Source organism: Methylophaga sp. UBA2689 (assembly GCA_002354555.1).
Classification (GTDB): Bacteria; Pseudomonadota; Gammaproteobacteria; order Nitrosococcales; family Methylophagaceae; genus Methylophaga.
The window spans coordinates 1-56,367 of sequence record DELT01000045.1 but is presented as its reverse complement, the minus strand read 5'-3'; the positions used below and the strand labels follow the sequence as shown (position 1 = coordinate 56,367).

General features: G+C 44.4%; 50 protein-coding genes, 1 pseudogene and 1 riboswitch. Of the genes and pseudogenes, 41 read left to right on the top strand and 10 right to left on the bottom strand.

The window, feature by feature from the left end; translation table 11 throughout:
* The first annotated feature begins 39 nt into the window (after positions 1-39).
* The 6 genes from ccoG (at position 40) to B3M51_RS05095 (ending at position 9,196) form a co-directional block, all read left to right on the top strand.
* On the top strand, positions 40-1,461 hold the full coding sequence (gene ccoG, locus B3M51_RS05120) for a cytochrome c oxidase accessory protein CcoG (RefSeq protein ID WP_292757299.1): 1,422 nt from the start codon (positions 40-42) through the stop codon (positions 1,459-1,461).
* Positions 1,458-1,964: a FixH family protein gene (locus B3M51_RS05115; RefSeq protein ID WP_292757297.1), complete on the top strand. Its 507-nt coding sequence runs from the start codon at positions 1,458-1,460 to the stop codon at positions 1,962-1,964. The genes ccoG and B3M51_RS05115 overlap by 4 nt, the downstream gene beginning before the upstream one ends.
* 25 nt (positions 1,965-1,989) lie before the next feature.
* Positions 1,990-4,446 carry a heavy metal translocating P-type ATPase gene (locus B3M51_RS05110; protein WP_292757295.1) on the top strand — a complete coding sequence of 819 codons (2,457 nt, stop codon included), beginning with the start codon at positions 1,990-1,992 and terminating at the stop codon, positions 4,444-4,446.
* A 3-nt stretch (positions 4,447-4,449) separates the two neighbouring features.
* Positions 4,450-4,662, top strand: a complete 213-nt coding sequence (gene ccoS / locus B3M51_RS05105; RefSeq protein ID WP_292757293.1) for a cbb3-type cytochrome oxidase assembly protein CcoS — start codon at positions 4,450-4,452, stop codon at positions 4,660-4,662.
* Between the two features lie 70 nt (positions 4,663-4,732).
* Positions 4,733-5,818, top strand: a complete 1,086-nt coding sequence (locus B3M51_RS05100) for an ABC transporter substrate-binding protein (protein ID WP_292757291.1) — start codon at positions 4,733-4,735, stop codon at positions 5,816-5,818.
* Between the two features lie 39 nt (positions 5,819-5,857).
* The gene (locus B3M51_RS05095) at positions 5,858-9,196 is read left to right on the top strand and encodes an EAL domain-containing protein (protein WP_292757289.1); all 3,339 of its coding nucleotides are present in this window, start codon (positions 5,858-5,860) and stop codon (positions 9,194-9,196) included.
* On the opposite strand, the gene B3M51_RS05090 is transcribed toward B3M51_RS05095, so the two are convergent.
* From B3M51_RS05090 to pip, 3 genes are read right to left on the bottom strand one after another with little or no spacing between them, the layout of a single operon-like run.
* Positions 9,175-9,801, bottom strand: coding sequence for a lytic murein transglycosylase (locus B3M51_RS05090; RefSeq protein WP_292757287.1), 627 nt, complete (start codon positions 9,799-9,801; stop codon positions 9,175-9,177). The two genes, B3M51_RS05095 and B3M51_RS05090, sit on opposite strands and share 22 nt — an antisense overlap.
* A gap of 11 nt (positions 9,802-9,812) precedes the next feature.
* Complete coding sequence (gene dtd / locus B3M51_RS05085) at positions 9,813-10,256, bottom strand: D-aminoacyl-tRNA deacylase (RefSeq protein WP_292757285.1); 444 nt, start codon at positions 10,254-10,256, stop codon at positions 9,813-9,815.
* A complete protein-coding gene (pip, locus tag B3M51_RS05080) occupies positions 10,253-11,245 on the bottom strand; it encodes a prolyl aminopeptidase (protein WP_292757283.1) in 993 nt (330 codons plus the stop codon). Before pip ends, dtd begins: the two co-directional genes overlap by 4 nt.
* A 113-nt stretch (positions 11,246-11,358) precedes the next feature.
* Here pip and sucC point away from each other — a divergent pair, with 113 nt between their 5' ends.
* The 4 genes from sucC to B3M51_RS05060 are packed head-to-tail and all read left to right on the top strand — an operon-like array spanning position 11,359 to position 15,392.
* Positions 11,359-12,522, top strand: coding sequence for an ADP-forming succinate--CoA ligase subunit beta (gene sucC, locus B3M51_RS05075; RefSeq protein WP_292757281.1), 1,164 nt, complete (start codon positions 11,359-11,361; stop codon positions 12,520-12,522).
* Positions 12,523-12,529: 7 nt separating this feature from the next.
* Complete coding sequence (gene sucD / locus B3M51_RS05070) at positions 12,530-13,402, top strand: succinate--CoA ligase subunit alpha (RefSeq protein ID WP_292757279.1); 873 nt, start codon at positions 12,530-12,532, stop codon at positions 13,400-13,402.
* On the top strand, positions 13,402-15,045 hold the full coding sequence (locus tag B3M51_RS05065; RefSeq protein WP_292757277.1) for an NAD+ synthase: 1,644 nt from the start codon (positions 13,402-13,404) through the stop codon (positions 15,043-15,045). Before sucD ends, B3M51_RS05065 begins: the two co-directional genes overlap by 1 nt.
* Before the next feature lie 8 nt (positions 15,046-15,053).
* Positions 15,054-15,392 (top strand): P-II family nitrogen regulator, encoded by a 339-nt coding sequence (locus B3M51_RS05060; protein ID WP_292355467.1) that lies wholly within the window; start codon positions 15,054-15,056, stop codon positions 15,390-15,392.
* A 25-nt stretch (positions 15,393-15,417) separates the two neighbouring features.
* On the opposite strand, the gene B3M51_RS05055 is transcribed toward B3M51_RS05060, so the two are convergent.
* On the bottom strand, positions 15,418-16,200 hold the full coding sequence (locus B3M51_RS05055) for an outer membrane protein assembly factor BamD (RefSeq protein WP_292480979.1): 783 nt from the start codon (positions 16,198-16,200) through the stop codon (positions 15,418-15,420).
* Positions 16,201-16,513: 313 nt separating this feature from the next.
* Between B3M51_RS05055 and B3M51_RS05050 the strand changes: the two genes are divergently transcribed.
* Positions 16,514-17,677 carry a L,D-transpeptidase family protein gene (locus B3M51_RS05050; RefSeq protein WP_292757275.1) on the top strand — a complete coding sequence of 388 codons (1,164 nt, stop codon included), beginning with the start codon at positions 16,514-16,516 and terminating at the stop codon, positions 17,675-17,677.
* 85 nt (positions 17,678-17,762) lie between these two features.
* On the opposite strand, the gene B3M51_RS05045 is transcribed toward B3M51_RS05050, so the two are convergent.
* Positions 17,763-18,062 (bottom strand): Lpp/OprI family alanine-zipper lipoprotein, encoded by a 300-nt coding sequence (locus B3M51_RS05045; protein WP_292480975.1) that lies wholly within the window; start codon positions 18,060-18,062, stop codon positions 17,763-17,765.
* 223 nt (positions 18,063-18,285) lie between these two features.
* On the opposite strand from B3M51_RS05045, the gene suhB reads away from it, so the two are divergent.
* The 6 genes and pseudogenes from suhB to B3M51_RS14455 form a co-directional block, all read left to right on the top strand.
* On the top strand, positions 18,286-19,080 hold the full coding sequence (suhB, locus tag B3M51_RS05040) for an inositol-1-monophosphatase (protein WP_292480973.1): 795 nt from the start codon (positions 18,286-18,288) through the stop codon (positions 19,078-19,080).
* Positions 19,081-19,144: 64 nt separating this feature from the next.
* On the top strand, positions 19,145-20,977 hold the full coding sequence (typA, locus tag B3M51_RS05035; protein WP_292480971.1) for a translational GTPase TypA: 1,833 nt from the start codon (positions 19,145-19,147) through the stop codon (positions 20,975-20,977).
* A gap of 64 nt (positions 20,978-21,041) precedes the next feature.
* Positions 21,042-21,260: a PP0621 family protein gene (locus B3M51_RS05030; RefSeq protein WP_292480969.1), complete on the top strand. Its 219-nt coding sequence runs from the start codon at positions 21,042-21,044 to the stop codon at positions 21,258-21,260.
* The gene (locus B3M51_RS05025) at positions 21,260-22,855 is read left to right on the top strand and encodes a sensor histidine kinase (RefSeq protein WP_292480967.1); all 1,596 of its coding nucleotides are present in this window, start codon (positions 21,260-21,262) and stop codon (positions 22,853-22,855) included. Before B3M51_RS05030 ends, B3M51_RS05025 begins: the two co-directional genes overlap by 1 nt.
* Positions 22,852-24,207 (top strand): sigma-54-dependent transcriptional regulator, encoded by a 1,356-nt coding sequence (locus B3M51_RS05020; protein WP_292480965.1) that lies wholly within the window; start codon positions 22,852-22,854, stop codon positions 24,205-24,207. The genes B3M51_RS05025 and B3M51_RS05020 overlap by 4 nt, the downstream gene beginning before the upstream one ends.
* A 17-nt stretch (positions 24,208-24,224) precedes the next feature.
* Positions 24,225-24,305: pseudogene (locus B3M51_RS14455) on the top strand (helix-turn-helix domain-containing protein); the annotation flags it as partial.
* Positions 24,306-24,319: 14 nt separating this feature from the next.
* On the opposite strand, the gene B3M51_RS05015 reads toward B3M51_RS14455, so the two are convergent.
* A complete protein-coding gene (locus B3M51_RS05015; protein WP_292757272.1) occupies positions 24,320-25,228 on the bottom strand; it encodes a YgfZ/GcvT domain-containing protein in 909 nt (302 codons plus the stop codon).
* Positions 25,229-25,298: 70 nt separating this feature from the next.
* Here B3M51_RS05015 and B3M51_RS05010 point away from each other — a divergent pair, with 70 nt between their 5' ends.
* Positions 25,299-25,742 carry a protein YgfX gene (locus tag B3M51_RS05010; protein WP_292757270.1) on the top strand — a complete coding sequence of 148 codons (444 nt, stop codon included), beginning with the start codon at positions 25,299-25,301 and terminating at the stop codon, positions 25,740-25,742.
* On the opposite strand, the gene nadB is transcribed toward B3M51_RS05010, so the two are convergent.
* The gene (nadB, locus tag B3M51_RS05005; RefSeq protein WP_292757268.1) at positions 25,717-27,318 is read right to left on the bottom strand and encodes an L-aspartate oxidase; all 1,602 of its coding nucleotides are present in this window, start codon (positions 27,316-27,318) and stop codon (positions 25,717-25,719) included. The two genes, B3M51_RS05010 and nadB, sit on opposite strands and share 26 nt — an antisense overlap.
* A gap of 128 nt (positions 27,319-27,446) precedes the next feature.
* On the opposite strand from nadB, the gene rpoE reads away from it, so the two are divergent.
* The 8 genes from rpoE (at position 27,447) to B3M51_RS04965 (ending at position 35,706) form a co-directional block, all read left to right on the top strand.
* Positions 27,447-28,022 carry an RNA polymerase sigma factor RpoE gene (rpoE, locus tag B3M51_RS05000; protein WP_292355489.1) on the top strand — a complete coding sequence of 192 codons (576 nt, stop codon included), beginning with the start codon at positions 27,447-27,449 and terminating at the stop codon, positions 28,020-28,022.
* A 2-nt stretch (positions 28,023-28,024) separates the two neighbouring features.
* On the top strand, positions 28,025-28,591 hold the full coding sequence (locus tag B3M51_RS04995; protein WP_292757266.1) for a sigma-E factor negative regulatory protein: 567 nt from the start codon (positions 28,025-28,027) through the stop codon (positions 28,589-28,591).
* 2 nt (positions 28,592-28,593) lie between these two features.
* Positions 28,594-29,574 carry a MucB/RseB C-terminal domain-containing protein gene (locus B3M51_RS04990; RefSeq protein ID WP_292757264.1) on the top strand — a complete coding sequence of 327 codons (981 nt, stop codon included), beginning with the start codon at positions 28,594-28,596 and terminating at the stop codon, positions 29,572-29,574.
* The gene (locus B3M51_RS04985) at positions 29,571-29,993 is read left to right on the top strand and encodes a SoxR reducing system RseC family protein (protein WP_292757262.1); all 423 of its coding nucleotides are present in this window, start codon (positions 29,571-29,573) and stop codon (positions 29,991-29,993) included. The genes B3M51_RS04990 and B3M51_RS04985 overlap by 4 nt, the downstream gene beginning before the upstream one ends.
* The gene (locus B3M51_RS04980; RefSeq protein WP_292480950.1) at positions 29,993-31,423 is read left to right on the top strand and encodes a DegQ family serine endoprotease; all 1,431 of its coding nucleotides are present in this window, start codon (positions 29,993-29,995) and stop codon (positions 31,421-31,423) included. The genes B3M51_RS04985 and B3M51_RS04980 overlap by 1 nt, the downstream gene beginning before the upstream one ends.
* A gap of 167 nt (positions 31,424-31,590) precedes the next feature.
* The gene (locus B3M51_RS04975; protein WP_292480948.1) at positions 31,591-32,295 is read left to right on the top strand and encodes a response regulator transcription factor; all 705 of its coding nucleotides are present in this window, start codon (positions 31,591-31,593) and stop codon (positions 32,293-32,295) included.
* On the top strand, positions 32,292-33,641 hold the full coding sequence (locus B3M51_RS04970) for a HAMP domain-containing sensor histidine kinase (protein WP_292757259.1): 1,350 nt from the start codon (positions 32,292-32,294) through the stop codon (positions 33,639-33,641). Before B3M51_RS04975 ends, B3M51_RS04970 begins: the two co-directional genes overlap by 4 nt.
* Before the next feature lie 115 nt (positions 33,642-33,756).
* Positions 33,757-35,706, top strand: coding sequence for a TonB-dependent receptor domain-containing protein (locus tag B3M51_RS04965; protein WP_292757257.1), 1,950 nt, complete (start codon positions 33,757-33,759; stop codon positions 35,704-35,706).
* Between the two features lie 84 nt (positions 35,707-35,790).
* Here the strand turns inward: B3M51_RS04965 and B3M51_RS04960 are convergent, their stop codons facing one another.
* Positions 35,791-37,146: an MATE family efflux transporter gene (locus B3M51_RS04960; RefSeq protein ID WP_292757255.1), complete on the bottom strand. Its 1,356-nt coding sequence runs from the start codon at positions 37,144-37,146 to the stop codon at positions 35,791-35,793.
* Positions 37,147-37,411: 265 nt separating this feature from the next.
* On the opposite strand from B3M51_RS04960, the gene lepA reads away from it, so the two are divergent.
* From lepA to B3M51_RS04890, 14 genes are all read left to right on the top strand, one after another.
* On the top strand, positions 37,412-39,208 hold the full coding sequence (lepA, locus tag B3M51_RS04955) for a translation elongation factor 4 (protein ID WP_292757253.1): 1,797 nt from the start codon (positions 37,412-37,414) through the stop codon (positions 39,206-39,208).
* 13 nt (positions 39,209-39,221) lie between these two features.
* Positions 39,222-39,983, top strand: a complete 762-nt coding sequence (gene lepB / locus B3M51_RS04950) for a signal peptidase I (RefSeq protein ID WP_292757251.1) — start codon at positions 39,222-39,224, stop codon at positions 39,981-39,983.
* Between the two features lie 121 nt (positions 39,984-40,104).
* Entirely contained in the window at positions 40,105-40,491 is a 387-nt protein-coding gene (locus B3M51_RS04945) for a DUF4845 domain-containing protein (RefSeq protein WP_292480936.1), read from the top strand.
* Positions 40,488-41,171, top strand: a complete 684-nt coding sequence (gene rnc, locus B3M51_RS04940) for a ribonuclease III (protein WP_292757249.1) — start codon at positions 40,488-40,490, stop codon at positions 41,169-41,171. The genes B3M51_RS04945 and rnc overlap by 4 nt, the downstream gene beginning before the upstream one ends.
* Positions 41,168-42,073, top strand: a complete 906-nt coding sequence (gene era, locus B3M51_RS04935; RefSeq protein WP_292757247.1) for a GTPase Era — start codon at positions 41,168-41,170, stop codon at positions 42,071-42,073. Before rnc ends, era begins: the two co-directional genes overlap by 4 nt.
* 12 nt (positions 42,074-42,085) lie before the next feature.
* Positions 42,086-42,805 carry a DNA repair protein RecO gene (gene recO, locus B3M51_RS04930; protein ID WP_292757244.1) on the top strand — a complete coding sequence of 240 codons (720 nt, stop codon included), beginning with the start codon at positions 42,086-42,088 and terminating at the stop codon, positions 42,803-42,805.
* 12 nt (positions 42,806-42,817) lie between these two features.
* On the top strand, positions 42,818-43,549 hold the full coding sequence (gene pdxJ, locus B3M51_RS04925; protein WP_292480930.1) for a pyridoxine 5'-phosphate synthase: 732 nt from the start codon (positions 42,818-42,820) through the stop codon (positions 43,547-43,549).
* Positions 43,546-43,926 (top strand): holo-ACP synthase, encoded by a 381-nt coding sequence (gene acpS, locus B3M51_RS04920; RefSeq protein WP_292757242.1) that lies wholly within the window; start codon positions 43,546-43,548, stop codon positions 43,924-43,926. Before pdxJ ends, acpS begins: the two co-directional genes overlap by 4 nt.
* 1 nt (position 43,927) lies before the next feature.
* On the top strand, positions 43,928-44,815 hold the full coding sequence (gene cysM, locus B3M51_RS04915) for a cysteine synthase CysM (protein ID WP_292757240.1): 888 nt from the start codon (positions 43,928-43,930) through the stop codon (positions 44,813-44,815).
* A complete protein-coding gene (locus tag B3M51_RS04910) occupies positions 44,815-46,875 on the top strand; it encodes a hypothetical protein (RefSeq protein ID WP_292757238.1) in 2,061 nt (686 codons plus the stop codon). Before cysM ends, B3M51_RS04910 begins: the two co-directional genes overlap by 1 nt.
* Before the next feature lie 11 nt (positions 46,876-46,886).
* Entirely contained in the window at positions 46,887-47,486 is a 600-nt protein-coding gene (locus tag B3M51_RS04905; protein ID WP_292757236.1) for a YdbL family protein, read from the top strand.
* 81 nt (positions 47,487-47,567) lie between these two features.
* Positions 47,568-48,896 (top strand): 23S rRNA (uracil(1939)-C(5))-methyltransferase RlmD, encoded by a 1,329-nt coding sequence (gene rlmD / locus B3M51_RS04900; protein ID WP_292757234.1) that lies wholly within the window; start codon positions 47,568-47,570, stop codon positions 48,894-48,896.
* A gap of 153 nt (positions 48,897-49,049) precedes the next feature.
* A riboswitch (cyclic di-GMP riboswitch) is annotated at positions 49,050-49,128 on the top strand.
* A gap of 18 nt (positions 49,129-49,146) precedes the next feature.
* The gene (locus B3M51_RS04895; protein WP_292757232.1) at positions 49,147-49,893 is read left to right on the top strand and encodes a choice-of-anchor K domain-containing protein; all 747 of its coding nucleotides are present in this window, start codon (positions 49,147-49,149) and stop codon (positions 49,891-49,893) included.
* 54 nt (positions 49,894-49,947) lie between these two features.
* Complete coding sequence (locus tag B3M51_RS04890; RefSeq protein ID WP_292757230.1) at positions 49,948-51,117, top strand: DNA alkylation repair protein; 1,170 nt, start codon at positions 49,948-49,950, stop codon at positions 51,115-51,117.
* A 74-nt stretch (positions 51,118-51,191) separates the two neighbouring features.
* Here the strand turns inward: B3M51_RS04890 and ppsA are convergent, their stop codons facing one another.
* On the bottom strand, positions 51,192-53,549 hold the full coding sequence (ppsA, locus tag B3M51_RS04885) for a phosphoenolpyruvate synthase (RefSeq protein ID WP_292757228.1): 2,358 nt from the start codon (positions 53,547-53,549) through the stop codon (positions 51,192-51,194).
* A gap of 7 nt (positions 53,550-53,556) precedes the next feature.
* Positions 53,557-54,447 carry a pyruvate, water dikinase regulatory protein gene (locus B3M51_RS04880; RefSeq protein ID WP_292757226.1) on the bottom strand — a complete coding sequence of 297 codons (891 nt, stop codon included), beginning with the start codon at positions 54,445-54,447 and terminating at the stop codon, positions 53,557-53,559.
* A 1,171-nt stretch (positions 54,448-55,618) separates the two neighbouring features.
* Here B3M51_RS04880 and lexA point away from each other — a divergent pair.
* Positions 55,619-56,221, top strand: coding sequence for a transcriptional repressor LexA (gene lexA / locus B3M51_RS04875; RefSeq protein WP_292480911.1), 603 nt, complete (start codon positions 55,619-55,621; stop codon positions 56,219-56,221).
* The last annotated feature ends 146 nt before the right edge of the window (positions 56,222-56,367 follow it).

The following is a 56,367-nucleotide window of genomic DNA, read 5'->3' as shown; positions in this document are numbered from 1 at the left end:
TATAATTCCATCGGATAAGTTGCCTGTGAGGTACAAACTGTGTCGGAACAACTGAAGTCAGCAGAGCTCAATATTAATGACATCTATGATGAGGTCTCTGACTGGCATGTTAATGCCGGCGGCACTAAGGTCGTAGCAAAGCGGATGTCCGGCCGGTTCAGACGACTTAAATGGTTTGGCATGTCCGTCTGGTTAATTTTCTTTATTGGGCCTTATCTACGCTGGAACGGGGAACAGGCAATTCTTTTCGATATCCCCAATCGTCAATTCAACTTTTTAGATATCACCATTTTCCCACAAGATATCTGGATGCTTTCCCTTACATTATTGTTCTTTGCAATATTGCTGGCTGCTGTAACCAGTATTGCGGGTCGGGTATTCTGTGGTTATTTCTGTTTTCAAACTGTCTGGACAGATGTTTTTACCTTTATCGAAACCCGTATTGAGGGTGACACACCTCAAAAGGCGATGAAGTTTAAAAACTCACCAACAACCGTCAGCAAAATTTCCCGTATTGTGCTGAAACACGCTTTATGGCTGTCAATTGCCTTATTGACTGGCGTGACCTTTGCTGCCTGGTTTACCGACGCGTTTCAACTATGGTACGACTATTTTCATCTGCAGGCGTCATTAGCCGCTTGGATCGTCCTGGCTATGTTTACTATTGGCACGTATATCTTTGCTGGATTTATGCGTGAGCAGGTCTGTTTCTGGCTATGCCCATACGCCCGTCTGCAGGGTGTTATGTATGATCAGGATACCGTTCTACCGGCATATGACGCCGAACGTGGTGAACCCCGTGGCAAGCTAAAAAAAGGTGCTGTGGATTCCAGCAAAGGCAGCTGTATTGATTGTAAAGTGTGTGTGGCCGTATGTCCTACTGGAATTGATATTCGTAAGGGGCAGCAAGAGGGCTGTATCACCTGTGGTATGTGTATTGATGCTTGCGACAGTATTATGGACAAGACCAATCAGCCCCGTGGTCTGATTCGTTATGCCTCATACAAGGATTTACATCATAATGCTCAACCAGCCGCATTATATAAACGTCCGAGAGTCATTATTTATTCATTTATATTAATGATGGCAATGTCCGGCGTTGGTTATGGGTTTGCCACACTCTCGTCAACAGAGTTTCAGGTTATTCACAATCGACAACCAGTCTTTGTTCAGCTAAGTGATGGATCTATTCAGAACCGTTACACACTTAAAATGCTTAACAAAACCAACGAAACCATGGAAGTTCAGTATGGCATCAGTGGTTTGGAAGGCGCCACTTTGCATGGTATTGACCACAGCGTTATTATTGAACCAGGCAAAGTTATTCCATTACAGGCGCTGGTAAGAGTGCCTAATGGTGAACTCAACACAGAACTGGAACACCTTACATTTATTGCAAATGTCGTTTCCAACCCGGGTGTTTCTGTCCAGTATGAAAGTGTCTTTATGGGGCCGAAATGATGGCAATCTCACAAGAAAATAATCAAGCACTGAAAAACCCATGGGTCTTAGGTTTTCTGGCATTTTTGTGCACTTTTGTCACGATGAATATCATATTTATCTATCTGGCATTTAAGTCGCCACCAAATCTGGTCGTCGATAATTACTATGAACGTGGCAAAGCCTACGCTGAAAAAGAAATGCAGCTGGAGCAGGAAAATAAGCTCGGCTGGAGCGGGGTCATTATGGTTCCGGCCAATAATCGGGTTAACCAGCGTCAGGCCTATGAAGTGCTGATCCAAGGAAAAAATTCCAAAACTGTGAATTTGGATTCTGTCAGCCTATTCGCTTATCGCCCATCGGATCAGCGTCAAGATTTTTCAGTTGAAATGAATCCCATTGGACTGGGGCGGTATGGAGCGGATATTGAGTTTGGTTTGCCAGGTAACTGGGACATTATTGTCGAAGCCAAACGTGGAGAGGATGAGTTTCTGATTACCCGCAGAATTTATATTGATCCTTAATTATTTAAAAGCAAGTTGATAGTTTTTGTCTGAATCTGCCGCGCAAGCTAAAAAAAGCGAATGTTTTCATTGTGGGTTAATTGTAAAAAATCCCGGTGAATTTACTGCACAAATAAATTCTCTTCCACATGAGTTTTGTTGTCATGGCTGTCAAATGGCATGCCAGACAATATACGCAGCGGGGCTACAGGGTTTTTATAATAAAACGCCAGAAGGCGAATCGCTCGCTCCTCCACCTGAAACCGCTAATGATTTTCATGCCTATGATATTGATGAAATTCAGGCAGATTATGTCGATGATCTTGGTGATAAACGCACCATCTTCCTGTTAATTGATGGGATACATTGTGCAGCCTGCGTATGGTTAATTGAACATGCACTGCATAAATTACCCGGCGTGTTGGCGGCAGATGTTAATTTGACTGCAAAACGCTGTCGAATACGCTGGGATAATCGCGAAACATCCTTATCTGTTTTAATGCACCATTTGGCTAAACTGGGTTATGCAGCAGTCCCTTTTGACCCCGAAACGGCAGAGGGTGCATTGGCCAAGCGTCATCGTGGATTAGTCTATCGCATGGCATTTGCCGGTTTTGCCATGATGAACCTGATGTGGGTTTCCATTGCGTTGTATTCCGGGGCAGCAGAAGACGAGTTCCGCAATCTGTTTCATTGGGTGGGATTTTTTATTGCCACCCCTACATTGCTTTATTCAGGCTATCCTTTTTTCCGCAATTCAATTAGTGGATTACGCAGCCGTTATCTCACCATGGATTTGCCGATTGCCATCGGTGCTACTGCAACCTATCTGTACTCGACGTATATCACCTTCACTGGATCGTTAGATGGCGAAGTCTTCTTTGATACGGTAGTGAATTTTATCTTCGTCATTCTTATTGGCCGATATTTGGAAGCGCTTTCCAAACGGAACGCGCTATCTGCAACGCGACGCATGCTGGAGTTACAGCCGAAACTGGCCACCGTAATGGATGCGGGAATCCAGAAAACAGTGCCGATCCGTTCGGTAAAAGCAGGGGATCTGGTGCTGGTACGACCGGGTGAAAATATACCAGTCGATGGTATTGTGACCGAAGGTGAAAGTGCCGTAGATGAATCAATGCTGACAGGCGAATCACAACCGGTTCGTAAACAACCTGACGATTCTGTAGTTGCCGGCAGTATTAATGGTGAAGGCGCTTTTGTTGTCAGAGCAAAATATGTATTACGCCATACTGCCCTGGCTAAAATTATTGCGCTGATGGATGAGGCACAAACCTCTAAAGCACCTATTCAAACGCTTGCAGACAAAATCGTTCCCTGGTTTGTTGTTGTTACCCTGACCCTTGCTACGTTGACCTTTATGTACTGGGTGGGAAGTGATTTTGAAAAAGCATTATTGGCTGCAGCCTCGGTATTAGTGGTGACCTGTCCCTGCGCTTTTGGCATGGCAACTCCAATGTCGATTGCGGTTGCCAGTGGTGTGGGGGCCAGCAATGGCATTTTGATCAAACAAGGTGTTGCATTAGAGAAATTATCCAGTGTGACGCATTATGTGTTTGATAAAACTGGCACATTGACTGAAGGTAAATTACGGTTGGTTAAACAATTCACCGCGGAGGGCATTTCACCACAAACTGTGTTACAGATTGCGGCGTCAGCAGAGCAAAAGTCCGAACACGGTATTGCAAAAACGATTATCTCCGCCGCTCAGCAAGAAAACCTGCCTTTATTGGATATTTCCGGGTTTAATGCTTCTCCGGGAAGAGGGGTGGAAGCGGATATTGAAGGACAGAAAATTCTTGTTGGTACGGCAGAATGGATGACATTGCATGCCATAAAGCTAAACGGTGAATGGCAGTCACAGGTCAATCAACTGGAACAACAAGGGATCAGCGGTGTATTTGTGGCGCGTGATCAAAAACTGATAGGAATTTTAGGCTTATTCGATACGTTACGTGATGACGCAAAAAACATGATTGCTGATATGTTGGCGCAAGGGCTAAAAGTGACGGTATTAAGCGGTGATCGCCAGCTGGTAGTGGATTCGGTTACCGCAGATTTAGGCAATATCCAGCGATTGGCCGAAGTATTGCCTGCTGAGAAACGGCAGGTGATTCAACGATTACAGCAACAAGGCGATTGTGTTGCAATGGTGGGGGATGGCATTAATGATTCACCGGCATTAATCCAGGCTGATGTCGGTATTGCTCTGGCTTCGGGGACTGATGTCTCTATTGAAAGTGCCGATATTATTCTATCGCACAATCAACTGAGTCAGGTGGCCTTGGCGAGGCAGTTGGCTGCCCGGACATTACGCACCATTCTGCAGAATATTGTATTATCCATTAGTTATAACGTGATTATGGTTCCATTAGCGATGATGGCCTTAGTCAGTCCCTTACTGGCAGCAATCACGATGCCGATTAGTTCGTTACTTGTCATTGGTAATGCTGCCAGGATTAGTCGAATAGTTAAGAGGTAGGCTATGGAAGTCATTTATGGACTTTTACCCGGTATGCTATTACTGGGCCTGGTGGGTGTTGCAGTGTTTTTTTGGGCTGTTCGCAGTGGTCAGTATGACGATATGGATGGTGCCGCTAACCGGGTATTGATGGATGATGATAACGATCCTGAAGAGACCGAAGACCAAGCGGACAAAGAAACACAAGAACAGAATGAAGTCCGCAAGGATGAATAGGCTTGTTGTCCTGTGTTGCGTTGGCCTATTGCTGACGAAAAATGTCCTGGCTGAAAATATACATGTTGGCATGAGTAGTGCATTAAGTGGTCCATTAGCTGAAATGGGACTGTCAATGCAAGCCGGAATAAATACTTTTTTTTCCAAAATAAATTATCAGGGTGGCATTCAAGGCAATAGTATTGAGCTATTGGCATTGGATGACTCCTACGAACCACTTCTGGCAGCCACCAACATGCGACAGCTGATTACTGAGCATGATGTTGTGGCAGTGCTGGGTAATGTTGGAACCCCAACGGCAGTGGTTACTGTTCCGATTGCTGAGCAATCTCAGGTTGCTTTGGTCGGTGCATTTTCCGGTGGTGAAGTGTTAAGGCGAGATCCTCCTAGTCGTTACATCATTAATTTCCGACCAGGATATCGACAAGAAGTCACGACGTTGATTAACGGTTTATTGAATGCGGGCATTCAAGCCGATGAAATCGCTTTTTTTACTCAACAGGACAGTTATGGCAATGCAGTATTTCAGGCTGCATCATTAGCTTTGCAAGACAGAGGCTTTTATCAGGCGGATTTCCTGACCCATGCCTATTATTCACGCAATACGTTGAATGTTGAAAGTGCCGTTGCGACGATTCTCAAAGCAAAAAAAACACCCAAAGTTATTCTGATGGCTGGCAGTTATGCCCCATCAGCCAAGTTTATAAAACTATTGCATGCAGACAAGCCGGACATGTGGTTTGTGAATGTTTCATTTGTCGGTAGCCATGTATTGGAGCAATCTCTTCAAGGGATTGATGCAAATGTTCTGGTCAGTCAGGTGGTGCCGGAAATAGATGCTAATTTACCAATCGTCAATGAATATCGGCAGGCCTTAGAGCAATATGATAAAAACCTGCAGCCTAATACGGTCTCTCTGGAAGGCTATATCGTTGCAAAAGTTTTTTGTCAGGCATTAAAACGTATTGATGGTCCGGTCACACGTCAATCAGTTGTTGATGCTTTATATAATCTTGAGGATTGGGATATTGGTCTGGAGACCCAGAGCAGTTTTGCCAGTAACGCCTCACCAGCAGGCAGCAAAGTGTGGCTCAGCAAACTTGAAAACGGTTCGTTTAGATCCTTTGAATGGCGTGACTTTGAGTTACCACAGTAGCTTCATCAACAGGATGTGAGCAAAATGAACAGGGAAAATATGTTTAAAAATTGGAGCATCCGTGCACTGTTGCACTTCTGGGCAGTCATTACCGTATTGATGGTATTGCTAATGGCGGCAATAGCCTTGTTCAGTCATCAGCATTACACAAAAAATCAACTCCAGCTTACCGAACAAGTGTTTCCGCTGGTAGATAATGCCCGACAAATCACTATCAGTGCAGCTGCTTTTATTTCGAGGCAAAAACAGATTATCAGTGCCAGAAATGCTGATGAACTTGCCAGTATTTCTCAAAGAGCGCCGCTTGAAGCTGAATTTGAACAAACCTGGCAGCGTTTATTGGTAAGTATGCAGGAGCTGGAAATTTCACCAGAGCTCACCACTGTATTAACTGATTACTATCAGCAATTCCTCAAAACAGATAGCCAGTTATTGCAGCAAATGCAGGTTCAGCACCAATTATCTGAACAGCTTGAACAACGTACCGAAAGTGTGTCCTCCCTGGGAGAGGAGATTCAGGAAATTGCCGAGGCCATTACCGGCAAAATTGATTTGACCCTGACCAGACAAATCCAGTCTTTGCGCCCCCCCGTAGCAGAACAGCCTGATACATCTGCGTTAATTGATAATTACAGTGCCGTTGAACGTAGCAGCTATTCTTTGATGCTGAATGTGCTGCGCATCAGTATGTTAAGTCAGCAAATTCGTGAAACACAAAACCAGGATTTGCTGCTCAGTATCAGGGAAAACGATATTCGGGAACAGGAGTCGATGTTGCGAAATGCTATTTTGGTAATCAAGCAGCATTTACAAAATTACCCTGATTTGATGCTACAGGCCGATTTATTACAACAACAGATTGATAGCTTTATTCACTTGGTAGTTGATGATGATAATTCGGTTTATCAATTGCGCATCCGACAAATCGAGGCATATGAACAATCCCAAATCGTGCAACAGCAGGGATTGGATATATTAGAAATACTGATGCTGAATCTGAATAATCTTTCCGCCAGAGTAGGTGAACAGGGGTTGGTCAGAACGCAGGCATCTGCTGCTCTGGCCAAGACAGCAAAATGGTGGATGATTATTAGTTGTTTGATTATTTCGTTAGGTATTACCGGTTTTGTGCTCACCATGACAGCACGAATTAATCAACCGATGCAACGCTTGCGTAAAGCGATGCATGCTTTGTCAGCTCAGAATTTTGATACTCGTATGCCTACCGACAATGGTCAAAGTGAATTTAATTTACTTGCCAATGACTTTAATGTTTTTGCAGCACAAACACAGAGTCTGATTGAGACACTGGATGAGACCCGACATTCACTTGAGGTGAGGGAAACACGGATTCGAGCCATTCTTAATGGTGTTCCGGAAGCCATTCTGGCGCTCCAGGCAGATGGAACGATCAGTTCCTGTAATCCCGCGGCAGAAAAAATACTAAAAGCCAGTGAGAACCAATTGGCGGGTCAGAAAATATTGCAGTTTTTTGCGCAGACAGAATCAATTCAGTCCCTTGGCGATATTGAGCAGCAGCAAAAAGACAACCGTGAGTTCGAAGGTTTGAACTGGTTTGGCGAGTCATTTTCTATGTGGGTTTCACTAAGTCCTTTATCAGAATTTGATGATGATATCTGGGTTTGCGTTATTTCGGATATCAGCACATGGAAAAGAACCAAACTGGCATTAGTCCAAACCAGCAATGAATTAAATGCCATTCTTGAAAATGCCATGGTAGGTATTGCTTTTATCAAGAATCGTCAGATTATTCGGGTAAATAATAAGTTCGAACAATTGTTTTTGTTTTCCCGGGAGGATATTGAAGGCAAAAGTACTTTATGTCTGCATCCTAGCGAGGAAGCTTTTGAGCGTTTTGGAGAACAGGCTTACAGCACATTGTCTGAAGCAGAAAATTTTGAAGCTCAGGTAGAAATGATCCGTGCCGATGGCGAGAAATTCTGGTGTGCTGTCGCTGGTCAGGTAATTGACCCGCTCAATCCAGCGGAGGGATCTATCTGGCTTTATGAAGATGTGACTCATCAGCGTCAGAATGAAGAACGACTGACTCGATTAGCCAGCAGCGATATTCTGACCGGCTTACCTAACCGAGGTGTATTTAAAGATCGCCTTGAACATGCCATACACAAAGCTAAACGACAAAATGGTCGACTCGCTGTGTTCTTTCTCGACTTGGATCATTTCAAACATATCAACGATTCACTGGGCCATAAAGCCGGTGATATCCTGCTTTGTGAGGTAGCACGACGTATTCGTTCCTGTGTCAGGGACAGTGATACGGTTGCCAGATTAGGCGGGGATGAATTTACCGTTATTCTGGAAGATATCACATCGGCTCAATATGTCGGCAGAGTCGCTGAAAAAATTCTCAGCACGACAGCTTTGCCGTATATGCTCGATAACATTGAAGTCAATATCAGTCCGAGTATCGGTATAAGCTTATATCCTGCTGACGGGCGTGATGTGGATATGTTGGTGCGCAATGCTGATGCAGCGATGTATTACGCCAAGGGTAGCGGTCGTAATAATTTTCAGTTCTATTCCTCAGAAATGAACGCCCAGGCATCACAGCGTCTGGCGATGGAAACTGGTTTGCGTCGTGCAGTTGAATTGCAGGAGTTTTATCTGCAGTTTCAACCACAGATTGATCTGGAAACTGGCCGTGTTGCAGGTGCTGAGGTTTTATTGCGTTGGCATACAGAGCAATGGGGAGATGTTTCACCAGCGATTTTTGTACCCGTGTTAGAAGATACCGGTCTGATAAGTGCGGTAGGAGAATGGGTGTTAAGGAAAACCTGTGAAGCCTACATGGCAAATCAGAGTTATTTGCCCGATGACTTTTTAATGGCAGTCAATCTTTCGGGCCGTCAGTTCAAAGGTAATTTACTGGTCAACTTTATTCGCAACCTGCTTGAACAAACCGGAATGCCTGCGAAAAATCTCGAGCTGGAGATTACCGAAAGCCTGTTAATGGAAAACACTGAACAAGCTGTTCAGACCCTAAGAGAATTGAGTTTGCTTGGTATTACCCTGGCGATTGACGACTTTGGAACCGGTTATTCGTCTTTGTCATATTTGAAGCAGTTCCCGCTCAATGTGCTCAAGATAGACCGGACTTTCGTTCGCGATGTGACAGAAGACAGTGACGATGCAGCTATTGTAAATGCCATTCTGGCCATGTCGAACAGTCTGGCCCTGGAAGTTGTCGCAGAGGGGGTTGAGACCGCAGAGCAGCTGGCATTCTTACGTAAAAGCCAGTGCAAACGTGCACAGGGTTTTTATTTCAGCAAGGCCATCGACCTGAATGACCTGATGGATTACATAAAACAAACCGATCAGGATGTGCGGGCCGTATAAGTCAGCACTGGACGTTCTTCAGGGTGAAGCCGGATAGTGAGACCAATGTTCGGGTAATGCCAGATTTGTGCCGGGCTTTCTTCTGCCTCATTATGAATTTGTTCAGGTTCACCAAAACGCGTGCGCACCATTTCCTCATCAAGACGTACTGAAGGAATATAAGTAAGCACTGCTGCCGGAGCAGATAATAGAGCCTGCTTATCATCAAAAGCAGGATCATAGCGCCGTGCTCCACTGGGTTGGAGTTTGGCCGAAAGAGCTCTTTCCGCCATCGCTTGTAAAACCTCTTGAGGAACCTGCAGATTAAGGACAGTACGTGCTGAAAGTCCACCAAGGTTTACGGATTCAAAAAATACTTCAGCTGAGATATCGTCGTTTTCAGAAATAAACAGAGCCGCTTCCCCAGCTTCACGCCATAACTGCTGAATTTCCCCGTAAGTAGTAGTGCCTAAGTGCAAACCCATCACCTCAATTTGGTTATCAGGCATTACCGTCACTTCCCAGGGTTTGGGTGCTTTGGGTTGGGGGGAGGGGACCAGCATTAATGCTGCGATGGCAATAACGACTAAAGTCGTACCAAGTAAAAATTTGAGCAATATACGCATAAATATCCGAATTAGTTAACTTGTAGCCAGAAAGTGACTGGCCCGTCGTTGGTCATTGAAACCTGCATATCAGCAGCAAATTGCCCGGCTTCAACCGTGAGGGGTTGCAGCCGTGCCTGCGCCAGCAAATAATCAAATAATTGTTTGCCCTGGTCGGGCGGGGCAGCAGGCGTGAAACTGGGGCGATTGCCTTTACGGGTATCAGCGGGCAAAGTAAATTGCGGTACCAGCAATAAATCACCTTTTATATCGAGCAAACTTAAATTCATTTTGTCGTCGGCATCGCTGAATACCCGATAATTTAAAATGCGTTTTAACAATCGATCAGCAACAGCCATCGTGTCGGTTTTTTCTATACCAATCAATACCAGCAAACCCTGGCCGATTTGAGCAATGGTTTGATTTTTATTGATGGCCACATCCGCCTGACTGACACGTTGTAACAAACCAATCATATTAGTTTTGATGCCAATTGATCTGTCGTTCTGACCAGCGCATCAATAATCGCAGGCTCACTTGCTGCGTGTCCAGCCATAGGCAACACTTCAAACTGTGCATTCGGCCAGCGTTGATAAACTTCCCACGATTGCTGCATTGGACACACCATGTCGTAGCGTCCATGAATGATAGTTGCCGGGATATGATTAATTGATTCGATGCTTTCCAACAATGGCTGGTCTGCCAGAAAACAATTATTCAACGCGTAATGCAATTGAATTCTGGAGTGTGCCAGTGGTCCCGGCGATTGCTCAGCATCAGGTTGATAATGTTGATCGCGGAGCATCACGATGGTGGCTTCCCAGTTTTGCAATGTATTGGCAGCATTTACCTGTTGAGAGACATCCGGATGGGTTAATTTCTGATAAAAATATGCCAATGGCGAATTTTGCTCGCTTTCCGGTAAATCCTTCACCAGTTCATGCCAGGCTTCAGCAAACACTCTGGATGCGCCGCCTGCAGCGTAAACCCAGTTAATATCCTGCTGTCTGCCAAGAAACGTACCGCGTAACACCATGTTTGAGACATTTTGGGGATGCTGTCGGGCATACGCTAACGCTAATGTGGCTCCCCAGGACCCACCAAATAACATCCACTTATCGATATTGAGTAATTTGCGGATAGCTTCCATATCCGCTATCAGATAATCGGTAGTGTTATGTTCCAGCTCACCTGCTGGTAACGAACGTCCGCAACCACGCTGATCAAATAAAATAATGTGATATAGCTCAGGATCAAAATAACAGCGGTGCTGTGGTCGGCAACCTGAGCCAGGCCCACCATGTAAAAATATAACCGGGATTCCCTGTGGATTGCCGCACTGCTCGAAATAAACCTCATGACGTCGACCATCCGGCATTTCTTCACAGGATAATAGCTGGCTGTGAAAAGGCTCGATATCAGGGTATAGAGTACGCATATGCTGTTCCGTATTGGTTTTCAGCACGCAACTATATCATGTCAGATGATGGTAATTATTACCTTGATGGGCGAAAATATGACGTTTAACTGTTGGCACTGCTGTTCAGCAATAATAAAGACATACAAGGCGAACTCAACATGAACCTGCATGAGTATCAGGCAAAACAATTGTTTAACCAATATGGCATCGCAACACCCCAAGGACAGATGATAACTACTGCTGATGACGTGGAATCTGCCATTACAGCAATTGGCGGTGAACGTTGGGTAGTGAAAGCCCAGGTGCATAGCGGCGGACGTGGTAAGGCCGGTGGTGTGCGTGTTGAAGATAACCTGGATGCGGTGAAGCATGCGGTAAATGCGATGCTGGGAAGTCAGCTGGTGACACATCAGACGACGGCAGAGGGCTTACCGGTAAATAAAATTTGGATTGAAACCCCATCATCAATTGCCCGTGAATTATATCTCGCCTTACTGGTCGACCGCGTCACGCAACGTGTTGTGTTTATGATTTCTGCCGAAGGCGGAATGGATATTGAAGAAGTCGCTGAAAAAACTCCTGAAGCTATTTTAAATCTTTACGTCGATCCTGTAGCCGGCCTGCAATCTTATCAATGTCGTCAGGCGGGTTTCTTTTTACAGTTAACCGGTACAGCCTTCAAACAATTACAGCAACTGATGCAAAATCTGTATCAGCTGTTTTGTGAAAAAGACATCAGCCTGTTGGAGATTAACCCGCTAGTGGTGACCGGTTCCGGAGATTTACTTGCATTGGATGCCAAAATCAATGTCGATGATAACGCTTTATATCGTCACTCGGATTTGGCCGAATTATTTGATCCAACCCAGGAAAATCCAGCTGAGGTAATCGCGCGTGATTTCGGGCTGAATTATATTGCGCTGGATGGCAATGTGGCCTGTATGGTCAATGGTGCCGGATTAGCAATGGCCACTATGGATTTGATACAGAAACAGGGTGGTGAACCGGCCAACTTCCTTGATGTGGGGGGCGGCACCACTTCAGACCGCGTTGCCGAAGCGTTCAAGTTGATTTTATCTGATAAAAAAGTGAAATCCATTCTGGTGAATATCTTTGGTGGAATCGTGCGCTGTGACCTAATTGCCCAAGGCATTATGCAGGCGGCCAAGGAGGTTGGTTTATCGTTACCGGTAATCGTTCGACTGGAAGGTACCAATGCCGATTTGGGCCGTACATTACTGGAAAACAGTGGAATGAATTTACGCGTAGCACAGGATTTAACTGAAGCAGCAGCCATGGCTGTTACTGCTGCAGGGGAGTAATAAACACGTGAGTATCTTGGTTAATAAAGACACCAAAGTTATCTGTCAGGGGTTTACCGGCAAACAGGGCACTTTCCATTCTGAACAGGCTATTGCCTATGGGACGCAGTTCGTTGGAGGGGTTACCCCCGGTAAAGGTGGGCAAACTCATCTTAATATGCCGGTATTTAATACCGTGCATGAAGCCGTCAACGAAACCGGCGCCGATGCCAGCATGATCTATGTGCCGGCGGCATTCGCTGCTGATGCCATACTCGAAGCAGCAGACGCCGGCATTAAAGTGATTGCCTGTATCACAGAAGGTATTCCGGTACTGGACATGTTGCGGGTAAAGCACGCGCTTAAATCCTATGATGCCAGATTAATCGGGCCAAACTGTCCAGGTCTGATCACGCCTGGCGAATGTAAAATTGGCATTATGCCTGGCAGTATTCATTTGCCAGGCAAAATCGGTATTGTCTCGCGCTCCGGTACGTTGACCTATGAGGCGGTTTATCAGACTACCCAGAATGGGCTGGGGCAAAGTACCTGTGTCGGGATTGGTGGTGATCCGATACATGGTATGAACTTTATTGATTGTCTGGCGTTATTTGAAGCTGACCCCCTGACCGAAGGCATTGTTATGGTCGGAGAAATCGGCGGTCAGGCTGAAGAGGAAGCTGCAGAATACATTAAGCAATATGTGACCAAACCGGTTGCGGCCTATATTGCCGGTTTAACCGCTCCAGCAGGAAAACGTATGGGGCATGCCGGGGCTATTATCAGCGGTGGACAGGGTACAGCCAAAGCCAAACTCGCAGCGCTGGAAGCAGCCGGTGTGGCGATTGCAGGTTCACCGGCAGAAATTGGTTCAACCATGCTGCAACTAATGGAAAAGTAATGGTCAATAATCAACTTCGGGTAGTGCTGGCACAGATCGATCCGGTTGTGGGAGATGTCGCTGGCAACACCAGAAAGGTGATTGCGGCCACCCAGCAAGCAAGGCAAGAGCATGATGCTGAACTGGTTGTGTTTCCCGAACTCTGCCTGACCGGTTATCCACCGGAAGATTTGTTACTGCGACCCGGATTGTTAAAGCGGGTCGATAAAGCATTGCAGACACTTTGTCAGCAAATTGATGATATTACGATTATTGTCGGTCACCCCCTCGGTGAAGTCGGCAAAGAATTGTTTAATGCCGCTTCAGTGATCAACAAAAAACAAATCACCGCACAATACCTCAAACAAAAATTGCCAAATTATGGTGTGTTTGATGAAAAACGCTATTTCATTGAAGGACGTGAGGCAACCATCATTGATATTAACCAGTTCAAAATTGGCCTGACCATTTGCGAAGATATCTGGTTTATTGAACCTTCGTCACAAGCGGTGGATTCGGGGGCTGAAATCATTATGAATCTCAATGCCTCGCCATTTAAACAGGATAAAACCCAGTTACGCGAAGCGGAAGTAAGCCAGCGGGCACGCGAAAATAATGTGCCTGTTCTATATGTGAACCAGATTGGCGGACAGGATGAACTGGTATTTGATGGTGCCTCATTTGCAGTTAATGCCGCGGGCGAAAAATGCATACAGGCTATTCAGTTTGCTACTGCTTTGGTACCGATAACACTTCATAAAACCGAACACGGCATTGAACTCAGCGGGCCACAACAACCGTTGATGGAAGAACTGGAAACGGTCTACCAGGCATTAGTCTGTGGCTTACGTGATTATGTTGAAAAAAACCGTTTCCTTGGTGTCGTAATTGGTTTATCGGGTGGGATTGACTCTGCATTGACCATGGCTCTGGCTGTCGATGCGTTGGGAGCTGAACGAGTACAGGCAGTGATGATGCCATCGCGTTATACCTCACAAATCAGTCTGGATGATGCAGCAGAAATGGCTGCGATCTTGGGTGTTCAATATCGAAATATTAATATTGAAAATCTGTTTCAGACCTTTCTGCGTGAGTTGGAAGATGTTTTTGCTGGTACCCAGCCTGATGCCACAGAAGAGAATATTCAGGCGCGTTGTCGCGGTGTATTGCTGATGGCAATATCCAACAAAACTGGCGCAATGGTACTTTCTACTGGTAACAAAAGTGAAATGGCCGTTGGTTATTCCACATTATATGGAGATATGGCGGGTGGTTTTTCGCCATTAAAGGATGTGTATAAAACGCTGGTTTATAAGCTTGCACGCTATCGCAACAGTTTGTCGGCGATCATTCCTGAACGCATCATAAGTCGACCACCTTCCGCTGAGCTTTCAGCAGACCAGCTGGATCAGGATTCATTACCTGCCTATGAAATACTTGATGAAATCCTGGAAGCCTATATTGCCAAAGATGGCTGTTTTGAAGATTTAGTCGCTTCGGGATTTGATGCAGAAACGGTTGCACAGGTCATCAAAATGGTAGATCGTAGTGAATATAAACGGCGGCAAGCTCCTCCGGGAATTCGTATTACTGGAAGAGCATTTGGCAGAGATCGTCGCTATCCGATAACATCAGGGTATACCGTAACATCAACAATAGAGTAGGCAATCACATGAAAAAAATTGAAGCCATAATCAAACCGTTCAAACTGGATGATGTACGTGAAGCATTGTCCGATATCGGAGTAACTGGCATGACAGTTTCCGAAGTTAAAGGCTTTGGCAGACAAAAGGGCCATACCGAACTTTATCGTGGTGCTGAGTATGTTGTGGATTTTTTACCGAAAGTAAAAATGGAAATTGTATTGGCAGATGATCAGGTGGATGCCTGTATTGAAGCAATTACCAAAGCCGCGCATACCGGCCGCATCGGCGATGGCAAGATTTTCGTTTCACCGTTGGAGCGAGCCATTCGCATCCGTACTGGTGAAGATGGCGAAGCCGCTATCTAAACAATCAATTTCAAAGATGACGCTGTTAATCTACCAGCGTCGTCTTACGTACCTCTGCTACCCCTGGATGTCCCGGGTAGTTTGCCTCGAGAACGCGTAAAGCATCTTCTGATAAATCATTTAGTTCCAGGATCTTATAGGCTTTTGCCATTACCACCAGAGCATCGGGCATGGCCGGAGTTCGTGGATAATTCTCAATAACATATTTAGCGCGATTGGCCGCTGCCAGGTAGGAAGCTCGGCGCATGTAATAGCTTGCAACGTGCAATTCATGTTGTGCCAGACGATTTCGCAGATACACTACACGTTGAGCTGCATCATCACTGTAGCGGCTGGTGGGAAAGCGGTTGACCAGCGTAGTAAAGTCACGCAGTGCCTGTAATGCTGACCCAGGATCCCGTTGAGTCTCATCGCGAGGAATGTATTTTTCCAGAATGCCCATATCACGGTTAAAGTTAATCAGACCACGCAGATACATTGCATAATCAATGTTTTCGTTAAGTGGATACACTCGCATAAAGCGGTCTAGGGTGGCGATAGCCGTTTCAGGCTCGTCTGTTTTGTAATACGCATAAGCTGAATCCAGTAAAGCTTGCTGCGCATACTCACCAAACGGAAAGCGTGCTTCAAGTTGTTCGTAATATTCGATTGCTGTTCGGTAATCATTAATATTCAGAGCGGCTTTAGCTTCGGCATAAACGCGCTCTACTGTCCAGCTTTCTTCAGCAACCACCGGGTCTCTACCTGAAAAGAAGGAACACGCGGTAAGTGTGAGCAACAGGAACAACGGCAGAATGTATTTCATCATTGGCTTCTATCTGTATCAAAACAAAAAAATCACAGCCTGAGATTGTAGACTGTTTAGGCGGGCAAAGCATCACTAGGGTCTGTTAATCTTTCATAACCACCACTGCTGGAGGCTATTTTTTTTGTCCAACAAGGCGGTAATGATGCGATGTAGTCATTCTACATAAGTCATTTCCAACACAGTAGGGCGGAAAAATAGCACCAGCCCTTCGGGTTGAGGCTTTTTATTCGTCCAGCAAGACCAGTAGTAACAGTTTTCGCGGAACATTGTACAATAGCCGCTGTTTATTCACTCTTAACTCTATAGGTTTTTAATGATTAGTCGTTTATTTATCGGTTTGGCGAGCGGTTTGTTGATGCTGCCAGTCGGCGCTACAACGTTTGAATTGGCTGATGAAGAAGCGCGTGTCATTGGGCACAATCTTATTGTCTACAGCCGACATGAAGATACGTTACTGGATATTGGTCGTAAATTTGATATGGGTTATACCGACATGGTGGAGGCTAATCCAAATCTGGACCCGTGGTTACCCGGTGATAATCAACCGGTATTAATTCCCAACCGTTTTATTATTCCAGACGCGCCGAGAAAAGGTGTGGTCATTAATATTCCGGAAATGCGCTTATATTATTTCCTACCCAAAAAAGGTGATCAATTACAAAGAATAGTGACGCACCCCATCGGCATTGGTCGCGAAGGTCGTGATACTCCCTTAGGTAAATTATCGATAATTCAGAAACGTGAAAATCCTTCATGGACACCGCCAGAATCAGTGCGTAAAGAGCATGCTGCAGCTGGTGATATCCTGCCGGCGGTAGTGCCGCCTGGTCCTGATAATCCGCTGGGTACACGGGCAATGCGTTTGTCCAACCCAAGCTATCTGATTCATGGAACGGCTAAACCCTATGGTGTCGGGTTACGTGTGAGTAGCGGCTGTATCCGTTTGTACCCGGAAGACGTCGAGCATTTATACAGCTTAGTATCCTTAAACACTCAGGTGAATATAATTCATCAACAATATAAAGCTGCAGTAGCAAATGGAAAGCTATTCCTTGAAGCACAAAAGCCTATACCTGAAATGTATGACGGGGTAAGCGGTAATATGACACCGATGGTGATGGCCGTGTTGAATGCACAGGATACCGTCTTATCAGAGCAGGACTGGCCGTTTGCTGAAGAGGTGGTAATGACCTCGAACGGAGTGGTCAAACAACTTAATCAGCAGGAAGAAAAGATCGTTGATAATGTCTGGTTTGTTCACGGCGGCTTAAAGCTGGAAACCGGAGCAAAAATGCGTAAGGCATTAGAAGATTTAAATATGCAGGACAAATTTTGGCCATTGCAAAATAAGGCTGTAGATGAAGTGGTGGTCGGTCCATTTGATACATTAGAAGCTGCGCGTGAAGCGGCAGATAAAATTTCGGCTGCTGCAGGTATTCCTGTTTGGCCTGCGCATTTATCGGAAGAAATGTTTTAAATAAAGCTACAAACTGCACAACCAAAAAAGCCGGGATAAATCCCGGCTTTTCTGTTTTTAAGCTTAGAAAAAATAATTGTTTAAATTATTTGCTCATTGCTTTTTCGAACATACGATCAATTTTTGCACAGCAAGCATCAACTTGTGCTTGTGCATCTTCAGCCGCTTTTTGTGCATTCATTGCAGCCAATTCAGCGTCAGAAGCAGTACGTTGTGCAGTATCAGCAGTACTTTGCGCGTTGCGAGCTGCAACTAAAGCAGAATCAGCTGTAGATTGTGCAGATTCAACTGAACCTTTTAATGCTTCCATTTCAGCAGTGTTTGCACATGCAGTCAGTAATGCCAAAGGCAAGATAACGGCGCCCAGTTTAGCTAATGATTTCATTTGTATCTCCTTAAAGTGTACTAGGGTTGGTAGCATTTCCATTTCGTTTGTAAATGCAAGCCTGATAAAAGGCTAGCAGGAAATATTTATGCTGTCTATTGCCACAAATTTAAACTGCGAACCGGTGGCGATAGTTGGTATAATTATGCTCTCTTTTTTTAGACGGGAATAGTATTTACTATTTCTGTCGCATTCTTTTTTTTGCTCTGGAAAAATTTGTTCTATGCATCCGATGCTTAATATAGCCGTCCGTGCGGCTCGTCAGGCAGGTAGCCTGATTATGCGCTCTTTACAACACGTCGATCATTTGGAAATTACCGCTAAAGGTTTGAATGATTTTGTCACCGATGTTGACCGCCTTGCGGAACAGGAAATTATTAATACGATTAAAAAGTCCTATCCTGAACACGCAATAATGGCTGAAGAGTCAGGTGAAACAGGACAAAATGATGTTGTCTGGATCATCGATCCGCTGGATGGCACAACAAATTATCTGCATGGTTTTCCGCATTATTGTGTATCAATAGGTGTCATGGTCAAAGGCAGAATTGATCATGCTGTGGTATTCGATCCAATGCGCGATGAACTTTTTACTGCCAGCCGTGGCGAAGGTGCCAAATTGAATGACCGTCGTCTGCGCGTCACAAAACGTAAAGATCTCAATGGGGCATTGATTGCTACCGGCTTCCCTTTCAAATATCCGCAACATATTGATGCTTATATGCAAATGTTTGCCGCGGTTTTCCCTAAGGTGGCGGATATTCGCCGTGCCGGTTCCGCAGCTCTCGATCTGGCATATGTTGCAGCCGGACGAGTCGATGGTTATTGGGAAATAGGCCTGGAAAACTGGGATTTGGCTGCCGGTAAATTGTTGGTTGAAGAAGCGGGTGGTTCGGTAACGAACTTTACCGGTGGTGACAAGGTTTTAGATAAAGGGCACGTTGTTGCGGGCAATTTATCACTCCATGCTCATCTGCAAAAAAGTATTGCCCCGTTTGTGGTGGATAATCTGAAGTGATTGTGGTCCCCAACGGGACATTTTTTAACAGCGCATGCCAGCCATGCCTTAATGAACTGATTTTATGAGTAATAATTCTAGAGATATAAATAAACTACGTAACATAGCCATCATCGCGCATGTTGACCATGGTAAAACAACCCTGGTCGATCAGTTGCTGCGTCAGTCCGGTACCTTCAGTGAACATGAAGAGTTGCAGGAAAGGGTAATGGACTCTAATGATTTGGAACGTGAGCGTGGTATTACCATCCTTTCCAAAAATACAGCCATCCGCTGGAATGACTACCGTATCAATATTGTGGATACACCAGGCCATGCCGATTTCGGTGGCGAAGTTGAACGTGTTCTGTCGATGGTGGATTCAGTGTTGTTGCTGGTCGACTCTTCAGAAGGTCCGATGCCGCAAACGCGCTTCGTGACTCAAAAAGCGTTGGCGTTAGGTCTTAAACCGATTGTCGTCATCAATAAGATTGATAAACCAAGTGCTCGTCCAGGTTGGGTTTTGGATCAAACATTTGATCTGTTCGCCAATCTGGATGCGACCGATGAACAATTGGATTTTGATGTAATTTACGCCTCTGGATTGAACGGTTTTGCCGGTATGGAAGATACAGTTCGTGAAGGTGATATGACGCCTTTATTCCAACTGGTTGTGGATAGAGTGAGTCCTCCTGCGGTTGACCCTGAAGGTCCTTTCCGTATGCAGGTTACCTCACTTGATTACAATAGCTATGTGGGTGTTATCGGTATCGGCCGTATCGAGCGCGGTAAAGTGAAAACTAATATGCCGGTTACCGTAATTGATCCTGAAGGCAAAAAACGCAATGGTCGCGTTATGCAGGTTATGGGCTTTATGGGTCTCCGCCGTGAGGAAGTAGAAGAAGCGCATGCAGGCGACATTATTGCTTTTACCGGTCTGGACCCACTGAATATTTCTGATACATTATGTGACCCAAGTGCTGTTGAAGCATTACCACCGCTAAGTGTGGACGAACCTACCGTCACCATGACTTTTCAGGTCAACAACTCCCCGTTTGCCGGTAAAGAAGGTAAGTTTGTTACTACCCGACAAATCCGTGAACGTCTGGATCGTGAGTTAATCCATAATGTGGCCTTAAAAGTCGAACAGTTGGTAGAAGATCCGGATAAATTCCGTGTTTCAGGTCGTGGCGAATTACATCTTTCAGTCTTGATTGAAAATATGCGTCGCGAAGGTTTTGAAATGGGGGTTTCACGTCCAGAAGTGATTATTCGTGAAATCAATGGTAATAAAGAAGAGCCATACGAAGCGGTAACCATTGATGTTGAAGATACACATCAAGGTACCGTGATGGAAAAAATGGGTACCCGCGGTGGTGAATTGAAAGATATGGCACCTGATGGCAAAGGTCGTGTTCGTCTCGACTTTATTATTCCGTCACGTGGTTTGATTGGCTTTCGTACCGAATTTTTGACCGCTACACAGGGTACAGGATTAATTTACAGCGTATTTGATCATTATGCCCCAGTGAAACCGGGCACCTTTGGTAAACGTCAAAATGGCGTGTTAATTGCCAATGGCGTTGGTAAAGCAGTTGCCTTTGCTATCTTTAATTTGCAGGAGCGTGGCCGTATGTTTGTTGGCCATGGTGATGAAGTTTATGAAGGTATGGTTATCGGTATTCATTCACGCGATAACGATTTGGTGGTTAATGCCCTGAAAGGTAAACAGCTAACCAACGTTCGTGCTTCTGGTACGGATGAAGCAATTGCTCTGGTACCGCCAATTCGTATGAGTTTGGAACAGGCGCTGGAATTTATCGGTGAAGATGAATTGCTGGAAGTCACGCCTAAATCCATCAGAGTACGGAAAAAACTTCTGCTGGAACATGAGCGCAAGCGTGCTTCACGTGGCTAGTTGTATCGCCAACTGAACAAGAAAGGGTATCCTATATCGGATGCCCTTTTTTTTGAGGTAAAACATGCGAATTTTAATCCTGCTGGCGATAGGCCTGTTGTTATATCTAATCTTTCGGAATTTATACCGGCGGATAAAAAGTGAAAGACAAATCGAACAAGCCGAAAAAATGGTGCGCTGTGAACAATGTGGTTTGCATTTGCTGGAACAGGAAGCCATTCAGAAAAATCAGCATTATTTTTGTACTACAGAGCATCTTGAGGCTTATCAGCAACAAAAATAATGGCTGGCGAATACTTTACCACCAGTAAATCAGAGCAGGATCAGGCTTCCTGGCGTGCTCTGACTTTATTTTCCGGCTACCGCTTATTTCTCGCAGCGATTCTGTTTGTTGTTTTTTATCTGGAGTTAGCCCCAGATTTCATTGGTAATAAATACCCCTTATTACATCACTTTGTCAGCCTGAGTTATCTGATGGTCGCTGTATTGCTGATGATATTTGCCAGTCGACACTGGGGGATATTTGTCACGCAATGCAGCATTCAGCTGATTATCGATATCATTGCGCTGGCATTAATTATTCATGCTGCGGGCGGCTTACAAAGTGGATTGGGTGCATTACTGGTTGTGGTCGTGGTTGCCGGTGGTGCTTTAATACCAGGCCGTTTGGCGGTATTTATTGCGGCTATAGCCACATTATCGGTTTTGCTTGAAGCCGTTTATGCGGAATTGATTGGACTTGGTCAAAGCCATTTTGCCCAAGCCGGAATGTTGGGGGCGATATTTTTTATTACCGCCGTTTTAGCGCAGTTACTTTCCCGAACCATGCAGCGATCGCAGTTACTGGCGGAGCAGCAGGCTCTGGATCTGAATAAGCTGGCGAGCCTGAATCAACACATTATCAGTCGCATGCAGGTCGCTGTATTAGTGTTGGATGAGCAGGGCAGGGTGTCTCTTTGTAATCAGTCAGCCTCCCAGTTTATGGGAATCGAAAACGTCCCTTCACAATTTTTACTGAAACAGTATATTCCTGAGTTGGCAGAACAAATCTGGCGCTGGAAGCAGCATCTACCCGATCCGTTTGAACCTTTTCATGCCCGGGCTGATTTACCTGAACTACTGGCTCGTGCAACCCAGTTGGATTCAGGTGAAGTTCTGGTATTTATTGAAAATACCACAGCAATGGCACAACAGGCACAGCAATTAAAATTAGCCTCGTTAGGACGCTTAACAGCCAGTATTGCTCATGAGATCCGCAATCCATTAAGCGCTATCAGTCATGCCAGTGAGTTGCTGGCCGAATCCCTGCGCGATGATGATTCTGTAAGCAAACTGACCGGAATTATCCAACGGCATAGTGTTCGGATGAACAACATCATTGAAACCATTCTGGAAATGAGCCGACGCAAAAATGTCGAGCCAACTGTGGTGGTTTTAAGCCCCTGGCTGGAAAAGCTGGTGGATGAATATTGTGAAATTAAACATATCCCGTCTCAGCAAATAGTACTGACCTCATCAGCACCTTTGGCCCGCATCTGCACCGATGAAGAGCAATTACATCAGGTAATATGGAATTTGATTGATAATGCATGGCACTATGCGGATAAAGAACAGGAACTGCCCATTGAAATCCGTATTACTCAGCAATCTGAAGATATTCATATAGATGTGATTGATAACGGTGCAGGTGTGAGTCCTCAAGCCATGGAACATCTGTTTGAACCATTTCATTCAGAACGCACTGGTGGCACCGGTTTGGGGTTGTATCTGGCCCGGGAGCTATGTCAGGCCAATGGCGCAAGATTAAGTTACCTGCCGGAGTTTGGCAGCTGTTTTAGAATTAGTTTTCCACTGCAAAGACAAGAGTTTATCCAATGAACCCACAAGCATTGATTGTCGATGATGAGCCGGACATTCTCGATTTACTGTCCATGACGTTGTCAGGCATGTCGATAGACTGTGTTACTGCAGAGAGCATCGCTGAAGCAGAAAGACTTTTGGCACAGCAATCGTTTGATTTATGTTTTACCGATATGCGATTACCCGATGGTGATGGCTTAGAGCTGGTGAAAAAAATACAGATCAGTCATCCGGAATTACCAATTGCCGTGATTACCGCGTATGGCAATATGGATTTAGCGGTCACTGCATTAAAATCCGGCGCGTTTGATTTTGTTTCTAAGCCATTGAAACTACAGGTTTTACGTGAGCTTGTGGATGCGGCTTTAAAGTTGTCACCCAATCGGCCACATAAAATTGACCGGCGTTCACGTGATCGTTTATTGGGTGAAACCGAATTGATGCGTGAATTACGAGGCAAGGTAGCTAAACTGGCTCGCAGTCAGGCCCCTGTTTATATCAGTGGTGAGTCAGGGACAGGTAAGGAGTTGGTTGCCCGATTGATTCATGATCTCGGCGCACGATCGGATAAAGCGTTTGTTCCGGTAAACTGTGGGGCGATACCTAACGAACTGGTAGAGAGTGAGTTTTTCGGTCATAAAAAAGGCGCCTTTACCGGCGCAGTTGCTGATAAACAGGGATTATTTCAGCATGCTCATGGTGGCACGTTATTTCTGGATGAAGTTGCTGATTTGCCCTTGATGATGCAGGTAAAACTGTTACGGGCTATTCAGGAAAAGGCTATTCGCCAGGTAGGGGGGCATGAAGAGATAAATGTGGATGTCCGAATCCTCTCGGCAACACATAAAAACCTGGCAGAGTGCGTCGATAAAGGCACTTTCCGCCAGGATTTGTTTTACCGATTGAATGTGATTGAATTGCAGGTGCCGCCATTACGGGAACGCAAAGCCGATATTTCAATTTTAGCAGAGCATATTCTGCTGAAACTGGCAGGCAAAACCCAATCAGAGGTTACCGCGCTTACACCGGAAGCCCTTGCCTCATTAGAACAATATCCTTTCCCGGGAAATGTACGTGAACTGGAAAACACGCTTGAGCGTGCGTTGACCTGGGCCGAGGGAACCCAGATAACAGCAGAAGACCTGATGTTGCCAGTGAACAATCAGATAAACCAACTTGTTCCACAGACATCAGAGCTATCGATACCTGTGTTGAATCAGGATCTGGAAACGCATCTGGAAGAGCAGGAGCGGGCCATTATTGAAAAAGCACTCAATGAGACCCGCTGGAATAAAACAGCTGCTGCCAAACGGCTTGGAATTACATTCCGGGCTTTACGTTACAAACTTAAAAAGCTGGACTTGGACTAANNAATGAGACCCGCTGGAATAAAACAGCTGCTGCCAAACGGCTTGGAATTACATTCCGGGCTTTACGTTACAAACTTAAAAAGCTGGACTTGGACTAAGAGATAAACAAGCCCTAAACGTAAGCCTGCACCGATTCAATGCCGCTACCATCATTCAAATACAAATCCTGATTGGCTCCATCCAGCTTTAAACTGAGCTGCAGAAATAACTGGTTTTCATCGCCGTGGATAGCATTAACAACATGGCCAATCACCGCTTTTTCGTTATCAACAATGGTCTCACCAATTTCAGGCACAGTATCTGTTTTGGCTATAGCCTGAAACAAACGACGTTTGGGTTCCCCAAGATAATGCAAACGCGCGACCACTTCCTGTCCCGGGTAACAGCCTTTACGGAAACTCACACCACCGATTAAATCCAGGTTCAGCTGTTGTGCGGTAAACAGCTCGCGACTTGATGGAAAAATTACCGGAACTCCGCTTTCAATCTCAGTGATAAACCAGCTGGCTTCTGCAGCAAGTTGCCAGCCTTTGCTCATCAGATCTTCCAAATCAGAAGTTATCTGGTCAGCTGTGGCAATCAGCAGAGCGCGAGATTGTGAAGGTAAAGGGATTGCTGATGTCGATGGATCGTTACCCTGCAGCCCGCATACTTGTAGAGTTTCGCTGCAGTCTTCAATCTCAACTTTGCTGCGTAATTTGAACATTTGCAGCCGCTGTGCCAGAAAAGCACATTGGCTCTCAGGTAATACCAGCTGATAACCGTGCTCTGTTTTAACCAGCAGAAAAAGTGCCAGCAAACGACCTTTGGGATTACACATAGCCGTAATCTGCGAAGCTTGTTGTTCCAGTTGCTTGACATCATTGGTCAGTAGATTTTGCAAAAAGTCGGCAGCTTCTTCACCCGTTACCGTTATTACGCCATAACTAGGTAATGGAATCAGGTAATGGTTTTCATCATTTCTGCTTGCTAATGGAGCTGATGCCTGTTGTTGCAAAATGGATTGATAGTCAGCGGTCATGAATTTACTCTTTAGCTTATAGGATTAGTAACGTGTAATTGTAACAGGCCCTCAGTTTGGGAGAACAAGGATGAAGACGCAGGAAAAAGGATTTTATCTGCCATTAGGGCGGTCACGATATTTGCTTAGTTACAGCCTGTTGGCGCATATGCTGGCAGTAATCAGCATATTTTTAATAAACATCAGCTCAGTTGTGAAAATATTGTTTATTTCAGGAATTTTTATAAATCAGTTTTTTCATATCAGTCGCTTGGGTTATCTCCGGGAATATAAGAAACGGCCTGTTACGCTTATAAACGCCATGAATGAATATTGGCAGATAGGCTATGCCGACAGTTCAAAAACGTCTGATTTATTACTCGAATCAGCCTGGGTCAACCGTTTCGCCGTCATTATCCATTTCAAACCATTTAACAAAAAACGTCTTTCAATTCTTATTCTGAAAGATTCGGTTGAGCAGGAACAGTTTCGACAATTATGCGTGCGGCTCAGGTTGGCTTTTTTCCAGCAATAATACTGTTACTGGCGGTTATGTCCGATGTTTCCGGATAATCAAGCGTGTAATGCAGCCCACGACTTTCCTTGCGCTGCAGTGCTGATTCAATAATCAACTCCGCCACATCAGCCAGATTACGTAATTCGAGCAAATCATTACTGATATGGTGCTGACTGTAAAACTCATCAATTTCCTGTTGTAACAGGTACAAACGCTGGCGGGCGCGATTAAGTCGCTGAGTACTGCGAACAATGCCTACGTAATCCCACATGAAACGACGTAGTTCATCCCAGTTATGGCTTATCGCAACAGCCTCCTTGGCAGGGTGCACACGGCTTTCGTCCCAATGCGGAATATCATCAGGCATTGTTATTTTGGGTCGATTCAAAATGTCGCGTGCTGCTGCATCGGCAAATACCAGACATTCCAGTAATGAATTACTGGCCATTCGATTGGCACCATGCAAACCGGTATGAGCAGTTTCGCCTATCGCATACAGACCATCAATATCTGTTCTTCCTCGCATATCGGTCATAACGCCGCCACAGGTGTAATGTGCCGCAGGTACCACCGGAATCGGTTCTTTCGCCATATCCACACCGAACTTTAGGCAGCGTTTATAGATAGTAGGAAAATGCGTGGTAATAAATTCTTTGGACTGATGACTGATATCGAGATAAACACAATCCTGACCGAGACGTTTCATTTCATGATCTATTGCGCGTGCCACTATATCTCTTGGCGCCAGTTCAGCCTGAGGGTGAAACGCCGGCATAAACCGTGTGCCATCAGCTAATTTTAATGTGGCACCTTCACCGCGCAAAGCTTCAGAAATTAGAAAAGATTTGGCTTTAGGATGAAATAAGCAGGTTGGGTGAAACTGGATAAATTCCATATTGGCGATTCGACAGCCGGCACGCCAGCCCATGGCAATTCCATCGCCGGTCGATACGTCTGGATTACTGGTATATAAATACACTTTTCCGGCACCTCCCGTGGCGAGCACAGTGACAGGGGCCAAAAAGGTTTTGGGTTGATCTTTTTTGATATCCAGCACATAACAGCCCAGGCAACTATTCTCTTCAGTGGCAAGATGTTTGTGCGCAGTAATCAGATCAATACCGATATGATAAGGAAATAACGAAATATTCGGATGCGCCTTGGCTTTATCCAGCAGAGTTGTTTCCACCGCCCGACCGGTTGCATCAGCCGAATGAATCACCCGTCGATGACTGTGACCACCTTCCTGAGTCAGATGATAAGTCTCGGTGGTCATATCATCTCGGGTAAAAGAAACACCCTGTTCAATCAGCCACTCGACACTTTCCCGCGCATGTTCAACGGTAAAACGTACGACATCTTCATCGCATAATCCGCCGCCTGCGCGCAAAGTATCATCAATATGGGATTGCAAAGAATCGGCTTTATCGAGTACAACTGATATGCCGCCTTGAGCATAAAGCGAAGCACCTTCCTCAAGCTGGCTTTTGGATAGAACGGCAACACGGGCCTTGTCTGCCATCTTTAAAGCCAGGGTCAGACCTGCTGTTCCGCTGCCGATAATCAGCAGATCAAAATGATGAGTTGTCGTCATGGGTCCTGTTAAAGGTAGAATGCCAACAATTATTGTGCACTGATTGTGGAACAAAAATAAATGACATTGGTCAATCTAGCATTAAACAGAAATTGTCTCCGGCTTGTCGGAGTAGGCCGGATAAATAAATGAACGTGGATCAGGAATTAGTTCAGCGGGTACAGGCGGGCGACAAAAAGGCGTTTGATCTGCTGATAATGAAGTACCAACAGCGAATCATACATGTGATAACCGGATTTGTGCATGACCCAGTTGAAGCAATGGATGTAGCGCAGGAAGCTTTTATTAAAGCTTATCGTGCGTTGCCGAACTTTCGCGGGGACAGTGCGTTCTATACGTGGCTTTATCGTATCGCTATCAATACCTCTAAAAATCATCTTACTGCCAGTTCGCGTCGACCACCTATGAGTGATGTCGATGCTATGGATGCAACAAATTATTACGATGCACCCGAACTTAAGGAATTTGAGACCCCTGAAAACAGTCTCATGTGTGTAGAGTTGGAAGAGGCTATCCAGCAAGCAATTGAAGATTTGCCGGAAGATACCGCTACAGCTATCAAGTTGCGAGAATTTGAAGGTATGAGTTACGAAGAAATCGCGGAAGCGATGGACTGTCCGATTGGTACCGTCCGTTCAAGAATATTCAGGGCTAGGGAAGCTATCGATAAACAAGTTAAGTCAGTGATGGGTGAAGAGGAATAACAATGGCAATTAATCATCTCGAATTAGTGTCTGCTTTGGTTGATGGCCAGCTGACCGGTAGTGAACTCGAACAGGCGTTGGAATTAATTAACAATGATAGCGGCGCCCGCGAAGCATTTATGCGATTCCAGCAGGCAAGCGATATCCTGCATGGATATACGCGTAGCATTACACAAGCACCGTTAGAGCTAACATCGCGCATTTCTGCTGCGCTGGCGGCTGAACCGGTTTATTCAATTGATTCTCAAAATAAATCAACCGCAAAATTATTACGTTTTCCTAAAAACTTCTGGAAACAAGCAACAGGTCTGGCGATGGCTGCCTCCGTGGGGGCACTTGCAGTGGTCGGCGTTTTTCAGCAACAAAACGGATTCGACAATTTGCCCGTAGCCAGCGTAGTGGCGAATGAATCACCAGCGACGCTGGTTAGTCAATCAAATCGCTGGACAGTCGCTGAACCGGAAATTGAAGACAGGCTCAATAATTATCTGGTGGATCATAATGAATATGTCGGCACATCAGGCATGTTTTCTTACGGTCGTGTCGTTTCTTATGGCACGGAGCAATAAGAATGTTCCAGCGATTTCGTTTTTGCGTTGCATTGCTGGTGTTATTTGTTCCAGTAGTTCAGGCAGAATCCGCTTCGATAGAATTACTCGAGCGAATGAGCCAGGCAGCAAAGCAACTCAACTATGAAGGCGTTTTTGCCTACCAAAGCGGTAATACTTTTCAGTCAGTGCGTATTTATCATCGTAATGATAATGGCAATGAATCTGAAAGACTGGTTTCACTTAATGGTTCAGCTCGTGAAGTCCTCCGTTCAAATGATACGGTTACCTGCATCAATCCTGACGGGAAGCAGGTTAACGTTAGCCAAAGACCTTTAGGTCGGGGATTTCCCAGTGATCTTCCTCGGAGACTGCGTTCCGCGACTCCGTTTTATGAATTAAAACTGGGTGTAGAAGACCGCATTGCCGGTAAATTAACGCAGCGACTTGATATTAAGCCGGTTGATAGTTATCGATATGGCTATCGACTGTGGATGGATAAAGAAACTGATTTATTACTCAAATCAGAATTAATCGGTGAAAACAATGAGGTATTGGAAACCTTTGAATTTACTGATATCGAAACTGGAATTGAAATAGCAGACGCTGAGCTGGCACCGCAGATGTCGGGCAACGAAATGATTTGGCATCGTACCGAGCCCGGTGAAATGACTACCCAGGATTTAGTGGCTTTTTCTCACTGGCAGGCTAAGTGGTTGCCAGACGGTTTTACATTGGTTGCCCATCAAAACCGCCTGCGTGCTAACAATGGCGCCCATGTTGAGCAGCGGGTCTACAGCGACGGCTTAAGCTCTGTCTCAGTGTTTATAGAAAAAATACGTGCCCAACATAACCATTTTCACGGTGGCTCTCATATGGGGGCAGTAAACGCCTTTGGCAGTGTAATACACGCGCATTTTATAACAGTGGTTGGTGAAGTACCTGCTGTGACAGTCGAAAAAATTGGTGCGGCAATTGAGTATGCTGGTCCGGAACCAAGATGATTGAACAAAAAGCTACTGTTTTACGTTCAGATGAGTCAACTATCTGGTTGCAGGCTGAAAGACAATCCACCTGTGATAAATGCCAGGTGAAAAAAGGCTGTGGTACTGGCCTGTTAAGTGAACATGTAGGACGACGTTTTTCGACGATTGCCGTACCCAAGAGACAAGCTGTAGAACCTGGCCAGAAAATGAATGTCTCTATTCCTGAAGAAGCACTTTTACATGGTGCTTTCATGATGTATCTGTTACCTATTTTGTTTATGTTTATGGGCGCAGTCATCAGTCGGTTTATTTTTGCAAATGAATTGCTGGAAATTATTGGCGGATTGGCTGGTCTGATGTTTGGCTTTTATTGGGTCAAAACTCGACTCAAAAATCAGAAAATAGCCATAGAAACTCAAATCTTAGAGGAAAAATAATGACGCAATACAAAACAACAGGCGCAATGATTATGGCATTGCTTATGTGGTTAATGTTGAGCTCAGCTGTTCAGGCAAGGGGTGGTTTACCCGAGTTTACTGAACTGGTGGCTGAAAATGGCGATGCGGTCGTTAATATAAGTACCACAAGCAAGCCAAAAGAAATGGCCTCATCACAACAACTTCCACCAGGCATGGAAATGCCTGAAGGAACACCATTTGATGATTTTTTTAAACGTTTCTTTGGTGACCCTTCACAACCACGTGCCCCCCAACCAAATTCACTGGGGTCAGGTTTTGTTCTTTCAGAGGATGGATTTATTCTGACAAATCATCACGTTATTAAAGACGCTGATGAAATAATTGTCCGTTTCAGCGATCGTACTGAACTGGTGGCAGAATTATTAGGAAGCGACGAACGCAGTGATGTTGCTTTGTTGAAAGTTGATGCCGAAGGCATGGATCTGAAAGCCGTTAAACTCGGCGACTCCAACGATTTACAAGTTGGCGAGTGGGTGTTGGCAATTGGTTCACCATTTGGATTTGATTATTCGGCTACAGCCGGTATTGTCAGTGCATTGGGTCGTAGCCTGCCAAGTGATAGCTATGTGCCATTTATTCAAACGGACGTAGCAATCAATCCAGGTAACTCTGGAGGTCCCTTATTTAACCTGGATGGTGAGGTTGTTGGTATAAATTCACAAATTTACAGCCGCACTGGTGGATTTATGGGGGTTTCATTCGCTATTCCGGTTGATACTGTGATGAATGTGGTCGAGCAGATTAAAGAGCAAGGCTATGTGAGTCGCGGCTGGTTAGGTGTTGTCATCCAGGATGTTACACGTGAACTGGCAGAATCCTTTGGGTTAAGCAAACCGCGTGGTGCCTTAGTATCCAGAGTTGTTGCTGGAAGTCCTGCAGAGAAAGCTGGGTTCGAAGCGGGTGATGTGATTCTCAAGTTTAATGATCGCATTGTAGATAGTTCATCAGATTTACCGCCAATTGTCGGTCGTACCGAAATCGGTAAAAATTCCACAGCCGAAATCATGCGTAATAACAAAAAAATGACACTCTCGGTGGTCGTGGAAGAATTACCTGAAGATGATCAAGTTGCCAGTGGTACAACGCCTCGTACAGGTGAGTTTCACAATAGTCGGCTGGCAATTGAAGTCACCGACCTGACAGCTGAGCAACGTGCCGAGTTAGGACCTAATCAATCCGGTGTGACAGTCAAGAAAATTGAATCAGGCCCAGCGGCACAAGCTGGTATTGTCCCTGGAGACATATTGCTGAGCATAAACAATCAAAAGATTGTCGATGCAAAACAATTTATTGATCTGGCTGAACAGTTACCTACCAATAAAGCGATACCGGTCTTGGTTCAGCGTTCTGGTGCATCACAGTTCCTGGCGCTAAAAATTCCAGAATAGATTTTAATAAAATAATTCTGGGTAGATACCTCAAAAGCAGCTGATGGATTCCATCAGCTGCTTTTTTTTTCAATAGATGGACTGAAAAACAAAAATTTCTTATTGAGTGACTTTTGATTTATCATTAATGATAATTATTATCATCTAGATAGAAAGTTTTGTATTACATGTCCAACCAAAATAAAGCCTCCACCAGTATTCTGATTATTGAAGACGATTTGGTGTTGAATCATCAGCTAAAACAGCTGCTGGAAAAACAGTGTTTTATTGTTACTCAGTGTTTTAATGGCGAAGAGGGATTACTTACTGCAGTCCGTGATGATTACGACCTGATTCTGCTTGATATAAGTCTTCCTGAACGAGATGGTTATTCTGTTTTAAATACATTGCGACAAACTCATCAGACGCCTGTCATTATTCTCACCGCCCACGGTGCTGAAGAAGAACGCATTCTGGGTTTTAAAAATGGAGCAGATGATTATTTAGCAAAACCATTTAATTTCACTGAGTTGGTGCTCCGCATTGAGGCAATCATCAGAAGAGCAAGTCCCACCAAACTTCAACATTTGAGTGGATCTGTTTTACAAAACGATGGTTTGATGCTGGATCGGCAGAAACAGCAGGTTTTTTTTCATGAGCATGCGGTGCAGCTGACACCTATCCAGTTCAAATTATTGTGGACACTAATGCAGCACGCTAACCATCTGCTCAGTAAACCACAGCTCTATCGTCTGGTAATGGAACGCGACTTCAGTCGTTATGATCGAAGCCTTGATATGCATATGAGTCGGGTCCGGCGAAAATTAATCGATGTCGGTATGCCGGTTGATCGCCTGCAAACAGTCCATGGGGCTGGCTATATTCTGTTATGAAGCGACGTTTGTTGTGGAAACTGTCCCTGACTATTACGGTCGGCACAATTGCCTTGTTCTGGATAATCCATCATTTGATCCTGCAAACCGAGCAGCATATGAGTTTTATTGATAAACAGGATCAGCAACAGTTAATTGATTATGCAAGACATGCTGAAATGCTTTATCTGCAAGGAGAAGATAAAAAACTGGCAGGTTGGATCAGATATATAAAGCAGCATGAAGACACTTGGGTTGCACTGATCCGTTCACAGCTCACACCACTGGCAGGTAGTGAGATGGATGACTATTTTGTAGAAAATTTTGCATTGGGAAGAGATGTCAGCTGGAAGATCCATCTTTATTTTGCCCAAAATCCAATTATGGATATTACCTTTGCAGATGGTCACACCCATTTCCTGATAAGACTGCCGCAGCGTATGCGTCCCGGAGGCTATTGGACCTACACCAGCCTGTTATTACAAATTGCTTTACCAATGCTATTGCTGGCTATCTTGAGTGTGGTGATTTACCGGCATGTCATGTCCCCATTAAGGCAGCTCGAGACCGCCACTAAGCAATTCAGTGATGGTGATTATCAAGTAAGAGTGCGCGATGACCTTGGCAAACGGAATGATGAAATAGCGGTCTTGGCCAGTACCTTTGACAGTATGGCAGAAAGAATTGGTACACAAATCCAGACGCAACGTCATCTGACATCAGATTTATCTCATGAATTAAGAACACCATTAACGCGCGTTGAACTGGCATTAAGTATTGCTGAACAATCCACTCCAGACGATGAATCACTGCAGCGTATCCGTGATGAATGCCAGCAAATGCGTGAAATGGTGGAAGATGCTTTAACACTTGCATGGTTGGAAAATGAGCGTCCCGCATTACGTAATGAATCTTTGGACCTGACAGATTTGATTGACAGTATTGTGGAGAATGCACGATTTGAATTCCCCGGACAGGTGATTACCCTACAAATACCAGAAACAGCTTATCTGCAGCAAAGCAGTGACCGAGCCTTAGGACATGCGATTGAAAATATCTTACGTAATGCACTTTCGCATACTCCACAACACGGAACTGTCAGCTTATCGCTGAAAAAGTATCCAGACCGTTTTGATCTGCAGATTGATGATCAAGGGCCTGGTGTACCCAGAGAGCACCTGCAGAATATTTTCAAACCGTTTTTTCGTTTAAACACTCTCACTTCCATCGTTCATAAAGGGTTTGGTGTGGGCTTGGCGCTGGCTCGGCGACAAGTTGAAGCTACAGGTGGAAAGTTATGGGCAGAAATAAATGAGCACGGCGGTTTAACAATGATCATGCAATTGCCCTTAACCAAACAAATTTAACAAAACCAGCTACCGGATATTTGTAACAATTGTAAATTTGGTTTTAATCTCCGTTCACACTGACTAGAATGCGAATCTGTTCTATTTGATAATGATTATTATTCGCGAGGTTGATGTGAGTATAAAACGGAGTATTGTAGGTCGTCCGACGATTTTAACATTGGCAATAGCTTATGCTTTATCAGGTCAGGTTGCCTGGGCCGCAGAAAATGAAAGTATCCAGCTCGATACTGTAAAAGTTACTGGTAATACTATTACCCCAGAGACCAATAGCGTCACTGCAGAGCAAATTGAAAAAATTCAAGCAAATGATCTGCAGGATTTATTCAGCCAATCACCAGAAGTTACTATCGGTGGTGGACCGGGTTTTGCTCAAAAACTTTATATCCGTGGTGTAGAGGATCAATTACTCAACATAACTATTGATGGTGCCCAACAGGCAACACGTCAATTCCATCATGCTGGGCGGATCAGCATTGAACCAGAATTACTTAAGCGTGTTGAGGTAAACGCTGGAGCAGGGAATGCGTTATCTGGTCCAGGTGCTTTGGGCGGTTCAGTTAAATTTACTACTAAAGATCCCGAAGATATGTTGAAGCCAGGTGACCAGTTTGGTGGTCTAGTAAAAGGCATGTTTTCCAGCAATACCGATAGCTTTAAAACCAACACCAGCTTATTTGGCCGTCTGACCGATGATTGGAGTGCGATGGTTTCTTATACTCAAGCAGATGTAGATAACTACGAAGATGGTAATGGCGATGAAATGTTGGGCACTGAGGCTGATCAGGAGTATTTGTTTGCTAAAGTGGTCGGTCATTTAACCGATAGCCAGACCCTTCGCCTGAGTTTTGAAAAACGTGAAGATGAAGGTGAAAGATCTCAGCGTCCTCAATGGAGAGTTGCAGGGTTCAATCCGCTTTATCCAATAGAAAGTGAGCGTGAAACCATTACGCTTAACTATACGTTAAATCCCATTAATAACCCTTATCTGGATTTGGCTTTAACCTTATATGATACAGAAACAGAAATGTTTCAAAATGGCCGGTTTGGACCTTTTACCGGTACTGGTGAGAGTACAGGTTTTGATTTACGTAATACGTCCATTTTAGGTATGCATAATGTTACTTATGGGGTGGACTATCGTGAGGATAAGACGATAGCTGATGGCGTAAGCGAAAGTGCTAAGGATGATTCCAAAGTCAAAGGTATTTATATTCAGGACGATATTTACATAACAGACGCATTATTGTTAAGTGGCGGTATGCGGTATGACGATTATGAGTTAGAAAATGAATTTGCTAATACTCAATACAGTGAGGACGATGTAAGTCATAACATTGGTTTGAATTTTCACTTCACAGAAAATTTCAGTGCTTTTGCTTCTTATGCAGAAGCCTTTAAAGGGCCTCTGGCACAAGATGCTTTTAAAGTTGGGTTCACCAGCAACGCCGTTGATTTAAAACCAGAGAAAGCCGAAAATATTGAATTTGGTGTGGCTTATGAATCCATTTCCTGGTTTGGTTCTGCCAAGGCCTACAGAAGTGAAATTCAGGATGTTATCGGGGTTTCTCCGAGCAATAGAAATCTCTTCGATAATATCGGCGATCTGGATTCGGATGGCTATATTCTTGAAGTAGGGCATCGATGGAAAAGTGTAATGGCGCGACTTAGCTATCATTACAATGATGCTGAAGTTGATGGCGTTGAGGCGAATGCCTATGACCACAATGGCATAGCAAATACCGTTCGCGATACAGTAATAGTGTCTATGGACTACCAGTATGATCCGCAATGGAATTTTGGTTGGAATGCCCGGTTTGTAAAAGGGCGTGACAACGTTGAATCTTCATTGGGCGAAGTTGATCAACCCGGTTTTGGTGTACATGATTTATACGTTCAGTGGACCCCGTCAACAACTGAGGATGTTCGAATCGGCCTGGCGCTGCGTAACGTTTTAGACAAGGATTATCTGGATCATTCAAGTGTTGCGAATTATGAAGGAATCCTGAGTGGTTACAACGAACCCGGACGTGATGTTCGTCTGAGCGTGGCCTGGCAATTCTAATTCGCCAAGCAGTCTTCCCCTGAAAATGCTTGATGAGCTTTGGCCGGATGTTGCAATGACATCCGGCTTTTTTTCATATTCAGGTTACCTTTTTTTCTCAATAATATTGCTGGGAGAATATTTCCAGCAAAGTACCAGAGCAAAGATAAATGTCAGCCACTCTGCCAGCGGAAGGGCAATAAGAAACTGTTTGTCTGGTAGCAATGCGACAAATAGTAATAATAAAGCTGCAGGCAGTACTAAGCCCCGAGTTAAAGCAACCAGCATAGATGGCAGCGGCTTTTGCATAGCGGTTAAATACACCGATAACGTGACATTCAGTCCATTGACAACAAATAACGGCCAAACCAACAAAATGAACTGAGCAGATAATTGCTGGCTTTCCACGGCGTCATCCTGCAAAAATAATTGAATCAACCATTCCGGATAAAGAAGCAAAACACTGATTATCGACAGGGATAAGCTCAGTACTATTACCATAGCAGTGATCAAAAAATCTCGAATCCGCTTTGCCTGAGCAGCCCCATGATTTTGGCTGATTAACAAATGCAGAGCATCTGCTATACCATAATAAATCATCAGACTGATGAAAATAAGATAGTTAATCACTGCAAACGCCGCTAAACCACTGACTCCCTGATGGATAATAAGTAGCCAGTTAAGCAATAAAATCACCATACCGCCGGAAAGCTCATTTACAAATTCAGATAGACCGTTGTAAGCGACTTTAACCACTTCCGACCAGTTTCCCGGTCGCAAAAGCAGCCTTAAACGTCTTTTTTTGCTGAGAAAATACGTTGAAAGGATAAGCATCTGTACGATCTGGGCAGCTAGAGTTGCCATAGCCGCACCTTTTAACCCCATTTCCAGGCTGATAATGAATAGCGCATCAAGCGCAATATTTATTAACGCCCCGGCAACCAAAGCGAATGTCCCCAGTTTTTGACGGTTATCCAGTCGAATAAAGTAATACAGGACCATACTGGTCACCTGCAGAACCAGTACAACACAAATAATATGAAAATAAGGCAGAACCAACGTAACCAATTCTTTCGGCGCACCCAATAGCGTTAATATTTGTCGATCCAAAATGAGTGAAAAACTCATAAACAGCAGACTAACGACTAAAATACTTATCAGACATTTACTGAACACGGCAGAAGCTGCTTTGATATTGCTTTGCCCTAAATAACTACCGGCACGAACAGCCCCACCAATAGAAAACATCAGAGCAATCGCAAAAATCAGCGTAAAAAAGGGAATCAACAACGTAATCGCAGCCAGGCCCGCCGAACTGACAAATTGTCCGATGAAAATTCCGTCGACAATGCTGGCAGTGGTGATGGCCAGCAAGCCCAGAATGGAAGGGATGGCAAACCTCAGAAAAGTGGAAATAATCGGACCGTTGAGGACGTAATTATCGGTGTTGCTAGCCTGCATTTGGTTTCCATTTTCAAAGAAGAAAGGTCGGTGAGCGCTCAATGCTAATTATTCTTTTTATTTTAGCGGCGCTCTTTTCACCGGAGCACATCAAAACTATTGATTAATGCGGTATTTATTATCGTTATAACTCAGTTAAGTGCGTATAATACCGGGTCATTTGTCTGATGCGTGTTTCGCGTTGGCAACACATTCTAAAACATGGAGCTGAACACATTTTGCAACACGTCATTTCAACCTCCGACACGTTCATAATCGCTATTCAATGAAAAACATTAGAAACTTCTCAATCATTGCCCATATTGATCACGGTAAATCCACCATAGCAGACCGCTTTATTCAAATCTGCGGTGGTCTGACTGCACGTGAGATGTCCCAACAGGTGCTTGATTCGATGGACATCGAAAAAGAGCGTGGCATTACCATCAAGGCGCAAAGCGTTTCTTTGGACTACAAGGCAAAAGATGGTGAAACCTATCACCTCAACTTTATCGATACGCCTGGCCACGTTGACTTTTCCTATGAAGTTTCACGCTCACTGGCTGCCTGTGAAGGTGCTTTACTGGTTGTGGATGCGGCTCAAGGTGTTGAAGCGCAAAGTGTTGCCAACTGTTACACAGCTATCGATCTGGGGCTTGAAGTCCTGCCGGTGTTAAACAAAATTGATTTACCTGCTGCAGAACCCGATCGGGTTGCTCAGGAAATTGAAGATATTATCGGTGTGGACGCATTGAATGCCGTGCGATGCAGTGCTAAAACGGGTGAGGGTATTGATGAAATCCTTGAAGAATTGGTTGCGCGTATTCCGCCACCACAAGGGGATCCTGAAGGACCATTAAAGGCACTGATTATTGATTCCTGGTTTGACAGCTATGTCGGTGTTATCTCATTGGTACGAATCAAGCAGGGCAGACTGAAAACCCGCGATAAAATCAAAGTTATGTCCACTGGACAGGAATATCAGGTTGACGAAGTCGGCGTATTTACCCCAAAGCGCAGCAAACGCACTGCGTTAAATTGTGGTGAAGTGGGGTATGTCATTTCCGGGGTCAAGGAAATTGATGGTGCGCCAGTAGGGGATACGTTAACGACGGCTCAACATGGTGCTACTGAAATGTTGCCGGGCTTTAAATCGGTAACGCCACAAGTTTATGCAGGTGTATTCCCTGTTAGCAGTGATGATTACGATGCATTTCGTGAAGCACTGGGCAAATTACGCTTAAACGATTCATCACTGTTTTTTGAACCGGAAAACTCTCAGGCTTTGGGCTTCGGCTTTCGCTGTGGCTTCCTCGGTCTGCTGCATATGGAAATCATCCAGGAACGTCTGGAACGTGAATACGATCTGGATCTGATTACTACGGCTCCGACCGTGGTGTTTGAAGTGGTCACCAAAAAAGGTGATGTGATTAAGATCGAAAATCCGGCTTCATTACCTGATGCCGGTTCCGTTGAGGAAATCCGTGAACCTATCGTAGCGGCTGACATGCTGGTGCCGCAGGATTATCTTGGAGCGGTCATTACCCTGTGTGTAGAAAAACGTGGCGTGCAGAAATCCATGCATTACATGGGCAAACAGGTTGCACTGAGTTACGAATTACCAATGAATGAAGTAGTGATCGATTTCTTTGATCGCATCAAATCGGTTAGTCGCGGCTATGCCTCATTGGACTATCATTTTATTCGTTTTCAAGCGGCACCCCTGGTGAAACTTGATGTGTTGATTAACGGCGAAAAAGTTGATGCTTTGTCGATGATAGTGCATAAAGATCAAAGCGTTTCACGTGGTCGTCAGCTAGTTGAAAAAATGCAGGAGTTGATCCCGCGGCAAATGTTTGATGTCGCCATTCAGGCCGCTATTGGTGGACACATTATTGCGCGCTCAACAGTCAAGGCAATGCGGAAGAATGTTTTGGCAAAATGTTACGGAGGCGACGTTTCTCGTAAACGTAAATTGCTTGAAAAACAAAAAGCCGGTAAAAAACGAATGAAATCCATCGGCAAAGTGGATGTGCCGCAGGAAGCATTCTTGGCGGTATTGCAGTTATCCAAGAAATCTTAATAAGGAGCGTCAAGTGAGTTTCCCAGCAATAATGGTGTTACTGGTCGCGATAACCGGTCTGATATGGTTGGTGGACCGCTTTTGGTTAGCACCTAAACGTAAAGTAAATGACAATGAACCGGCGATTGTTGAATACGCCAAATCATTTTTCCCCATTCTGTTGCTGGTCTTGGTGATTCGCTCATTTATCGCTGAACCTTTCCGCATCCCGTCAGAATCTATGTTGCCGACTTTGCATGTAGGCGATTTTATTTTGGTGAACAAATTTTCCTACGGTGTCCGACTACCGGTCATTAATACTAAGATTCTGGATACCGGTTCGCCAGACCGCGGTGATGTGATGGTATTCCGTTATCCCAAACAACCTGAAATTGACTATATCAAACGGGTTATTGGCTTACCGGGTGACAAAGTCGGTTATTTCAACAAAACACTGTATATAAACGGTGAGGAAGTTAAAACGGAGTTAGTTGATAAACCCTCAGAAATGCTGGGTACTATTGCGCCGCGAGTACAGCTCAAGCATGAATTTCTGAACTCTGATCCTCATGAAATATTTTTGGACCCACAACGTCAATCAATGGAAGGTGAGGTGACTGTTCCTGAAGGTCATTATTTTGTTATGGGGGATAACCGCGATAATAGTAATGATAGCCGTGTTTGGGGCACTGTTCCGGAAGAGAACCTGGTTGGTAAAGCCTTTTTTGTCTGGATGAGTTGGGATTGGAATCAGGGCGGTTTGGTCTGGTCAAGGGTGGGAAGCTCTATTAACTAGAGGCGAGTTTTTCCATTGGAAATGATTTATAGAATCTAAATAAGTCATTTCCGCCTTGTATGATGAAAGGTGCCTCCAGCAGTGGTGGCGAGGAAAGTTAAACAAGTCCTAGGAGTGCATTATGAAAAAACAACAGGGAATGACACTAATCAGTTGGGTGATTGTACTGGCAATCATTGCTTTTTTTGCCACCTTAACCATGCGATTGGTGCCGATGTATCAGGAATACTATGGCGTTTTGCAAATCATGAAGTCTATGGAAGCCGAATTAAAAAACAACAAGCTGAGCAATCAACAAGTGATGTTGCTACTGAGCAAACGGTTTAATACCGGTTATATCTCCAGCGTAAAAAAAGAAAATATCGAATTATTCCGTGGCAGAAGCAATGCTTATGTCACCAAAATAGTGCTTGATTATGAAGTGCGGAAACCGTTTTTTGCCCACATTGATTTAGTAGGGCATTTTGTGACCGAAGTGGATGTGGAACCGGAACCGACAAATCGATGACAAGCATCAAACAGAAAAAACTCTGCCAGCAACTTGGCATTCAATTTAAAAATGAAACATTGTTATTGCAGGCTCTGACACATCGCAGTGCTGATCCAAAAAATAATGAACGTCTGGAATTTCTGGGCGATGCGATTTTGAGTTTCGTGATTGCCGAAGAACTGTTTAATCGTTTTCCACAAGCCAAGGAAGGCAAGATGAGTCGCCTACGTGCGAGCCTGGTGAAAGGGGAAACCCTGGCAGAAATAGCCCGCGAACTTAAATTAGGTGAAGTATTAATCCTCGGTCAGGGGGAATTGAAGAGTGGTGGTTTCCGCCGTGAGTCAATTCTGGCCGATGCGGTGGAAGCTATTCTAGGTGCACTGTTTCTGGATAGTGGAATTGATATCGTCAAACCTTTGATCCTGCGCCTTTATGATGAACGTTTGGATTCTATTGACGTCACTGAAACCGTAAAAGATCCTAAAACCCGTTTGCAGGAATTACTACAAAGCCGCAAATTACCTTTGCCGCTATACAGTGTGAGAGAAATTGAATCTGCTGATAAACAGCCGGTTTTTGAAGCCTCTTGTCAGGTAAGTTTGCTGAATAAATTAGTGGTGGCTCAGGGAAGCAGTCATCGCAAGGCTGAAAAAAAAGCCGCTGAACGTGCCCTGACGCTAATCGAGTCAAAATTATGAATGATCAACCTGCTTTTCGCAGTGGCTATGTAGCCATTATCGGCCGCCCCAATGTCGGCAAATCCACCCTGATTAATCGGGTATTGGGTCAAAAGTTATGTATTACCTCGCGCCGTCCGCAAACCACCCGTCATCGCATTCTGGGCATTAAAACCTCTGAATTGGGACAGTTCATTTACGTTGATACGCCGGGTATCCACAGTGATGGCAAACGTGCCATGAATCGATATATGAATCGTGCTGCAGCGGCTTCGGTAGAAGATGTCGATGTCGTGGTGTTTGTTATCGAAGGCATGAAGTGGACCGAAGAGGATGAGCGGGTATTACAGAAATTAAAGGAAACCAGCAAGCCAGTCATTTTAGTGATGAATAAAATTGATAAATTAGAAGATAAAGCTACTTTGTTTCCACAGGTAGAAAAGCTGGCTGCATTATTCAAATTTACCGATATCGTGCCTTTATCAGCGCGTAAAGGCATCAATCTGGAATCTCTCGAAGAGTCCATCTATAAGTTAATGCCGGAAGGTGAGATGATCTTTGATGAGGATCAACTCACCGATCGAAGTTCACGCTTCCTGGCGGCCGAAATGGTCCGTGAAAAGCTGTTCCGCCATTTAGGTCAGGAACTGCCTTATTCATTGACGGTTGATATTGAACAGTTTGAAGATGATAACGGTATGTATCGTATCAGCGCGGTTATCTATGTAGAACGTAGTGGTCAGAAATCCATTGTTATTGGCAAAAAAGGTGAGTTGCTTAAGCAAGTCGGTAAGGATGCCCGAGAAGATATGGAAAAGTTATTTGACTGTAAGGTGTTCTTGCAATTATGGGTCAAAGTGCGTGAAGGCTGGTCTGATAACGAGCGCATGCTCAGAAATCTGGGCTATAACGACGATCTCTGATTAGGCATTACGGTGGAATTCACCCAGGCATTTGTTTTACACCAACGCCCTTATCGGGAAACCAGTTTTTTGCTGGATGTGTTTACCGAAGATTATGGTCGACTAAGCCTGGTAGCTCGCGGCATGCGCCAGAACAAACGCCGTCACAACAACCCATTACAATTATTCCAACCGCTATGGCTAAACTGGTTTGGAAGAGGTGACTTGCTTACATTAAGCAAAATTGAGACGACCACCGCACCCTATTGGTTGCAGGGACATGCTGCTTTATGCGGTCTTTATATCAATGAATTATTAGTCAGATTGTTAACCCAGCAGCAAGCGGAACCAATGGTGTTTGAAGCTTATCAAAAAGCTTTGGATGGTTTGCAGCAGGCTGATCAGGCTGAGCAAGTGTTAAGACTTTTTGAAAAGCGGCTACTGGAAGCATTAGGTTATGGGCTGGACCTGAACAACGATAGTCAGGGTGAGCCAGTGTCCGATCAACAGCATTACAGTTATCAGCCGGAGCTAGGATTGCAGCCTTGTCTGGCAAATGACAGAAAACGGATTATTTCAGGAGCCAGTTTGTCACAGCTTCAGCAGGAAAAACTGAGTGATCCGGTTAGCCTCAATGAAACAAAACAATTAATGCGTTTGATAATAAACTATCATTTGGATGGCAAACCGCTGAAAAGCCGGCAGTTGTTTGCTGAAATGCAACGTTATGCCGGCCCTAAAGCAGTGAATTAATTAAGGAACATCATGTCGATTTATCTTGGCGTTAATATTGATCATGTGGCCACGTTAAGACAAGCCCGCGGTACCCGTTACCCCGATCCGATTCAGGCAGCTATTGAAGCTGAACAAGCCGGTGCTGACAGTATTACTTTGCATCTACGTGAAGACCGCCGGCATATCCAGGATCGTGATGTCAGAATGCTGGCCGATATTCTGCAAACCAAAATGAATCTGGAGATGGCGGTAACCGAAGAGATGCTTGGCATCGCTGAACTATACCGTCCAGCTGATTGCTGTCTGGTACCGGAACGTAGAGAAGAATTAACTACTGAAGGTGGTCTGGACGTTGCCGGGCAACAATCCAGAATGCATGACGCCTGTACCCGATTAGCAGAAGCCGGCATTACTGTTTCGTTATTTATTGATCCTGAAATGAAGCAAATTGAAGCTGCCGCAGCCTGTGGTGCACCGGTCATTGAGTTACATACCGGTCGTTATGCCGAAGCCAGTTCAGCGGCAGAAGCCCAACATGAGCTGAAAATCATCCGTCAGGCCGCTGAAAAAGCCCATGCTATGGGGTTGCAGGTGAATGCTGGTCATGGTTTGCATTATCACAACGTAAGACCCATCGCAGCGATTAAAGAGCTGGTGGAATTGAATATCGGCCACGCCATTGTGGCACGATCATTTTTTACCGGATTTCAGGAAGCCGTCCGGGAAATGAAAAAACTGATGTTAGGTGCACGGCATTCATGATCAGTGGCATCGGCACGGATTTAGTGCATATTCCCCGTATCGCTGAAATGTTAAACAAATACGGCGATAAAGCCGCTCAGCGTATTCTGGATGACAGCGAATTCGAGCAGTTTCAAAAAAACCAGCAACCAGCCGCATTTCTGGCAAAACGGTTTGCTGCAAAAGAAGCAACGGCCAAAGCCCTGGGCACAGGCTTTCGTGACGGACTAAGCCTGCAACATATCGCCGTGCGTAATAATAGTCTGGGCAAACCGGAACTGGTATTTAATCATTATGCCGAGCAGTTACTGTCAGAAAAAAATATCCAGACCGCTATGCTCAGTCTAAGTGACGATGGTGATTATGCCACCGCCTATGTTGTTCTGGTGGAAGGCTAGAATGTCACAATATCCCACCATTGAATCCTGCATAGGCAATACACCTCTGGTCCGTTTACAGCGACTGCCCGGCAATACCAGTAATACCATTCTGGCCAAGCTTGAAGGTAATAACCCTGCGGGTTCAGTTAAAGATCGTCCGGTAGCCAGCATGATTCGCCATGCTCAACTGAGAGGCGATATTCAGCCTGGTGATACGCTGATTGAAGCGACCAGCGGCAATACCGGCATCGCGCTGGCAATGGTCACCGCCATTCTGGGATATCGGATGATTCTGATTATGCCGGAAAACATGAGTTCGGAGCGGCGGGCCTCAATGCGGGCTTATGGTGCAGAAATTATCTTAACCGATGGAATGGAGTCCGCACGTGATTTGGCGCTGCAAATGCAGGCGATGGGGGAAGGCAAAGTCCTGAATCAGTTTGGTAATTTTGATAATCCATTAGCACATTATGAAACGACCGGACCTGAAATCTGGCAGGATACCAATGGTGAAGTAACCCATTTTGTCAGCGCCATGGGAACCACTGGCACCATCATGGGTGTTTCCAGATATTTGAAACAACAGAATCCAGCCGTTCAGATAGTCGGGGTTCAACCGGTCGAAGGTTCGAAAATACCGGGTATCCGACGCTGGTCAGCCGCTTACCTGCCGGAAATCTTTGAGCCGGAACGAGTAGATATGACGCTGGATGTAGAACAGAACCTTGCTGAAGACACTATGCGCAAACTGGCCAGCGAGGAAGGCATTTTCTGTGGTGTGTCATCAGGTGGCAGTGTTGCTGCTGCGTTACGATTATCGGAAACGGTTAACAATGCTGTGATCGTCTGCATTATTTGCGATCGTGGTGATCGCTATCTTTCCACGGGTGTGTTTCCGGCAGACTAATGTTAGCCAGGGCCAGATATTCACTAGCCTTATTGTTATTCGTAGCCATTGCCCCGGTATGGGCCATAGAACAGATGGCTATTCAAATCGGTTCCTGGTCGAGTGAGCAAATCGACATCACTGATTTGCAAGTTGAAATAAATTTACAATCCACAGGGTTAGCGGTTACCGCCACTGCCAAACAGGTGCAGTTAACCGAACCAGTAGGTCAGCTATCAAATGTCAGACTGCGCTGTGAAACCTTACGCTGGTTATCCGGGCAAATAGATTGTCAGTCTGGTCAACTGGATTTCAGCCATGCCCTTTTGGGAAACCAAAAAATAGCCTTCAATATTAAATCTCGTGCAGAAGAAGAAAATTATCAACTGACTTTAACAGGCATCCAGCTGGATCAAGGCAACATGGATGTGCAGGCAGATTACCAACAGGGACAGTGGCAAGCTGAGCTGACCGGGAAAAATATTGCGTTAAACAGTTTGTTTAAGTTTATCGGTCCATACGTTAATGAAAAGCAACTGGAGAGGCTTTCGCAATGGAATATCAATGCCGTAATCAATGTTGATGCAGAACTTACTGGTCATCAAACACGCTTAACCTCGGCAAAGGTTTCCGGAAAACTAAGAGATGTAATGTTTGCTGATTCTACCGGAAGTTATGCAGGCGAAGCCCTGGCGGCCCAAATACAGCTGGCGCTGCAAATCGAAAATGACCGCTGGTCATGGCAGCAAACGCTGAATATCGATAAGGGCCAGACCTATTTTGAACCGATATTTTTGGATTTGTCTGAACAATCGGTCACGTTAAGCAGTGAAGGAGAATTTAATAATGCCAACAAAAAATGGCAGATAAGTGATATTGAATTTGCACAAAGCACTTCTATTTCAGCCAATGCACAGCTAAATGGTGAGGCAGCGCAATTAACGCATCTGCAAATGGATCTCAGCAGCACCGATTTAGCACAATTATATAAAGACTGGCTGCAACCGTTTATTCCAGGTTCGTCCCTGAGTCATTTGCAAACCAGCGGGGAGTTAACCGCCAGTTTGCAATGGCAGCCAGAGCAATATCAGTTTCAAATGAATTTACAGTCGGTCACGATAGTCGATGATGCTGGACGATTTGCTATTGATAACCTCGAAGGAAAACTTGGCTGGACTAATCAGGCGTCAGTGATACCGATTGATTTACGCTGGAACTCGGCTTCTATTTTATCCTTGCCATTGGGTGGTTCGACCTTACAGGCAGAAGCGAGTCAGAATCAGATTCAATTTTCCAATTTGTCATTACCTATTCTGGATGGAGCATTATCTTTGAATGACTTTCAATTAAGTCTTGATGAAGAGCAGGGAAGAAGCTGGCAGTTTGAGGGATTATTAAGCCCGATTTCAATGGATCAATTAAGTCCTTTACTGGGCTGGCCAACGCTTCAAGGTAAATTGTCCGGCATGATCCCCAAAGTCAGTTATGCTGATGAAGAGATCACTGTCGATGGCGCATTGTTACTGAAATTATTTGATGGCACAACGGTGATTAGAGATCTCCGTTTACAACAGCCATTCGGAAGCCTGCCTCAGTTGTATGCCAATATCGATATTAACCGTCTGGATCTACAGACGCTCACCAATACTTTCGATTTTGGTAATATAAGCGGCAAATTAGATGGTCGTATCCATAATTTACGCTTATCAAACTGGCAACCGGTGCAATTTGATGCATTATTTGAGACACCAGAAGAGGATCCAGGTCGGCGGCGAATAAGTCAGCGTGCCGTCAATAATCTTTCGCAGATTGGTGGTGGTCCGGCCGCCATTTTATCGCGTGGCTTTATGGGCCTGTTTGAAGATTTTTCCTATAGCAAAATTGGTCTAAGTTGTCGTTTGATGAACTCTATCTGTCAAATGGATGGTATAGAAACCGCAGAGCAGGGGTACTATATTGTTAAGGGTGGAGGTCTGCCACCATGGATTAATGTGATTGGTTATAACCGCGAGGTGGATTGGCCAGAATTAATCGCCAGATTAAAAGCGGTCAGTCAAAGTGACGGGCCAGTTATTCAATAAAGGAAAATCGAATGGGTTTATTAAAATGGTTAATGGGCAGTACCGCAGGGTTAATGCTGATTTCCTGCGTGACAATCAATATCTATTTTCCGGCAGCGGCTGCTGAAAAAGCTGCAGATCGAATTATTGAGGATGTTTGGGGACGTGATAACCCGAACCAGCCACAACCGACTGAATCGGAAGATACCAGTAGTGTTTTAAAACAGAATCTACCACTTGCTATGCAGGTCTTGAACTGGTTGGTCACTCCTGCACAGGCAGAAGCCAATTTGAATATTAATTCGCCGGCGATTAATGCCTTGCAGGCAAAAATGAAACAGCGCCATGAGAAACTGCATCCGTTTTATCAAACTGGGGCTGTAGGGTTAACCAGTAACGGTTTGATTACTCTGCGTGATGCCTCTGCGGTGCCATTAAAAGATCGTAATACGGTAAATACTTTGATTGCAGAAGAGAATCAGGATCGTAACGCCTTATACGCTGAAATAGCCCGTGCCAATGGTCATCCTGAATGGGAATCTGAGATCCAGGAAACCTTTGCCAGACGCTGGATAAGCAATGCAACCAAAGGTTGGTGGTATCAGCAAGGCGGTAGCTGGCAGCAAAAATAAATTTTCAATCAAGTTTAAGTCCGGTTATGCAAAAGTATGACCGGACTTTTTTTATGTAATTTTCGTTTAAAGGTTTAACAAATGGCACGACGTAATCACAGAAAACGGCTCCCTACAGAAGCTGTTCAGGCAACTATAGAGAGTCTTTCTCATGATGGTCGTGGCATTGCCCGAATTGAGGGTAAAACCGTCTTTGTCGACGGAGCGCTGGCGGGTGAAAATGTGTCATTTAAGTATACCCGGCTGCATAAAAAATATGATGAGGCCAAAGTAATCTCGGTTGAGTCCGCCTCCGCTGATCGCGTTGCAGCAAAATGCCAGCATTTTGGTGTTTGTGGTGGTTGTAGTTTGATGCATATGGCACCAGAAGCTCAATTAAGCCTGAAACAAGACACTTTAAAGGAACAGCTATCGCACTTTGGACAACTCACACCAGAGAACTGGTTAGCTCCGTTAACCGGTCCTTTATGGGGCTATCGACGTAAAGCGCGATTGGGTGTCCGTTATGTAACCAAAAAAGAAAAAGTACTGGTCGGCTTTAGAGAGAAAGGTTCGCCTTATCTGGCTGAGCTAACGCAATGTGAAGTACTGGACCCACGCGTTGGATTACGCCTGGAAGAGTTGGGAGAGATGATCGCTGGCCTGGAAGCATATAACCGAATTGCACAAATAGAAGTGGCGATGGATGATGTCAACACAGCTTTGGTTTTCCGAAATATGGATCCATTGTGCGAAACGGATAAGCAAAAATTGATCAACTATGGTCAGCAACAGGATTTGTGGATTTATCTTCAATCAGGCGGGCCGGATACCGTCAGTCCGTTATGGCCTGAAGCACCACAACTGCATTATGCACCTGAAGACGGTCTCAGACTGGAATTTGCCCCGGGCGACTTTACCCAGGTCAATGCCGGTATCAATCATAAAATGATTGCCAAGGCGATTGAATTGCTTGATTTGCAGGAAAGTGATCGGGTACTGGATTTGTTTTGTGGTTTGGGTAACTTTACGCTGCCACTGGCAAAACGTGTAAGTAGTGTCATAGGGGTAGAAGGGGACAAATCTCTGGTGGCACATGCACAGCGCAATGCCGCAATGAATGGTTTGGACAACGCTGTATTTGAAATGGCTGATCTAACGATAACCCAATTAAAAGATTATCCATGGGCACAGGAAGGATTCACAAAAGTATTACTTGATCCTCCCAGAAGCGGTGCCTTTGAGGTGCTGGGTCAGATTGCTGAATTGGGTGCAGAAACTATTGTTTACGTTTCCTGTAACCCCGCCACTCTGGCACGTGATGCCGGTGAGCTAGTAAATCAATATGGATATACGCTTGTTCAGACCGGCATCATGGATATGTTTCCACATACCAGTCACGTTGAATCTATCGCATTATTCAAAAAGTGAATAAATAATTACTAGTAATAGAATCATTAAAAATATCACAAATTGTGATTAATTAAGCGAAAAAGCTACTGATAGTACCAAGGTACAATAGTTTTAAGGTTTTTTTTCTCTATTATAGGCACCGTTGCTCTAAGTCTGAACTGCAACAATTAATTAACTGAGTGCCAACCTTGGTGTGAACCAAGAGACGGAAAACCACGGGTCTTAATGAAAAGATAGCCGGGTTGCTTTTTTCTGAAAAGGAAATTTTATGAAAAATTTGCTACTTTTAGCGACGTTTTTAGTTGCTTCTATCTCGGCCAACGCTGCCACATTCCAAGGTAGCACATCAGGAACATTTGAGAATCCTACTGGCCCATCTGGTATGGTAACGACTGGGACTGGAACCGACCATTTCACATGGGGTGAAGGTGCTTACACTCATTCTACATACGAATATGAAAAGGTTTGTTATTGGGGGTGTAGTTATAAAAAAGTTACGGTCGATCATTATTCAGACCCAAGTTCATTGACTTATCAAGGTAATAATTTTAATACCGATGTTAATCAGACTTTTATTGCCGGTTACATGAATTTCAATAACGGCATTATTTATTCTGGTACCCAGGCTGAAACTGTAGATTTTGCATTGACTTTGGATTTCACTTCACCGTCATTATTTTCTGAAACCTTTACATATGGTTTTTCACTCGATAATACAGTTAATCCTCAAGGTGATAGCGTTACTTTCCTGAATTCTGTGCCCACTAAATTTTTAAGTCATGAAGGTACAGATTATTACTTTGAATTAACAGGTTTTGGAATTCATACCAAAAAAGGTATCCAACTTGTTGATGAACTTTTCTTGAAAGAAGGCAAAGACAAAACAGTAAAATTGCTTGGCCAATTTACATCAATGCCTTCAGAAGTACCTTTACCAGCAGCAGTATGGTTATTCGGTTCAGGTCTGATGGGCTTTATGGCAATGCGCAGAAGAGCAAAAGCGCAACAAGCATAATTCTCTCGTAATACCGTAAAATAAAAACCGTGGCCTTCGAGCCACGGTTTTTTTATGTCTGAAAAAAGAGAGTTAATTCCAATGGCAAAGTCTGATCTGTTAGCTGAATCTACCCCAGCTTTATTAAAAGATCATATAAATGCCAAATCTATCGAGACGTTAGCTGGATTAATCAAACAGTATCAACCGGATTTTCCTGATAATAAGTTCAGGGCTATGGCCATCTATCAATTGGATGGCATGTCACTTAAAGCTCGAGTAAACCATCTTAGTGAGGTTTTGGCAGTGCTACTGGTTAATGATTTCTCAGTGAATGCCAAATGGTTGAAGCAGATAGCCGAGCACTGGCCCAATCTGGAACCCGGTAAAGGCTGGCATAGTTTTATGGCCTGGCCATTAATTGATTATGCCGGAAAGCAAGGGCTGCAACAGCCGACAATCGCACTGGATGTGTTAGAGCATTTGACACCATTGTTTACTGCAGAATTTGCTATCAGGCCTTACATAGAAAAGCATTTTGAGCTGACCTTTAAAGAATTATTGCGGTGGTGTGAGGATGATAATGAGCATGTCCGGCGACTGGCATCAGAGGGAATGCGACCAAGATTGCCTTGGGGCGGGCATTTAAAGGCATTAAAACAAGACCCGCGGCCGGTATTTGAAATACTCACTCAGCTTAAAGATGACAAAAGTAAATATGTTCAAAAATCGGTTGCCAATAATTTAAATGACATTAGTAAGGATCATCCTCAGCGTGTGATCGATATATGTCATGAGTGGCTGGAAAATTCCACACCACAACGTCGCTGGATTATCCGTCACGGGCTTCGTAGTCTGATTAAGGCAGGTGAACCATCTGTATTCCCATTACTGGGCTACAGTGACAAACCAGCGGTTAAGGTTGAATTTGTTTTAACTGAGCAAGATGTGACATTGGGGCAAACATTGGAAATGCTGTTGTCAATCCATTCTAAAGCCAGTCAGGCTCAACAACTGGTAGTTGATTATCGTGTATGGCATGTCAAAAGCAACGGCAAAACCACCGCCAAAGTTTATAAATGGAAAAATATTACATTGCCAGCGAGGGAAAGTGTTTATCTGAAAAAGTCACACGGATTTTTACAACTGACTACCCGGCAATATTATGCTGGCCAACACCCCATTGAAATACTTATCAATGGGGTGGTTCATAACCAAACTATGGTGAATCTAGTACTTGGCTGAATTAAACACGCCCTAAACCCATAAAAAAATGAGCCCCGGAGGGCTCATTTTGTGTGGAATCACTGTAAACAGTATTACTGTTTAGATAATGCTTGCCAGGTACTGACAACTGTATCCGGATTTAATGAAATACTACTGATTCCACGCTCAAGCAGCCATGCTGCCAAATCAGGATGATCTGACGGACCCTGTCCACAGATACCGACGTATTTATCTGCTTTGTGACAGGCATTAATCGCCATATCCAGCATTGCCAATACCGCTGGGTCACGTTCATCAAATGCTGCGGCAATTTGTGCAGAATCCCGGTCAAGACCCAATGTCAGCTGAGTCATATCGTTAGAACCGATTGAAAAGCCATCAAAGAATTCCAGGAATTGATCAGCCAGTACTGCATTGGAGGGTAATTCACACATCATGATCAAACGCAGACCATTTTTGCCGCGTTCCAGACCATTCTTTTTCAGAATTTTGATGACAGCTTCAGCTTCGGTCAGTGTACGGACAAAAGGAATCATGACTTCAACGTTGGTTAATCCCATGACATCACGGACACGCTTGATTGCTTCACATTCCAATTCAAAGCAGGCTTCAAATTCCGAAGAACTGTAGCGTGCTGCACCACGGAAACCAATCATTGGATTTTCTTCATGTGGTTCGAATTCAGCGCCACCAACGAGGTTGCCGTATTCATTCGATTTAAAGTCCGACATACGCACAATCACTTTGGACGGATAAAACGCTGCAGCAATTGTCGATACACCTTCAGTAATACGGCTGATATAAAACTCAACCGGGTCGCCATAAGCAGTGGTTTTTTCGCGGATAACCTGTTGCACTTCGGCATCCATTTTATCTGCTGCCATTAGCGCTTTAGGATGAATACCGATCATGTTATTGATAATGAATTCAAGCCGGGCCAGACCAACACCATCATTAGGTAATTGTGAAAAGCTGAATGCACGGTCAGGATTACCCACATTCATCATAATTTTGACTGGTAACTCAGGCATTTGGTCTAAAGACTGAACACGATGTTCAAATTCAAGCAGTCCCTGATAAATATAACCTTCATCACCTTCGGCACAGGATACTGTTGCCGAAATACCCTCAGCAACTTTTTCAGTAGCATCGCCACAGCCTACTACAGCCGGGATGCCTAATTCACGTGCAATGATAGCGGCATGACAGGTACGACCACCACGATTGGTAATAATCGCCGCCGCTTTTTTCATAATCGGTTCCCAATCAGGATCCGTCATATCTGTTAATAATACATCACCGGCTTCAAACTGATCCATTTGATCAAGGCTGTTCAGAATCCGAACCCGGCCACTGCCAATTTTTCTACCGATGGCGCGACCGCGAGCCAACAATTCACCTTTATCTTTTAAAATAAATTGCTCAGTAACATTTACACTGCGACTTTCAACCGTTTCCGGCCGAGCCTGAACAATATAGATCTGACCATCATTACCATCTTTTGCCCATTCGATATCCATTGGTCTTTGGTAATGTTTTTCAATAATCATCGCCATACGGGCCAATGATTCAATTTCTTCATCATTCAGACAAAAATGCAAACGTTCTTCGTGATCAACATCAACAGTTTTCACCGGTGATTTTGCATCACCTGAGTAAACCATTTTGAGCGCTTTCTGGCCCAGAGTTCTGCGTAATACCGCAGGACGATCGGCGGTTAATGTGGTTTTATGTACATAAAATTCATCGGGATTAACCGCGCCTTGAACCACCATCTCGCCAAGCCCGTAACTGCCAGTGATAAAGACCACATCACGAAAACCGCTTTCAGTATCCAGAGTAAAAGCTACACCGGCAGAAGCAATATCAGAGCGGACCATCTTCTGAATACCGGCAGATAAAGCAACTTCGCTGTGTTCAAATCCTTGGTGATCACGATAGGCAATCGCCCGATCGTTAAACAGGGAAGCAAAGACTTCTCTAATGGCAAACTTGATATGGTCTAAGCCAGAAACATTCAAAAAGGTTTCCTGTTGTCCGGCAAATGATGCATCAGGTAAATCTTCGGCAGTGGCAGATGAACGAACAGCCCAGCTGGTCGAAGTACCGTATTCTTCTACTAGCTTTTCATAAGCCTCGTCAATTGCGGCTTCCATTTTTTCCGGATAAGGAATGGTCATGATCCATTCACGGATGGTTTTACCCGCTTTCTGAAGTGCAACGACATCGTCAACATTTAGTTCACGTAATAATTCGTTTATCTGGTCTTGTAGTCCGTCATGCTTTAAAAATTCTCTGTAAGCATCCGCCGTGGTCGCAAAGCCGCTTGGAACGGCTACCCCCAAAGGAGCTAAATTCTGCAACATTTCACCCAATGAAGCATTTTTTCCGCCTACTCTGCCGACATCGTCCATGCACAATTTGTCGAGTGGAATTACATATTCGGTCATGACACCTCTACCTTAACTTGTTAGATTTATTAAATGTAATGGTTGATTCGCGGATGCGCTCACGCGCAAGCCCCAAGGAGCGAACAACACGGCTGGATATTTCTTCAATGGAAGTATTCGTCGTATCAAATACCGGAATATCAACTTTATCAAACATAATCATTGCTTTATCTAATTCTGCCTGACAAATCTCTAAAGAGGAATAATTACTATCAGGGCGGCGTTGACGGCGAATTCGGCTCAGCGGCACCGGTTTAATCGTTAAACCTGCAAGTTTATGCTGATGAATTTTCAGATAATCTGGCAATTCTGCAGCTTCCAAATCTTCAACGGTTAACGGATAGTTAGCCACTTTGAGGGAGAAGTTCATTGCTAGATACAAACTGGTGGGGGTTTTACCACAACGTGAAACACCGACTAAAATGACATCCGCTTCTTCATACTGATCCGGACGAATGCCGTCATCATGCGTCAGTGCATAATCAATCGCATCCAGACGTTTTTGATAAGTTGTATCACTTATTGTAATCCGGGAGACACCAAGTTTCTGCGAGGATTCCACCTCGAGAAATTTTTCCATTGAACCGATAAACTGATGAAACAAACTAATTACAAAACCATCACAGTCCTCGATGATTTGTTGAGCTTCGTTATTCACTAAGGTGCTGAAAACCAACGGCGGTAAATCAGATTCTGAACATAACGAGTTAATTTGTTCGCAGGCATCTTCTGCTTTTTCTTTGGTATCGACAAAAGCCAGCGTAATTGTTTCGAATTCAATATCAGGAAATTGCGCCAATAGACATTTTCCGTACGATTCTGCGGTCAAACCGGTTCGATCTGATACAAAAAATACGTTTCTGATTTTTTGACTATTATTTGCGGTTACATCGTTCATTAGATAATGATGTGCTGAAATGGTTGTATTGATCAACTAAAAGTTTACGGCAGTGAGAGATAAGCTCAAATCTCAATTTTGTTCAATTGATGGTAACGCATTGTATGGTAATTTATGAGGACGTATCGCTGATCATCCTGCATCAAAGAAACACTAGAAATTCAACTTTGTAGTATTGCACTTAGAAAGCTAGTTTAGCGACGCTTACAAAGCTAAATAAAGTTATCTGGTACTTTCAAAACTGGTGTATCAGATACTATTTAAGGGTGCTTGAGGGTTTACACCAAATTTGTTCATTTGACAATGCAGGCATTATAAGGTGATTTATTTAATGCTAAGAAATGCTGTAACGTTTAACAGAAAATGTCGATTAACAGCTAAGTTGTAACGATCTGCAATTTGATTGTTCTGACATGAACGAAGCCAATTTACCATCACAAAGCAAACCGTAACCTGAAACATATTCAGTCTTACGACATCCGGCACTTTAAATAGTGACTACCAAAACAATCTTTCAGACAGCTATCCGATAAAGCGAGTTAAATTCTATTTAACAAATAGCCAAACTGTAACCGGATTAATAGCTCTGACGAGTCCAGTCCTTTGATGTATACAAAATGGTCTATTCAGGACATGAATAAACCAAATGCTACCAATCCAATACATGCGACTGATATAAATACAATAAACTCAATGAAGTGCTCCATCAGCCATTCTTCTAATTTGTGCATGATATTCCTCCTTAACAACGGTGCTTAATAACAAGTTTTCGTTGTTGATTATCATGCTGGCTGGGCTAGAAGACATTGATCTGGATCAAATCATACCCGGGTTGTAAATAACTGAAATAAACCCGTTGTAACTATTTAGACAAAAACCACCCGATAGCCACTAACCCCAACCAGAAAACGGTGAAGAGTAAGATGATATGTGGAAATTTTTGCATCAAAAATTCATCAATTTTTTTGAACATGATTACCCCGTAGCAATTCATTTTTAACTGAAAACAATATCATTTGCGCGGGGATTATACCAGTTCAAATAAACTGTATTTCTACCTTTTCAATGATATGGCGACTACGCACGATAAATCAAAGATTTTGCTTGTATTTAAGATGTAATTTCTCTATATTTTCTCTTCTCGGTATGTTCTCTCGCTAGGAGAAAATTTATGTTAACTAAAAGACAGCAAGATACGCTTAACTTTATTCGCCATTACATTGAAGAAAATAGTGAAGCACCTTTGGTTACCGAAATAGCCGAAGGGTTGGGAATCAAATCACAAGGCACCACGCACAGATATATTCAGGCGTTAATTGACGGGGGCTATCTGGAGCGATTATCGGGAAGAACTCGGGGCTTACAGTTGATTGAGCAGGAGGGCGACGATCAATCACTTATTCTTCCCATGATGGGAAAAATTGCAGCAGGCCGATTGATAGAGGCCGTAGCCGATGAATCAGAAATTGATCTTGGCATCATGTTTAAAGGCAAGGGTCGATACGTCCTGAAAATCAGTGGTGAATCGATGATCGGCAAAGGTATTATGCCAGGTGATTATGTAGTGATTGAATCAACCCGGCAGGCCAGACATGGCGACATGATTGTAGCGTTGGTCGATGGCTTTGATGCAACCCTGAAAACCATGCTGGTCAACCAGGATGGAACGATTACCTTAATGCCAGCGAATGACGACTTTGATCCTGTTACGATTGATGCAAAGCGACTGAGCATCCAGGGCGTTGTGGTAGGTCAGTTACGCACCTATCCCTGAATGCTGATGAATGTTGCCAAAAACTGAACTAGGGCTTGTTTATCTTTCATCTCCGCCTCTGTTGTGAGCTGAAAAAGCGTCAATCAAGGCACGAGGAGCGCCTTTTAGTTGTTCTAAATAAGGGACGAGCAACGCAGAGTGGCGCT

Coding starts and splice junctions, on each gene's coding strand:
- B3M51_RS05115 (WP_292757297.1), top strand. CDS start 1,458: ATGATGGCAATCTCACAAGAAAATAATCAAGCACTGAAAAACCCATGG.
- ccoS (WP_292757293.1), top strand. CDS start 4,450: ATGGAAGTCATTTATGGACTTTTACCCGGTATGCTATTACTGGGCCTG.
- B3M51_RS05100 (WP_292757291.1), top strand. CDS start 4,733: ATGAGTAGTGCATTAAGTGGTCCATTAGCTGAAATGGGACTGTCAATG.
- B3M51_RS05095 (WP_292757289.1), top strand. CDS start 5,858: ATGTTTAAAAATTGGAGCATCCGTGCACTGTTGCACTTCTGGGCAGTC.
- B3M51_RS05090 (WP_292757287.1), bottom strand. CDS start 9,801: ATGCGTATATTGCTCAAATTTTTACTTGGTACGACTTTAGTCGTTATT.
- dtd (WP_292757285.1), bottom strand. CDS start 10,256: ATGATTGGTTTGTTACAACGTGTCAGTCAGGCGGATGTGGCCATCAAT.
- sucC (WP_292757281.1), top strand. CDS start 11,359: ATGAACCTGCATGAGTATCAGGCAAAACAATTGTTTAACCAATATGGC.
- B3M51_RS05065 (WP_292757277.1), top strand. CDS start 13,402: ATGGTCAATAATCAACTTCGGGTAGTGCTGGCACAGATCGATCCGGTT.
- B3M51_RS05060 (WP_292355467.1), top strand. CDS start 15,054: ATGAAAAAAATTGAAGCCATAATCAAACCGTTCAAACTGGATGATGTA.
- B3M51_RS05055 (WP_292480979.1), bottom strand. CDS start 16,200: ATGATGAAATACATTCTGCCGTTGTTCCTGTTGCTCACACTTACCGCG.
- B3M51_RS05050 (WP_292757275.1), top strand. CDS start 16,514: ATGATTAGTCGTTTATTTATCGGTTTGGCGAGCGGTTTGTTGATGCTG.
- B3M51_RS05045 (WP_292480975.1), bottom strand. CDS start 18,062: ATGAAATCATTAGCTAAACTGGGCGCCGTTATCTTGCCTTTGGCATTA.
- suhB (WP_292480973.1), top strand. CDS start 18,286: ATGCATCCGATGCTTAATATAGCCGTCCGTGCGGCTCGTCAGGCAGGT.
- typA (WP_292480971.1), top strand. CDS start 19,145: ATGAGTAATAATTCTAGAGATATAAATAAACTACGTAACATAGCCATC.
- B3M51_RS05030 (WP_292480969.1), top strand. CDS start 21,042: ATGCGAATTTTAATCCTGCTGGCGATAGGCCTGTTGTTATATCTAATC.
- B3M51_RS05025 (WP_292480967.1), top strand. CDS start 21,260: ATGGCTGGCGAATACTTTACCACCAGTAAATCAGAGCAGGATCAGGCT.
- B3M51_RS05020 (WP_292480965.1), top strand. CDS start 22,852: ATGAACCCACAAGCATTGATTGTCGATGATGAGCCGGACATTCTCGAT.
- B3M51_RS05015 (WP_292757272.1), bottom strand. CDS start 25,228: ATGACCGCTGACTATCAATCCATTTTGCAACAACAGGCATCAGCTCCA.
- B3M51_RS05010 (WP_292757270.1), top strand. CDS start 25,299: ATGAAGACGCAGGAAAAAGGATTTTATCTGCCATTAGGGCGGTCACGA.
- nadB (WP_292757268.1), bottom strand. CDS start 27,318: ATGACGACAACTCATCATTTTGATCTGCTGATTATCGGCAGCGGAACA.
- rpoE (WP_292355489.1), top strand. CDS start 27,447: ATGAACGTGGATCAGGAATTAGTTCAGCGGGTACAGGCGGGCGACAAA.
- B3M51_RS04995 (WP_292757266.1), top strand. CDS start 28,025: ATGGCAATTAATCATCTCGAATTAGTGTCTGCTTTGGTTGATGGCCAG.
- B3M51_RS04990 (WP_292757264.1), top strand. CDS start 28,594: ATGTTCCAGCGATTTCGTTTTTGCGTTGCATTGCTGGTGTTATTTGTT.
- B3M51_RS04985 (WP_292757262.1), top strand. CDS start 29,571: ATGATTGAACAAAAAGCTACTGTTTTACGTTCAGATGAGTCAACTATC.
- B3M51_RS04980 (WP_292480950.1), top strand. CDS start 29,993: ATGACGCAATACAAAACAACAGGCGCAATGATTATGGCATTGCTTATG.
- B3M51_RS04975 (WP_292480948.1), top strand. CDS start 31,591: ATGTCCAACCAAAATAAAGCCTCCACCAGTATTCTGATTATTGAAGAC.
- B3M51_RS04970 (WP_292757259.1), top strand. CDS start 32,292: ATGAAGCGACGTTTGTTGTGGAAACTGTCCCTGACTATTACGGTCGGC.
- B3M51_RS04960 (WP_292757255.1), bottom strand. CDS start 37,146: ATGCAGGCTAGCAACACCGATAATTACGTCCTCAACGGTCCGATTATT.
- lepA (WP_292757253.1), top strand. CDS start 37,412: ATGAAAAACATTAGAAACTTCTCAATCATTGCCCATATTGATCACGGT.
- B3M51_RS04945 (WP_292480936.1), top strand. CDS start 40,105: ATGAAAAAACAACAGGGAATGACACTAATCAGTTGGGTGATTGTACTG.
- rnc (WP_292757249.1), top strand. CDS start 40,488: ATGACAAGCATCAAACAGAAAAAACTCTGCCAGCAACTTGGCATTCAA.
- era (WP_292757247.1), top strand. CDS start 41,168: ATGAATGATCAACCTGCTTTTCGCAGTGGCTATGTAGCCATTATCGGC.
- pdxJ (WP_292480930.1), top strand. CDS start 42,818: ATGTCGATTTATCTTGGCGTTAATATTGATCATGTGGCCACGTTAAGA.
- acpS (WP_292757242.1), top strand. CDS start 43,546: ATGATCAGTGGCATCGGCACGGATTTAGTGCATATTCCCCGTATCGCT.
- cysM (WP_292757240.1), top strand. CDS start 43,928: ATGTCACAATATCCCACCATTGAATCCTGCATAGGCAATACACCTCTG.
- B3M51_RS04910 (WP_292757238.1), top strand. CDS start 44,815: ATGTTAGCCAGGGCCAGATATTCACTAGCCTTATTGTTATTCGTAGCC.
- B3M51_RS04905 (WP_292757236.1), top strand. CDS start 46,887: ATGGGTTTATTAAAATGGTTAATGGGCAGTACCGCAGGGTTAATGCTG.
- rlmD (WP_292757234.1), top strand. CDS start 47,568: ATGGCACGACGTAATCACAGAAAACGGCTCCCTACAGAAGCTGTTCAG.
- B3M51_RS04895 (WP_292757232.1), top strand. CDS start 49,147: ATGAAAAATTTGCTACTTTTAGCGACGTTTTTAGTTGCTTCTATCTCG.
- B3M51_RS04890 (WP_292757230.1), top strand. CDS start 49,948: ATGTCTGAAAAAAGAGAGTTAATTCCAATGGCAAAGTCTGATCTGTTA.
- ppsA (WP_292757228.1), bottom strand. CDS start 53,549: ATGACCGAATATGTAATTCCACTCGACAAATTGTGCATGGACGATGTC.
- B3M51_RS04880 (WP_292757226.1), bottom strand. CDS start 54,447: ATGAACGATGTAACCGCAAATAATAGTCAAAAAATCAGAAACGTATTT.
- lexA (WP_292480911.1), top strand. CDS start 55,619: ATGTTAACTAAAAGACAGCAAGATACGCTTAACTTTATTCGCCATTAC.